General features: G+C 69.6%; 45 protein-coding genes and 4 pseudogenes (2 of these 49 cut by a window edge). 17 read left to right on the forward strand and 32 right to left on the reverse strand.

The annotated features are described in order from the left end of the window. Window positions 1–588, forward strand: the 3' portion of a protein-coding gene (locus ACH4U7_RS40685; RefSeq protein WP_398532809.1) for a helix-turn-helix transcriptional regulator. The gene continues 393 nt to the left of window position 1, outside the view; 588 of the gene's 981 nt are visible here — the last part of the coding sequence; its start codon lies beyond the left edge, outside the window; it ends in the stop codon at window positions 586–588. Between the two features lie 58 nt (window positions 589–646). Here ACH4U7_RS40685 and ACH4U7_RS40690 read toward each other — a convergent pair whose 3' ends face one another. The 10 genes and pseudogenes from ACH4U7_RS40690 to ACH4U7_RS40735 form a co-directional block, all read right to left on the reverse strand. Further along, window positions 647–937, reverse strand: coding sequence for a hypothetical protein (locus ACH4U7_RS40690; RefSeq protein WP_398532810.1), 291 nt, complete (start codon window positions 935–937; stop codon window positions 647–649). A gap of 305 nt (window positions 938–1,242) precedes the next feature. Next, on the reverse strand, window positions 1,243–1,650 hold the full coding sequence (locus tag ACH4U7_RS40695) for a hypothetical protein (protein ID WP_398532811.1): 408 nt from the start codon (window positions 1,648–1,650) through the stop codon (window positions 1,243–1,245). 183 nt (window positions 1,651–1,833) lie between these two features. Next, window positions 1,834–2,886: a threonine aldolase family protein gene (locus ACH4U7_RS40700; RefSeq protein ID WP_398532812.1), complete on the reverse strand. Its 1,053-nt coding sequence runs from the start codon at window positions 2,884–2,886 to the stop codon at window positions 1,834–1,836. A gap of 29 nt (window positions 2,887–2,915) precedes the next feature. Further along, window positions 2,916–3,497, reverse strand: coding sequence for a helix-turn-helix domain-containing protein (locus tag ACH4U7_RS40705; RefSeq protein WP_398532813.1), 582 nt, complete (start codon window positions 3,495–3,497; stop codon window positions 2,916–2,918). Next, window positions 3,497–4,631: pseudogene (locus ACH4U7_RS40710) on the reverse strand (IS630 family transposase). The gene ACH4U7_RS40705 and the pseudogene ACH4U7_RS40710 overlap by 1 nt, the downstream one beginning before the upstream one ends. 76 nt (window positions 4,632–4,707) lie before the next feature. Then, on the reverse strand, window positions 4,708–5,436 hold the full coding sequence (locus ACH4U7_RS40715; protein ID WP_398532814.1) for a dienelactone hydrolase family protein: 729 nt from the start codon (window positions 5,434–5,436) through the stop codon (window positions 4,708–4,710). A gap of 244 nt (window positions 5,437–5,680) precedes the next feature. Beyond that, window positions 5,681–6,229: a DUF1062 domain-containing protein gene (locus tag ACH4U7_RS40720; RefSeq protein WP_398532815.1), complete on the reverse strand. Its 549-nt coding sequence runs from the start codon at window positions 6,227–6,229 to the stop codon at window positions 5,681–5,683. Window positions 6,230–6,347: 118 nt separating this feature from the next. Beyond that, on the reverse strand, window positions 6,348–7,433 hold the full coding sequence (locus tag ACH4U7_RS40725) for a helix-turn-helix domain-containing protein (protein ID WP_398532816.1): 1,086 nt from the start codon (window positions 7,431–7,433) through the stop codon (window positions 6,348–6,350). A gap of 198 nt (window positions 7,434–7,631) precedes the next feature. Then, window positions 7,632–8,222, reverse strand: a complete 591-nt coding sequence (locus ACH4U7_RS40730) for a 1,4-alpha-glucan branching protein (protein ID WP_398532817.1) — start codon at window positions 8,220–8,222, stop codon at window positions 7,632–7,634. Between the two features lie 78 nt (window positions 8,223–8,300). Next, on the reverse strand, window positions 8,301–8,792 hold the full coding sequence (locus tag ACH4U7_RS40735; protein ID WP_398532818.1) for a YbaK/EbsC family protein: 492 nt from the start codon (window positions 8,790–8,792) through the stop codon (window positions 8,301–8,303). Window positions 8,793–8,913: 121 nt separating this feature from the next. On the opposite strand from ACH4U7_RS40735, the gene ACH4U7_RS40740 reads away from it, so the two are divergent. Next, window positions 8,914–9,432 (forward strand): helix-turn-helix domain-containing protein, encoded by a 519-nt coding sequence (locus ACH4U7_RS40740; RefSeq protein ID WP_398532819.1) that lies wholly within the window; start codon window positions 8,914–8,916, stop codon window positions 9,430–9,432. 125 nt (window positions 9,433–9,557) lie between these two features. Beyond that, complete coding sequence (locus tag ACH4U7_RS40745) at window positions 9,558–10,859, forward strand: cytochrome P450 (protein WP_398532820.1); 1,302 nt, start codon at window positions 9,558–9,560, stop codon at window positions 10,857–10,859. A 149-nt stretch (window positions 10,860–11,008) separates the two neighbouring features. Here ACH4U7_RS40745 and ACH4U7_RS40750 read toward each other — a convergent pair whose 3' ends face one another. From ACH4U7_RS40750 to ACH4U7_RS40775, 6 genes and pseudogenes are all read right to left on the reverse strand, one after another. Beyond that, window positions 11,009–11,704, reverse strand: coding sequence for a thiamine pyrophosphate-dependent enzyme (locus ACH4U7_RS40750; protein ID WP_398532821.1), 696 nt, complete (start codon window positions 11,702–11,704; stop codon window positions 11,009–11,011). 356 nt (window positions 11,705–12,060) lie between these two features. Further along, window positions 12,061–12,141: pseudogene (locus ACH4U7_RS40755) on the reverse strand (hypothetical protein); the annotation flags it as partial. Then, the gene (locus tag ACH4U7_RS40760; RefSeq protein WP_398532822.1) at window positions 12,138–12,359 is read right to left on the reverse strand and encodes a thiamine pyrophosphate-binding protein; all 222 of its coding nucleotides are present in this window, start codon (window positions 12,357–12,359) and stop codon (window positions 12,138–12,140) included. The pseudogene ACH4U7_RS40755 and the gene ACH4U7_RS40760, both read right to left, overlap by 4 nt. 143 nt (window positions 12,360–12,502) lie before the next feature. After that, on the reverse strand, window positions 12,503–13,042 hold the full coding sequence (locus tag ACH4U7_RS40765; protein ID WP_398532877.1) for a ThuA domain-containing protein: 540 nt from the start codon (window positions 13,040–13,042) through the stop codon (window positions 12,503–12,505). A gap of 213 nt (window positions 13,043–13,255) precedes the next feature. Continuing rightward, a complete protein-coding gene (locus tag ACH4U7_RS40770; RefSeq protein ID WP_398532823.1) occupies window positions 13,256–13,528 on the reverse strand; it encodes a hypothetical protein in 273 nt (90 codons plus the stop codon). A gap of 55 nt (window positions 13,529–13,583) precedes the next feature. After that, window positions 13,584–13,628, reverse strand: a pseudogene (locus tag ACH4U7_RS40775) (hypothetical protein); the annotation flags it as partial. Window positions 13,629–13,816: 188 nt separating this feature from the next. Between ACH4U7_RS40775 and ACH4U7_RS40780 the strand changes: the two are divergent. The 6 genes and pseudogenes from ACH4U7_RS40780 to ACH4U7_RS40805 all read left to right on the forward strand — a co-directional run. Beyond that, window positions 13,817–14,815, forward strand: coding sequence for a LacI family DNA-binding transcriptional regulator (locus ACH4U7_RS40780; protein WP_398532824.1), 999 nt, complete (start codon window positions 13,817–13,819; stop codon window positions 14,813–14,815). A 157-nt stretch (window positions 14,816–14,972) separates the two neighbouring features. Next, window positions 14,973–16,313 (forward strand): ABC transporter substrate-binding protein, encoded by a 1,341-nt coding sequence (locus ACH4U7_RS40785; RefSeq protein ID WP_398532825.1) that lies wholly within the window; start codon window positions 14,973–14,975, stop codon window positions 16,311–16,313. A gap of 5 nt (window positions 16,314–16,318) precedes the next feature. Further along, on the forward strand, window positions 16,319–17,275 hold the full coding sequence (locus ACH4U7_RS40790) for a carbohydrate ABC transporter permease (protein ID WP_398532826.1): 957 nt from the start codon (window positions 16,319–16,321) through the stop codon (window positions 17,273–17,275). Beyond that, window positions 17,272–18,147 (forward strand): carbohydrate ABC transporter permease, encoded by an 876-nt coding sequence (locus tag ACH4U7_RS40795; RefSeq protein ID WP_398532827.1) that lies wholly within the window; start codon window positions 17,272–17,274, stop codon window positions 18,145–18,147. The genes ACH4U7_RS40790 and ACH4U7_RS40795 overlap by 4 nt, the downstream gene beginning before the upstream one ends. Window positions 18,148–18,206: 59 nt before the next feature. After that, entirely contained in the window at window positions 18,207–19,805 is a 1,599-nt protein-coding gene (locus ACH4U7_RS40800; protein WP_398532828.1) for a glycoside hydrolase family 13 protein, read from the forward strand. Window positions 19,806–19,878: 73 nt separating this feature from the next. Beyond that, window positions 19,879–21,798: pseudogene (locus tag ACH4U7_RS40805) on the forward strand (glycosyl hydrolase family 28-related protein); the annotation flags it as partial. 6 nt (window positions 21,799–21,804) lie between these two features. Here the strand turns inward: ACH4U7_RS40805 and ACH4U7_RS40810 are convergent. The 5 genes from ACH4U7_RS40810 to ACH4U7_RS40830 all read right to left on the reverse strand — a co-directional run bounded on the left by ACH4U7_RS40810 (window position 21,805) and on the right by ACH4U7_RS40830 (window position 27,937). Beyond that, window positions 21,805–22,746, reverse strand: a complete 942-nt coding sequence (locus tag ACH4U7_RS40810; RefSeq protein WP_398532829.1) for an NAD-dependent epimerase/dehydratase family protein — start codon at window positions 22,744–22,746, stop codon at window positions 21,805–21,807. Between the two features lie 58 nt (window positions 22,747–22,804). Beyond that, window positions 22,805–24,559: an alpha/beta hydrolase gene (locus ACH4U7_RS40815; RefSeq protein ID WP_398532830.1), complete on the reverse strand. Its 1,755-nt coding sequence runs from the start codon at window positions 24,557–24,559 to the stop codon at window positions 22,805–22,807. A gap of 90 nt (window positions 24,560–24,649) precedes the next feature. Next, complete coding sequence (locus ACH4U7_RS40820; protein WP_398532831.1) at window positions 24,650–25,633, reverse strand: 2-hydroxyacid dehydrogenase; 984 nt, start codon at window positions 25,631–25,633, stop codon at window positions 24,650–24,652. 7 nt (window positions 25,634–25,640) lie between these two features. Beyond that, complete coding sequence (locus ACH4U7_RS40825; protein WP_398532832.1) at window positions 25,641–26,915, reverse strand: glucarate dehydratase family protein; 1,275 nt, start codon at window positions 26,913–26,915, stop codon at window positions 25,641–25,643. Between the two features lie 59 nt (window positions 26,916–26,974). Continuing rightward, the gene (locus ACH4U7_RS40830; protein ID WP_398532833.1) at window positions 26,975–27,937 is read right to left on the reverse strand and encodes a 2-hydroxyacid dehydrogenase; all 963 of its coding nucleotides are present in this window, start codon (window positions 27,935–27,937) and stop codon (window positions 26,975–26,977) included. A gap of 376 nt (window positions 27,938–28,313) precedes the next feature. Here ACH4U7_RS40830 and ACH4U7_RS40835 point away from each other — a divergent pair, with 376 nt between their 5' ends. From ACH4U7_RS40835 to ACH4U7_RS40860, 6 genes are read left to right on the forward strand one after another with little or no spacing between them, the layout of a single operon-like run. Further along, entirely contained in the window at window positions 28,314–29,828 is a 1,515-nt protein-coding gene (locus ACH4U7_RS40835; protein WP_398532834.1) for an ABC transporter substrate-binding protein, read from the forward strand. 1 nt (window position 29,829) lies between these two features. Then, complete coding sequence (locus ACH4U7_RS40840; protein ID WP_398532835.1) at window positions 29,830–30,759, forward strand: ABC transporter permease; 930 nt, start codon at window positions 29,830–29,832, stop codon at window positions 30,757–30,759. Window positions 30,760–30,773: 14 nt separating this feature from the next. Then, window positions 30,774–31,775 carry an ABC transporter permease gene (locus ACH4U7_RS40845; RefSeq protein WP_398532836.1) on the forward strand — a complete coding sequence of 334 codons (1,002 nt, stop codon included), beginning with the start codon at window positions 30,774–30,776 and terminating at the stop codon, window positions 31,773–31,775. Next, window positions 31,772–32,785 (forward strand): ABC transporter ATP-binding protein, encoded by a 1,014-nt coding sequence (locus ACH4U7_RS40850; RefSeq protein ID WP_398532837.1) that lies wholly within the window; start codon window positions 31,772–31,774, stop codon window positions 32,783–32,785. Before ACH4U7_RS40845 ends, ACH4U7_RS40850 begins: the two co-directional genes overlap by 4 nt. Continuing rightward, window positions 32,778–33,863 (forward strand): ABC transporter ATP-binding protein, encoded by a 1,086-nt coding sequence (locus tag ACH4U7_RS40855; protein WP_385624016.1) that lies wholly within the window; start codon window positions 32,778–32,780, stop codon window positions 33,861–33,863. The genes ACH4U7_RS40850 and ACH4U7_RS40855 overlap by 8 nt, the downstream gene beginning before the upstream one ends. Then, window positions 33,860–34,576, forward strand: a complete 717-nt coding sequence (locus tag ACH4U7_RS40860; RefSeq protein WP_398532838.1) for a TSUP family transporter — start codon at window positions 33,860–33,862, stop codon at window positions 34,574–34,576. The genes ACH4U7_RS40855 and ACH4U7_RS40860 overlap by 4 nt, the downstream gene beginning before the upstream one ends. Before the next feature lie 16 nt (window positions 34,577–34,592). Here the strand turns inward: ACH4U7_RS40860 and ACH4U7_RS40865 are convergent, their stop codons facing one another. The 8 genes from ACH4U7_RS40865 to ACH4U7_RS40900 form a co-directional block, all read right to left on the reverse strand. Then, complete coding sequence (locus ACH4U7_RS40865) at window positions 34,593–35,381, reverse strand: sugar phosphate isomerase/epimerase family protein (protein WP_398532839.1); 789 nt, start codon at window positions 35,379–35,381, stop codon at window positions 34,593–34,595. A gap of 3 nt (window positions 35,382–35,384) precedes the next feature. Beyond that, entirely contained in the window at window positions 35,385–36,245 is an 861-nt protein-coding gene (locus tag ACH4U7_RS40870; RefSeq protein ID WP_398532840.1) for a carbohydrate ABC transporter permease, read from the reverse strand. After that, window positions 36,235–37,170 carry a carbohydrate ABC transporter permease gene (locus tag ACH4U7_RS40875; protein WP_398532841.1) on the reverse strand — a complete coding sequence of 312 codons (936 nt, stop codon included), beginning with the start codon at window positions 37,168–37,170 and terminating at the stop codon, window positions 36,235–36,237. The genes ACH4U7_RS40870 and ACH4U7_RS40875 overlap by 11 nt, the downstream gene beginning before the upstream one ends. 2 nt (window positions 37,171–37,172) lie before the next feature. After that, window positions 37,173–38,501, reverse strand: coding sequence for an ABC transporter substrate-binding protein (locus ACH4U7_RS40880; protein ID WP_398532842.1), 1,329 nt, complete (start codon window positions 38,499–38,501; stop codon window positions 37,173–37,175). A 73-nt stretch (window positions 38,502–38,574) separates the two neighbouring features. Continuing rightward, the gene (locus ACH4U7_RS40885; protein WP_398532843.1) at window positions 38,575–39,705 is read right to left on the reverse strand and encodes a mandelate racemase/muconate lactonizing enzyme family protein; all 1,131 of its coding nucleotides are present in this window, start codon (window positions 39,703–39,705) and stop codon (window positions 38,575–38,577) included. A gap of 48 nt (window positions 39,706–39,753) precedes the next feature. Beyond that, complete coding sequence (locus ACH4U7_RS40890) at window positions 39,754–40,743, reverse strand: hydroxyacid dehydrogenase (protein WP_398532844.1); 990 nt, start codon at window positions 40,741–40,743, stop codon at window positions 39,754–39,756. 148 nt (window positions 40,744–40,891) lie between these two features. Beyond that, on the reverse strand, window positions 40,892–42,772 hold the full coding sequence (gene nhaA, locus ACH4U7_RS40895) for a Na+/H+ antiporter NhaA (protein ID WP_398532845.1): 1,881 nt from the start codon (window positions 42,770–42,772) through the stop codon (window positions 40,892–40,894). A 258-nt stretch (window positions 42,773–43,030) separates the two neighbouring features. After that, window positions 43,031–43,708, reverse strand: a complete 678-nt coding sequence (locus tag ACH4U7_RS40900; protein ID WP_398532846.1) for a type 1 glutamine amidotransferase domain-containing protein — start codon at window positions 43,706–43,708, stop codon at window positions 43,031–43,033. A 152-nt stretch (window positions 43,709–43,860) separates the two neighbouring features. Between ACH4U7_RS40900 and ACH4U7_RS40905 the strand changes: the two genes are divergently transcribed. After that, window positions 43,861–44,760: a LysR family transcriptional regulator gene (locus tag ACH4U7_RS40905; protein WP_398532847.1), complete on the forward strand. Its 900-nt coding sequence runs from the start codon at window positions 43,861–43,863 to the stop codon at window positions 44,758–44,760. Here ACH4U7_RS40905 and ACH4U7_RS40910 read toward each other — a convergent pair. After that, a complete protein-coding gene (locus ACH4U7_RS40910) occupies window positions 44,738–45,658 on the reverse strand; it encodes a LysR family transcriptional regulator (RefSeq protein WP_398532848.1) in 921 nt (306 codons plus the stop codon). The two genes, ACH4U7_RS40905 and ACH4U7_RS40910, sit on opposite strands and share 23 nt — an antisense overlap. 151 nt (window positions 45,659–45,809) lie before the next feature. Here ACH4U7_RS40910 and ACH4U7_RS40915 point away from each other — a divergent pair, with 151 nt between their 5' ends. Further along, window positions 45,810–47,012: a cytochrome P450 gene (locus tag ACH4U7_RS40915; RefSeq protein ID WP_398532849.1), complete on the forward strand. Its 1,203-nt coding sequence runs from the start codon at window positions 45,810–45,812 to the stop codon at window positions 47,010–47,012. A gap of 15 nt (window positions 47,013–47,027) precedes the next feature. Here the strand turns inward: ACH4U7_RS40915 and ACH4U7_RS40920 are convergent, their stop codons facing one another. Together ACH4U7_RS40920 and ACH4U7_RS40925 are read right to left on the reverse strand one after the other, a co-directional pair. Beyond that, window positions 47,028–52,919, reverse strand: coding sequence for a type I polyketide synthase (locus tag ACH4U7_RS40920; protein WP_398532850.1), 5,892 nt, complete (start codon window positions 52,917–52,919; stop codon window positions 47,028–47,030). Next, on the reverse strand, window positions 52,912–57,671 hold the 3' portion of the coding sequence (locus ACH4U7_RS40925) for an SDR family NAD(P)-dependent oxidoreductase (RefSeq protein WP_398532851.1). Its footprint extends 2,005 nt past the window's final position; the window shows 4,760 of its 6,765 coding nt (coding positions 2,006–6,765); its start codon lies beyond the right edge, outside the window — the gene reads right to left on this strand; its stop codon occupies window positions 52,912–52,914. The genes ACH4U7_RS40920 and ACH4U7_RS40925 overlap by 8 nt, the downstream gene beginning before the upstream one ends.

Genomic DNA, 57,671 nt, shown 5'->3' on the forward strand with positions numbered 1-57,671 from the left:
TACCGGGAGCCCGAACAGACGCCGCAGCTGCCCTTGTTCGTCGATGCGGTGCTCACCGGGCGTGCGGTGGATGTGTGCTATCGCCGTTGGCGTGCGCCGCATGAGGTCAACCGCCGCCTACGCCCCTACGGCCTGGTGCTCAAATCCGGAACCTGGTATCTCGTGGCCGCCGCCACGGACAGCCGGATCGCCACCTACCGGGTCGCCCAAGTCCTCGACGCGGTGCTGACCGACGAACGGTTCGACCGGCCGCAGGGATTCGACCTGGGCGCGTACTGGACCTCCTACCTCGACGATTTCCAGGCACGCCGCTACACCGGCACCGCCACCATCCGGCTGTCCCCACAGGGACGCCGACGCCTGCCCGACAACGTCCCCCCGGAGGTGGTACGGGCAGTCGACTCCACCGCGACCGCCGTCGGCGACGAAGGGTGGGTCGAGGCCGTCATCCCGACCGAGAGCACCTACCACGCATGCGGCGAACTGCTGCGCCTCGGCATCGACGTCGAGGTCGTCGCGCCGGCCGAACTGCGCCAGGCCATGGCCGCCACCGTGGGCGTACTCGCCCGGGCCTACGGACTCCGCTGACGTCAGGACGCGCGTCCGGCGGTCGTGGTCACCGGGTTCTTCAGACGGGGGCGAGGTTTCAGCGGCCGCGCGGCAGCGTATAGCCACGCCTTCGCCCCAACCGGGAGATGACCAGCAAGACAGCCAGTTCGCCGAGTACCAGCAGGAAGACCCCGGCCTCCGGCAGCACCGAGCCCATCAGATCGCCACGCGAGCGGTATCCCCAGTCATCGCCGGCGAACACCGTGGAGCCCTTCCTCATCGGCTCGGTGCCCGCGTCGACATCCCCCTCGCCCGTACGCTCGTCGGAGAAACGCCACTTGCGCGGCAGGTGTACAGCTGCGTTCCCTTGTAGTTGTGAGTGGAGCACTGCCGCACGTCCAGCACGTCGGCCCGCTCCCCCGTGACCAACCGCTCGACTTGCCGGTACTGCCACAAGGCCAACCAGACGAGGGCGACCGAACTCAAGGCAACCAGCAGCCGGAAAACATGCCTCCGATGTCGCTTCCCCGGCCGTTCGAGCATCCCTGTCGGGTCCGGTTCCACCCTCACCCACCCCCGGCGGTCACCATAATCGAGGCAAAGGTGGCTGAGGAGTCACGAGTCCTGGCAATTGTCCCGCGGTATTGGCCGGTTGCTGCTGCACCATCCGAGCGACCAGGCCACGAGCGAGAATCAGGTCAGGGTCTCGTTGGTCCCGTAGCGCAGGTCTCGCCCATCAAGCTTGATCCCGGCCTCCTCAGGAAGCAGCGGTTGCCTCAGCGTGGGGAGGAGTAGCCGGGCCCAGTGGACCGTCACCACGGCTTCTTCGCCGTGCTCGATCAGGGCCTCGGCTGCCATGTCCATCAGCAACTCGGGGTCGTCGATCCCCTCGGCATCACTGCCCGGCTCCGGCTCGCCTCCGATAGGTTCGTGGTCTTCGTTGAAACCCATCTCGGCGAAGCCAGGGATCCTCAGTCGAAGGTACGGAAACAGGTCACGTTCCATGACAGGTTCGCCTTGCTGGTAGACCCGCAGCACAAGGGTTTGCTGCGTTCCTGGTGTGAGGTCGAACGCGCCCTGCGAGCAGATGTAGTCGACCACACCTGACTCTGTCGACGGCAGGTTGTTGTGTATCGCTATGTGCTCCAACTTGGTGCTGCCAGACCAGCATGTGCCTTCTATGAGAGAGAAGCTGTACATAACTCCTCGCTCTGCCTGTACGAGAGTGCGTGTCCACCAGCATGCAGCGGGTGCCTGAAAAGGAGGCTCCGCTCCCCGAAATGGTCAGGCAGTAAGCCGGCGGACGGCGTTCACCAGGCCGTCGACGTCCTCCCGTGTGGTCGCGAAGGAGGTGACGAAGCGGACGACTCCCGGCTCCCAGCGGTCGTGGTAGAAGGCGAAGCCCTCGGACAGGAGTCCGTCGATGACGCGCTGGGGCAGGCGGCAGAAGACGACGTTGGCCTCGACCGCGCCGGGGAAGCCGATGTCCGGCAGGGCCTTGAGCCCTTCTTGGAGGCGGGCGGCCACGGCGTTGGCATGGGTCGCGTTGTGCAGCCACAGGTCGTCGGTCAGGTAGGCGGCGAGCTGGGCGGCGTGGAAGCGCATCTTGGAGGCAAGTTGGCCGGCGCGCTTGGCGCGGAAGGCGAGTTCGGGGGTGAGGGAGCGGTCGAAGACGACGATGGCGTCGGCGGTCATGGTGCCGTTCTTGGTGGCCCCGAAGGAAAGCAGGTCGACGCCGGCCTGCCAGGTCATCTCGGCGGGGGTGCAGCCGTGGGCGGCGACGGCGCCGGCGAAGCGTGCACCGTCCATGTGGAGGCGCAGGCCCGCTTCCTTGGCGATGGATCCGAGGGTGTGGAGTTCGTCGAGGGTGTAGTCGGCGCCGGTCTCGGTGGCCTGGGTGATGCTCACCACGGAAGGCTCCACACTGTGTACGTCCCCCCGCTTGTGCCGGGCGGCCGCCCGTAGCGCCTCGGGGTCGATCTTGGCATCGTCGCCGGGGAGCGGGACGAGCTTGGCGCCCGCGGTGTAGAACTCGGGCGCGCCGCATTCGTCGTTGTTGATGTGGCTGTCGCGGTGGCACAGCACGCTGCCCCAGGGCGGGGTGAGGGCTGCCAGGCTCAGGGCGTTGGCCGCGGAGCCGGTGGAGACGAGCAGTACATCGACGTCACGGTCGAATATATCGCACAGGCGGCGCCGTACGTCGGCGGTGAAGCTGTCCGCGCCGTACGGTGCGGCCGGCCCGGCGGCGGCCCGGGCCATGGCGTCGATGATCTGCGGTGCGGCCCCGGCGACGTTGTCGCTGGTGAAGGCGCGAGCGTAGGGGGTGGTCGTGCTCATGGTGTGGGCCCTGACTTTCGGGGTGGCTCTCAGCTGACGATGGGCGAGGCGATGACGACGGTGACGTCCGCCGGTTCGGTGCCGGTGCGGTAGACATGGGGGGCGTCGCCGGCGAAGGCGAGCAGATCGCCCGCCCCCAGCAGGCGCGGGCTGTCGGTGGGCCCGGCGGTCAGCCGACCCGTGGCGACCAGCAGGTGCTCCACGGTACCGGTCGCATGCGGCACGCCCGCCAACTCGGTGTGGGCAGGCATCCGCAGCCGCCAGATCTCCAGGCTGTGGCCGCTGCTGATCCGGCGGAGCAGTTCCCGGCCGACCTCGTCCTCGGCGAGGTCGGTGCCGGCGACGAACACCGGGCCGGGGTCGGTGTCGCGGGTCAGCAGGTCGGTCAGCGGGATCCTGAGCGGGATCCTGAGCGCGATCGCGAGCGCGTCGAGCGTCTCGATCGTCGGATTCCCCTTACCGGCCTCCAGTTGCGACAGCGTCGCCTTGCTCAGGCCCGCGCGCCTCGCCAGTTCGGAACCGCTCATCCCTCGCTGTTCACGACGCCAACGGATCTGCGCTCCCACCGCCGCGGCGGTGCTGCTCGTCGACTGCCCGGACGGCGGGGCCATCACCGCGCCCCGTGAGCGGCGGAATACGACACTAGGCGCTCGTCCTGGGCGTGCTTGTTCCGCCAGATGATGTAGCGGCGGATCATGCTGCCCTGCTCCTTGTGACTCTGGTGATCGGTGCCGTCGAGGGTGAAGTAGCGCAGGGCGGTGAACTGCGCCTCGATCCGGTTCAGCCAGGAGGAGTTCGTCGGGGTGTAGGCGATCTCCACGTTGTTCGCCTCGGCCCACGTCTCGACCCGTCGGCACCGCTTCGTGGTCAGGTGCGGGGAGTAGTTGTCACAGACGATGGCGATCCGCACCGTCGCGGGATAGAGGCTGCGCAGGTAGCGGCAGAACTCCAGGAACTTGGAGCGGTTCTTGGTCTTCTTGATGTGGCCGTAGAGCTTGTCCTTGCCCAGGTCGTAGGCGGCGAACAGGTGCCGGACCCCGTGCGGGCGGGTGTAGGTCGCCCGGCGGCGGGGTCTGGGTTCGCGGTCGGGGTCCTTGTGTCGGCCGCCGCGTTCGGCCCACTGCCGTCCGGGGTGCGGTTGGAGGTTGAGCGGGCCGAACTCGTCCAGGCAGAAGACGACTTCGGGCTCGCCCTCCTCGGGGATCACCTCGCCGTCGGCGATGGCGTAGAGGTGCCCGACCCGGGCCTTCTTGGTGGCGTAGTCGGGGTCGCGGGAGGTCTTCCAGGTCTTCACGCGTTGAAAGGAGACGCCCTCCTCGCGGAGCAGGACCCGCAGGCCCTCGTGGCTGATGTCGTCGACCACACCCTCGGCGACCAGGAAGTCGGCCAATTTGGCCAGGCTCCAGATCGAAAACGGCAGGCCGTGCGCAGCCGGCTTGGACTTGGCGATCTTCTTGATCTCCCGGCGTTCGGGCAGCGTGAACGTCCTCGGTCGGCCGCCCTTGTACTTCGGGTAGAGCGCGTCGAAGCCGTCGGTGTTGAAGTTGTGGATCACGTCTCGGACCCGGTCCGCGCTGGTGAACGTCACCTCGGCGATCTTCGCCACGCTCATGCCCCTGGGCTGACAGCAGCACCATCTGCGCCCGCCGCCAGGTCACCACCGACCCGGTGCCCCTGCGGACGATCCGCAGCAGCCGCCTGCCCTCGTCGTCATCGAACTCCCGCACCTGCACCCGCTCGGCCATGCCGAACAGTCTGGACCGAACGCGCTGGCCGGGAACGAGTTCCGGGCCGGCGCGCGCCGGGTACTGGGATCTCGTGTCAGCTCAGATGCCGGGCGAAGAACCGCAGCGAGCTGTCTACTTCGAACCACGGCACATCCCCGTGTTTTCCGGGGTTGGCGTGCAGCGTCTTCTCAGCCGAGGCCAGGGCGTCGAACAACACCAGGCTCTGGTCCCGCGGCACCATCTGATCGTCCCACTGGACCAGGAACTGCACCGGCGCGGTGATCCGCCCGGCGTCCTCGGCCAGCCCGTGCACGCCGAGCAGGCCCAGCACCGCCGCGCGAATCCGGGGTTCTGCGGCAATAAGCGGGATGCCGAGCCCGCAGCCCATCGACATGCCGCAGTAGCCCACGGGGCCGACGCCGACCTGGTCGAGGCGCTGGACCGCGGTCAGGACCGCTTGCCAGTCCGCGACGGCCTGAGGGGCCAGATAGCTGTGCATGCCGGCGACAAGCGCGCCCGGATTCTCACCGGCGGCCATGCCGGCCCGCATCTCGGCCGCGATCCGGCCGAACTCCTTGTCCTTGGGCCGGTCTCCGTGGTTGGGCGCGTCGATCGCAACGACCGCGAAACCCTCGGCGGCGTAGCGGCGCGCGCGGGACACGGTGCCGGGGGCCGTCTTGTGTTGCCCGCCGCCGTGGCCCAGCAGAATCAGGGGACGAGTACCGCAGGCGTCTTCCGGCGTCCACAGCACGCCAGGGATCTCGTCGAGGGTGAAGAACTGTTCGGTGACGCCGTCCGACGACGTCTGGGAGGTGAAGCGCATCAGCGTTTCAAGCCTTTCGGGATGCCTTGTGCGGGCGCTCCCTAGGCCATGCAAAGGAGGGAGCCCCGACTGGTCACAGCGTTGATCGGACTCACCTCCTCGAATGTGCAGTGGTGCACGGCGACGCCGAAGGTATCACAAAGATCATCACCCGCACCTCGCCAGGGCGAACGTTGCCTGATGCGGCACTGGCTAGGGGCCTGTCCGGCGGATCATGCCGGAGGCCCCTGGTCCCGAGGAGGGCTCAGCGCTTGAGCGTGAAGGTGAAGTCGTCGGAGTGTTTGCCGCTCAGCCGGACTGCCGAAACGAGCTTGCCCTCCGTGATCAGCCTCTCGACCTCGGCCCGCGAAAGACCGCAACCTTCAGCGATCAGTCGCACCGGCCGGACAGGAATCCGCGCCACAAAGCGGACCGAGACGTCGATCACCTCGCGGTCCAGGTGATCCGATCCGCCGGTGTCGAGACGCCAGGCGTTGTCCCAGTCGAGGGCGATGCGATTACGGCGCTGCACGACCGGATCCTGGAGCAGCTCAGCTGTCAGCCCAGGGTCGTTGTCATGCAGCCGGTCCAGCAGCTCGGGTCGTACGGAGCGCACGTTCATCCGCTCCAGGACCGTGAGCTTTGCGGTTTCCCCGCAAGCGGTACAGAGCACGAGGAGCCAGGCGTCGATGAGCTTGTGGTTTGCGTTGACGCGAAATTTACCGCTCGCCCGGAAGCGCTCGGACGCGCACGCGTGGCAACGGCGGCGAACGAGCGGCAGGCAGGTGGGCACGACCACCCAGTTGTTGAGCACAGAAGTACACCGGTTTCAGTGAGAAGTCCGCAGCAAAAAGCAGCGCGGCGCATATGCGCGACGCGCGACAAATCAGCGCTCGGGAGGTCTCACAGGGTGTACAACGGCACGTCCTTGACTAGACGACTTGATTCGGCAGCACGGTAGTGGCGCACAGCGGCACTGGTCCACTGGTTAACCCAGGGACAGACGCATACCGGCCCCCGCCCACCCCGCCCGTCTCAGGACCACGGCGAAAGGGCACGGCCAGGTGTCGGTACTCCCGCGGGGTCATCTCGTAGGTGGCCCGGAACAGGCGGCTGAAGTGTGCTGGGTCGGCGAAGCCCCAGCGGGCTGCGATGGTCTGTATCGGTCGGCTCTTCAGACTCGGGTTGGCCAGGTCGTCGCGGCAGCGTTCCAGACGGCGGCGGCGTATCCAGGCTGCTGGTGACGTGTCGCTCTCGGCGAACAGCTGCTGGAGGTGGCGCAGAGAGATGTGGTGGGCGTCCGCGATCGTCTGGGGAGTCATATCCGGGTCGGTGAGATGCTGTTCGACGAAGGTGTTGATCTGGGTCCGCAGGGCGTTTCTGCGGGTCTCCGGACTCAGCGCCTCCTCGGCATCCGTGCAGCGGGCGAGTGCGGACGCCAAGAGGTCCAGGGTGACCGAGGCGAGGGTGGGGACATCGGCTGGGGTGAACTCGCCGGCGCGCGTATTGAGGTCGGTCAGCCAGCGGGTGAACACCCCGCCCATGCCGCGGCGCCCGTTGATCGAGACGCCGAGGAGAGACTGCGCCGCCTTTTCCGGCAGCGGCAGCAGTTTCCGAGGGAACTGCACGGTCATATGCGACCAACCGCCGCGGACGGCGTGGACATCGCCGTGATAGGGCCGACTGGTATCCATCACCACCAGGTCACCGACCCGCAGCGCGGTGTCACGTCCGGCCAGGGAGAGAGCTCCCTCCTGACCGAGAAGATAGTTGATCTGGTACGCATCGGGATCGTACTGCCGGATCAGCTTCGCCGTTCGCACGATCTCCAGATGCGAAAAGGACATCGTGGAGACCTCTAACTCCCCCAAATGCAGAACTCGCATATTGGCACGGAAGTCATCCCGATCGTTGCTGCGCAATCGGTTGGGCACGTGCGATCGCGCGGTCACTTCGCTGAACAGCTCGAACCGCTCCGGCGGTGCCACAACCTCCGTGCTGAACTCGGTCACCAACATGTCCCACCCCCCATATCCCCCGGTCACACCTACGGTTCTTCGGTGGTGGAACGACCATGCACAGCCGGGCTTACCGAGGCCTGCCATAAACCTTGAATCCGCTGGTGGCAGCCCGAGTACACCGGCTTGCGGCCGGAAGATCCCGACGGGACCGAACTGCTGCTTGGCCTGGCGGTCAGCGGAGCCTCACACGACCTCCTACCGTGGCGCCACGGCCACGAATACGCCCCGTGCCGCCGTTCCGTTCGGCCAGGTCCACCCGGCGACGAGGTGTCCGGACGACCTCTGCGCGGCCTCGGCCTCGGCCTCCGCCGGCCGCAGGACGCGGTTGACGTGAACATCAAGCCCGTCGTCAGTGCCAGTGCCGTGCACGGTGACGGTCGCGTCAGGGGTGTCGCTCTTGCTCTGGTGCTGCGGCACCGCCTCGCCGTGCAGGAGCGCGCGCAACTGCGCCATCACCACCGGGTCGTGGACGCCATCGTAGATCCACCGGGTACCGAGCACCCCGTGCTCAGAGGTGCCGATCAGCGCCTCGCTCGGGGCGCCCTCCAGCGCCGCACCGCGGTATCCCATCGGCACCAGATACGCCACCGGCTCCTGCGCGGCGCGGTCCACCACGACCATGAACTCGATCCCGACCGCGCCCTCCGGGTCGTCCAAACGGAACCCACCGGCCTTCACCAGTTCCGGCGTTTCCGCGTTGCCCACGTACCAGCTCTGCTTCGGCAGCCACTCGCTGAGCAGTTCCAGCTTGGTGGGCGTCATGGTGGTGTGGTGGATGGAGGCCATGCGAGCTCCCTCATACGTAGATCTGGACACGTCCCCTTAACGGGACGTGTCGAACCTACAAGAAACGGCTGTCCCTTCTCATGGGCCAACCGGGAGCAGCAGTCCCCCCGTGAGCCGGACGAGTTCGCCTGCCGTGGTGGGGAAGATCGTGTGGGGAGTTCCACCGGCAGCCCAGACCCGGGAGTAGTCGGTCAGGACTTCGTCGACCACGGCGGGAAGGGCGCGGGGGTGGCCGACGGGCGCCACGCCCCCGATCGCCTGTCCGGTGGCCTGACGTACCTGCTCGGCGGTGGCGCGCCGGAGCCTGCCACGTCCCCATCGGGCGGCGAGCGCGGTGGTGTCCACCCGGTGTCGGCCGCTGGTCATCACCAGCACGGGCTCATCGTCGGAGATGAACACGAGGCTGTTGGCGATCGCGCCCACGTCGCACCCCAGGGCTGAAGCGGCCTCGGCCGCCGTGCGCGCCGACTCCGTCAGCTCGCGCACCTGGCCGGCGATGCCGGCCGCGGCGAGGACGCGGGCCACCTGCATGCTGCGAACGGGCAGGGACGTACTTTCCTGGGACGCCATGTGACTCCTCCGTACAGCGTCGTACCATCGCGCGTTCCATATACAGAACGTTCTGCATGTGGAACGATAGATCTCGCGAGGCACCAGATCAACCGAGCCTCGGTGGCGAGAAGGGGTAGCCATGGATCTGGCCGCTCGCGTCGGCTTGCGCCTGCGGGAGTTGCGCGAAGCTCAGGATTTGTCACTGTCCGAGCTGGCGCGCAGGTCCGCCATCGGCAAGGGAACACTTTCCGAACTGGAAGGTGGGCGGCGCAACCCCACACTGGAAACGCTCTACGCCCTCACGACAGCGCTCAAGGTGCCTCTCAGCACAGTGCTGCACGGACTCGCGCTTCCCGCCGAGATCTCCGGTCGCGCCGTGGACGCCGTCCTCACCGAGCGATTCGAAGACGCCTCCGCGGTCACGGAAACCTACCGAATACGCATCCGCGCCGGAACGACGCAGGAGTCCGCCGCCCACTCCCCCGGCACCACAGAGCGCATCGTCGTACTCGCGGGCACCGCACGCGTCGGTGACCCTTCCGCTCCTGTCTCGATCGGCCCTGGTATGCATGGGAGTTGGGCCGCGGACGTACCACACCTGTATCAGGCACCATTCGGAGACGTCGAGGCGCTGCTGGTCGTGCGCTACCCGCAGTGATGCACTATCGGCCCCGCACCGGACCGACGGCCCCAATGCCCACAGACACAGTCATCCAGCAGGAGAGCACATTGGCCACCACAGCCCCACAAGGCGTCCCCTCCCCGTCACCCAGGCCCGGTGCCATGCCCCTGCCTCCTGAACTCGCTCCGGAGGCCGTCAAGAGGTGGCACTCGACCTCGGGGGCAGTGGTCGACTTGCTGGCCCAGGCGCGCGAGCTCGGCGGGGTCAGCGCGGTGCGCCTCGGTCCGCGCCCCACGGTGCTGGTCACCGACCCGCAGGCGGTGCAGCACGTCCTCGCCCTGCACCCTGACCGCTACGTCAAGCGCTCCCATCGGGCCCGCGTGCTGGTGGGAGACGGGGTGCTCTCGGCCGTCGGGGAACCGTGGAAGCGTCAGCGCCGCCTTCTCCAGGCCCAGTTCACCGGAGCGGGGATCCGCCGCTATGAGCAGCGGATCGTCGGCGCCGCACGCCGCGCCGCCGACCACTGGGCGGAGTGCGCACGTACCGGCACGCCGACCGACGTCGGCGACGACATGCGCTTCTTCGCTCTGGACACCATCTGGCGCTCCCTCACCGGCCACCCCCTCGACGAGACCACGAACCGCGAACTCGCCGCGGTCGAGGCGGTGGGGGCCGCCCTGCCGGCCACCCCCTCCGCGTCGGCCGACGTAGCCGAACTGCGCGCCACCGTGGCAGCGGACCTCGCGAGGATCGACGCCGTCGCCGAACACGCGATCGCGGCCGCCCGCCAAGGAGAGGCGGGACCGGAAGGCCCCGGCCTGCTGAGCGTTCTGGTGGACGCCGGCCAGACCCACCCCGAGTACACCGACCAGCTGATCCGCGACGAGCTGGTCACCCTGCTTGCCGCCGGTCACGAGACCACTGCCACGACGCTGTCCTGGCTGTATCTGCTGCTCGACCGCCACCCCGAAGCCCGCCGCTGGGCACTGAACGCGGGCCCCGCGGGCTCACCCGAGCGCGAGAGGGCCATCCGGGCTCTCGCTTCGGAGACCCTGCGGCTCTATCCGTCGGCATGGCTGATCCCCCGTCACGCCACCGAGGACGACACCCTCGCCGGCTACCACATCGCGGCCGGCACCGACATCTTCGTATGCCCGTACCTCACCCACCGCGACCCGGCGCTGTGGCCCGAGCCCGAGCGATTCGCCCCCGAGCGGTTCACCACCGCGGACGAGGGCCGCCCCTCCTCCCGGCACGGCGCGTACTACCCCTTCGGCCTCGGCGCACGAGCGTGTCTGGGCGCGCAGTTCGCCATGCGCGAGATGACCGTGTTCCTGGAGCACCTGCTGCCCGCCTTCTCCCCCTCCTTCCACGCCATCCCGGCCTCGCCGGTCTTCGGGTTCACCGTCCGCCCCGACGGCCCGATGCCCGCCACCATCACACCCACTCCGGACGGCTCGTAGAGCGCCCGGTCACCCGCGCCGGTTGGGCCGTTGAGTCTCGGGGCCTCATGCCGACCGCCCGTGCAGCCGGATCCTCGGGGGTCTTCGGCTGCGCGGGCGGTCGATGGAACTACGGAACCGGGCGTAGGGCCCTCTCAGGCATGCCGTTCTCAGAGGTGCTGCTCGGTGGCCCTGGCCCGCTGGTACTCGTTCTGCCGCTCGTCCGTGATGTACGCCGGCACCGGGAAGTCCCACCAGCCGGGCACCCAGGGGCCGGCGGCGTCGCGGTCCGTCACCACCTCGACCAGGGCGGGCGCCCCCGACTGGACGGCCTTGCGCAGGGTCGGCTCCAGGGAGTCGGTGTCGGTGACCTTCCACGACTGGATTCCGAAGGACCGGCCCATGGCCGCGAAGTCGGGGCTGTACGGCGAGCCGTCGGGGTGCGAGAACTCGACGCCGATGTGGCGCGAGGTCTGCTTGCGCTGGCCACCGCGGATCGACATGTATCCCGCGTTGTTCTGGACGACGAAGACCACCGGCGCTCCGGCGGTGACGCTCAGAGCGATCTCCTGGGCCGTCATGAGGAAGTCGCCGTCGCCGAGTACGCACACCACTGTCCGGTCGGGCCGGGCCAGCTTGGCGCCGATCGCGGCCGGGACGGCCCAGCCCATGGAGGAGAAGCCGCCGGAGGTGAGGTGGGTGCGCGGTGAGTACACGGGGAACGTCTGCTTGACCGCGCCCTGGGTGTTGCCCGAACCGGCGACGATGATCGCGTCGCGCGGCAGGACCGACCGCAGGGCGCCCAGTGGGCGCTGCGAGGTGAACAGGAAGCGGTCGCTGTCGCGGCGGCCGGCCAGTTGCTCCACCCAGTCCCGATGACCGGTCGCGTCGCGGTGCGCAGTACGTCGACGGCGCGTTCCACGGCTTCGGGGTCGGGGTGCTGGCGGCCGACGGGGAGGCGCCGTTCGAGGTCGTGGAGCTCCACGTGCGCGGCCTCGACCTGCACATCCATCGGTACTTCGAGGTGCACCGGGCCTGGACGGCCGGTCAGCATGGAGTTGAAACAGCGGTGCAGGACGAAGGGAAGCTCCTCGACACGGGTGACGACCCAGTGCCGTTTGCTGACGGCTTCGGCCACCTTGGGGAAGTCGTTGGCCGTGTAACGGTCGAGCTCCTGGAGCAGTCCGTGACCGCGCGTATGGGTGGGCGGGCCGCCGGTGATGACCAGGACGCTGGTGGAGTCGGTGAAGGCGGTGCCCATGCCGATGACGGTGTTGCTGGCGCCGGCGCCGATGGAGGTCACCGCGGCCTGGGGGCGGCCGGTGACACGAGCAGAGCGCCGTCCGCGAGGTGGACGGCGCTCTGCTCGTGGAAGGTCTGGATGAAGGGGATCTTGGATTCGTCGTCGAGGAAGGCGTCGGTCAGCGACCAGATGCCGTGGCCGGGAATGCCGGCGACGTAGTCGACCCCGTAGTTGCGCAGGGTTCGCGCGACGATCTGGCCTCCGGTGAGGACAGGCATGTGGTTGCTCCCACTCAGCTCGGTTCGGTTCTTGTGGTCACGACGCAGTGGTCACGACGCAGTGGTCATGACGTAGCGATCACGACGTAGTGGTCATGCGCTCCGCCGGGCGGCCCGGGCGAAGCCCTGGGCACACAGCCGGGTCACGTCCGGGTTCTACAGGTCGTCGAGGTCGTGTCCGACCGCGCTGTAGAACACCCGGCCCTGTCCCCAGGTCCGTGTCCACGCCTGCGGGATGGTCTTCCGTCCAGCCACGGCAGGTGCTCGCCGGTGAAGGTGGTCTCGGCCAGTACGTGGTTGTTGGGGTCGACCGACATGTAGTACTGCTCCGAGGCGACGCGGAAGTCCCTGACCCCTGCGGTGATCGGATGGCCGGTGTCCGTGATGGTGACCTGGTAGGGGTGTTTCACGCCATCTCCGGCCGGGTGCTCGAGAAAGCTGCCGCCGATCAGCCAGTGGTACTTCAGGCTCATGCGGAACGCGGCAGCCGCGCCGTGCCAGGCGGCGATCCCGGTGCCGACCTCCACCGCCCCCAGAAGACTCGTCTCCTGGGCGGCGGTCAGTCCCTCGGACAGCGGGGCGTTGTTCCAGTTGAGGGCGATGAGGTCGTAGCCGGTGAGGTCGGCGTCGAGCGCGAAGATGTCGTTGGTCTCGTCGACGTCGAATCCCAGGTCCTTGAAGATCGGGAGGGCCCATTGTTCGGCGACCTGGTAATCGTCGAGGCAAGATTAGACACGAACATGCCAAGCAGCAGTCCGGAGAGCGCCAGGCTGACCGCCTTGGCCGACATCCGGCCGGGCGGTGCTGCCCCCGGCGGGCCGGCCGGGTGGGGACCCTCGGGCGGGACCGGGGCGCCGCCGGTGGCGGCGGCGCTGTCCGCGCCCGGCTCGGCCGGTTCATACGGATTCGGCCCCGGTGCGGGTCGCGACGGCACTGACCACCGCTTCCTCGGCCACCGCACCGCGAGCCAGCAGCCGCGGCAGCATGAACGGGTTCCCGCAGATCATCTTCATCCGGAGGAACCACAGGTCCTGTTCCGCCTGGAGGCGTTCGACGCTCGGGACGAACGCCTGGCGCAGCGCGCCGAGGAGGGGAAGGGCCCGGATCAGTGGCGAGAAGTTGGGCGCAGAAGTCGTCGCCGTCGACGAAGTGGTCGCCGATGAGCGCATCGTCCTTGGTGGCGAAGTAGTTGAAGTACGTCCGCGGCGACACTCCGGCCGCCTCGCTGATGTCCTCCACCGTGACGTGATCGAGCCCGCGCTCCGACACCAGGCGCAGAGCAGTCAAGATCAAAACCGTAGGACATAATTGCAACCACTGCAATGTTCACTGGTCGGGCCGACACCCGGCCCAACCCGCCTGGCCAACTGGCCTGTTGATGGCGCTCAGGAGACGGCGAGGCAGCCGATAGAGCATTTACGCAAGCGACTTGCATAACTTGCGATACTCTTGCGTGTATGACGCGACGACTTGCCGAAGTGGCGAAAAAGGTGGGGGTCAGCGAGGCCACGGTCAGCCGGGTGCTCAACGGCAAGCCCGGGGTGTCCGAAGCCACCCGGCAGTCGGTGCTGGCCGCCCTGGACGTCCTCGGCTACGAACGGCCCACGCAGCTGCGCGGCGACCGCGCCCGCCTGGTCGGACTGGTCCTGCCCGAGCTGCAGAACCCCATTTTCCCGGCGTTCGCCGAGCTCATCGGTGGGGCACTGGCCCAGATGGGGCTGACTCCGGTGCTGTGCACACAGACCAAGGGCGGGGTCTCCGAGGCCGACTATGTGACCCTGCTGCTGCAACAGCAGGTCTCCGGCGTGGTGTTCGCCGGCGGCCTGTACGCGCAGGCCGACGCGGAGCACGGCCACTACCGGCTGCTCGCCGACCGCAACATCCCGGTGGTGCTGGTCAACGCGGCCATCGAACAGCTCGGCTTCCCGGGCGTCTCCTGCGACGACGCCGTGGCGGTGGAGCAGGCCTGGCGCCATCTGACCTCCCTCGGCCATGAGCGGATCGGGCTCGTGCTCGGGCCGGGTGACCACATGCCGTCGGCCCGCAAGCTGGCCGCCGCCCGAGCCGTCGCCGGCGACCTGCCGGACGAGTTCGTCGCCCGGGCCATCTTCTCGATCGAGGGCGGCCAGGCCGCGGCCTCCCGGCTGATCGACCGGGGGGTCACGGGCATCGTCTGCGCCAGCGACCCGCTGGCCCTGGGGGCCATCAGGGCCGCGCGCCGCAAGGGACTCGGCGTGCCGTCGCAGGTATCGGTCATCGGCTACGACGACTCCGCGCTCATGAGCTGCACCGAGCCGCCGCTCACGACCGTGCGCCAGCCCATCGAGGCCATGGGCAGGGCGGCGGTGGAGCTGTTGAACGCGCAGATCAGCGGATTGGCCGTACAGGCCGAGGAGTTGCTGTTCGAGCCCGAACTGGTGGTGCGCGGCTCCACCGCGCAAGCCCCGCAGGGGTGAACTCGACCCGGACTCGGATCCTGTCGATTGTTTTCAGTTTCTGCGCGACATCTTGCAGCACGATGTCGACGGTGCTTGAGTGTGCGGCGCACCCACGGCTGTGTGCGCTCCGCCCACCGGCGTGGGGCTTCCCTGCTCCTGTCCAGAGGGGTCCACCATGAGAAGCACCGGGTTCCGTCGTCGCCTCATCATGCTGAGTGCCTGCGCCCTCGTCCTCACCGCATGCGGCTCGGACAACGACGCGGCGAGCGGAAAGACGCGTATCACCGTCAACTGCATGCCGCCCAAGAGCGCCAGGGTCGACCACGCGTTATTCGCGGAGGACGTCGCCTCCTTCGAAAAGCAGAACCCGGACATCGATGTTGTCGCGCACGACGCGTTCCCCTGCCAGGACCCGAAGACATTCGACGCCAAGCTCGCCGGCGGCCAGATGGAGAACGTCTTCTACACGTACTTCACCGACGCCAAGCACGTCGTCGACATCGGTCAGGCCGCCGATCTCACTCCATACATCAAGGAGCTGAAGAGCTACGACACCATCCGGAAGGAACTGCGCGACATCTACACGGTCGACGGCAAGGTCTACGGCATCCCGCGCACCGGCTATTCGATGGGCCTGATCTACAACCGCAAGCTCTTCGAGAAGGCCGGCCTCGACCCCGACAAGCCGCCGACGACCTGGGAGGAGGTCCGCGCCGACGCCAAGAAGATCGCGGAGCTGGGCGGCGGAACCATCGGCTACGCGGACTACAGCGCGCAGAACCAGGGCGGCTGGCACTTCACGGCGGAGCTGTACTCCCAAGGCGGCGACGTCGTCAGCCCCGACGGCAAGAAGGCGACCATCAACACCCCCGAGGGGCGCGCCGTCCTGCAGAACCTGCACGATATGCGCTGGGCGGACGACTCCATGGGCAGCAAGCAGCTCCTCATCCTCAACGACGTCCAGCAGCTGATGGGCTCCGGCAAGCTCGGCATGTACCTCGCCGCGCCCGACAACATCCCGATCCTGGTCAAGGAGAAGGGCGGCGACTACAAGGACCTCGCCATCGCCCCCATGCCCGGCGGCAAGGGGACGCTCATCGGCGGCGACGGCTACATGTTCCACAAGGGGGACTCCCCCGCCCAGATCCGAGCCGGTCTGAAGTGGCTCGACCACATGTTCCTCACGCCGGGCAAGGGCTTCCTCGGCGACTACGCCCGCGCCAAGAAGCGCGACGCCCCCGTCGGCCTGCCCGAGCCGCGGCTGTTCACCGGCGCCGCCGACGCCAAGGACCAGCGGATCAAGACGGCCAACGCCAATGTCCCCGTGGAGAACTACCGGGCCTTCCTCGACGGCAACCAGGACCTGCGAATGAAGATCGAGCCGCCGAAGGCCCAGCAGATCTACTCCGTCCTCGACGGAGCCGTCTCCGCGGTCCTGACCAAGAAGGACGCCGACATCGACGCGCTCCTCGATGACGCCTCCGGCAAGATCGACAGCATCCTGGCGCGGAGCTGACACCGATGACCAGGACCGCGACCCGGCGCCCCGCCGACGCGATCGCCGCACGGCCCGTCCAGGCACCGCCCCCGGTGGCGGGCCCGGGGCGGCGGCGCCTGCACGACCAGGCCCGCGCCTACGCCTTCCTCCTCGGCGGCCTGCTCTGCTTCGCCCTCTTCTCCTGGTATCCGGCGATCCGCGCGGTGGTCATCGCCTTCCAGACGTACACACCGGGCTCCGCGCCCGAGTGGGTCGGCACCGCCAACTTCACCCGGGTCCTGCACGACCCCGAGTTCGGTGCCGCCTGGCGCAACACGCTCACCTTCACCGTGCTCGCCCTGCTCATCGGCTTCGCGATCCCGTTCGTACTGGCACTGGTGCTGAACGAACTCCGGCACGCGAAGGCGTTCTTCCGGGTCGTGGTCTATCTGCCGGTGATGATTCCGCCGGTGGTCACCGCCCTGCTGTGGAAGTGGTTCTACGACCCCGGCGCCGGCCTGGCCAACGAGGCGCTCCGCTTTCTGCACCTGCCCACCTCGAACTGGACCAACGGCGCCGACACCGCCCTGATATCCCTGGTCGCCGTCGCGACCTGGGCCAATATGGGCGGCACGGTCCTGATCTATCTGGCGGCGCTGCAGTCCATCCCCGGTGAGCTGTACGAGGCCGCCGAGCTGGACGGCGCGAATCTGTGGCAGCGCATCCGGCATGTGACCATTCCGCAGACCCGGTTCGTCATCCTCATGCTGATGCTGTTGCAGATCATCGCGACGATGCAGGTGTTCACCGAGCCCTTCGTGATCACCGGCGGGGGCCCGGAGGATGCCACGGTCACCGTTCTGTACCTCATCTACAAGTACGCCTTCCTCTACAACGACTTCGGTGGCGCCTGTGCGCTGAGCGTCATGCTCCTGGTGCTGCTCGGGCTCTTCTCCGCCCTCTATCTGCGACTGACCCGATCCGGTGAGGAGGACGCATGAGCACCCGGACCCTCGTCTCCCCCGCGGCCCTGGCCCGCCCCCGCGGCAAGGCCGTCTACTGGACCGTCTTCGCCGGCGTCGTCGTGCTCTTCGCGCTCGCCTTCCTGTTCCCCGTGTACTGGATGGTGACCGGCGCCGCGAAGTCACCGGACGAGGTGGCCCGGACGCCGCCCACCCTCGTCCCGTCCCACTGGCGCCTCACCGGCTACACCGACGCCTGGGAGCTCATGCAGCTGCCGACCCATCTGTGGAACACAGTGGTCCAGGCGGCCGGTGCCTGGCTGTTCCAGCTGGTGTTCTGCACGGCCGCCGCCTACGCCCTGTCCAAGCTGAAGCCCGCCTTCGGCAAGGTGATCCTCGGCGGCATCCTCGCCACCTTGATGGTCCCGGCCCAGGCGCTGGTCGTACCGAAGTACCTGACGGTCGCCGACCTGCCGCTGATCCACACCAGCCTGCTCAACGACCCTCTGGCGATCTGGCTTCCGGCGGTCGCCAATGCCTTCAACCTGTATCTCCTCAAGCGCTTCTTCGACCAGATCCCGCGCGATGTGCTGGAGGCCGCCGAGATCGACGGCGCCGGAAAGCTGCGCACCCTGTGGTCGGTCGTGCTGCCCATGTCGCGTCCCGTGCTCGGCGTGGTGTCCATCTTCGCGCTGGTCGCGGTGTGGCAGGACTTCCTGTGGCCGCTGATGGTCTTCTCCGACCCGGACAAGCAGCCGATCAGCGTGGCACTGGTCCAGCTGTCCCAGAACATTCAGCTGACCGTGCTCATCGCCGCGATGGTCATCGCCAGCATCCCGATGGTCGCACTGTTCCTCGTCTTCCAACGGCACATCATCGCCGGGATCAGCGCGGGCAGCACGAAGGGCTGACCCCGCCCGCAGCGCAAAGGGCCGACTCCCGCCCCGCCCCTCGACAGAAAGGCACCGCCGTGGCACAGCCCACCCCTGCCCGGACGGACCGCGACTGGTGGCGTTCCGCGGTCATCTATCAGGTGTACGTGCGCAGCTTTGCCGACGGCGACGGCGACGGCACCGGCGACCTCGCGGGCGTCCGCGCCAGGCTGCCGTATCTCGCCGAACTCGGCGTCGACGCCCTGTGGTTCACGCCCTGGTATCTGTCGCCACTGAAGGACGGCGGCTACGACGTCGCCGACTACCGCGCCATCGACCCGGCCTTCGGCACCCTGGCCGAGGCGGAGAAGCTGATCGCCGAGGCGCGGGAGCTGGGCATCCGCACGATCGTCGACATCGTGCCCAATCACGTCTCCGACCAGCACCCCTGGTTCCGCGCCGCGCTCGCCGGCGGTCCCGAGCGCGAGCTGTTCCACTTCCGGCCGGGCCGCGGCGACCACGGTGAGCTGCCGCCCAACGACTGGCGATCACAGTTCGGCGGTCCGGCCTGGAGCCGGCTGCCCGACGGTGGCTGGTATCTGCACCTGTTCGCCCCCGAGCAGCCCGACCTCAACTGGAGCCATCCGGCCGTCCGCCAGGAACACGAGGACATCCTGCGCTTCTGGTTCGAGCGGGGCGTCGCGGGCGTCCGCGTCGACTCGGCCGCCCTGCTCGTGAAGGACCCCCGCCTGCCCGACTTCGTCGAGGGTCGTGACCGGCACCCTTACGTCGACCGCGACGAACTGCACGACATCTACCGTTCCTGGCGGACGGTGGCCGACGCATACGGCGGGATCTTCGTCGGCGAGGTGTGGCTGCCCGACACCGAGCGCTTCGCCCACTACCTGCGCCCCGACGAGCTGCACACCGCCTTCAACTTCTCCTTCCTGGCCTGTCCCTGGGACGCCCGGCGCCTGCGGGCGTCGATCGACGAGACGCTCGCCCAGCACGCTCCCGTGGGCGCGCCCGCCACCTGGGTGCTGTGCAATCACGATGTGACCCGTACGGTCACCCGCTACGGCCGCGAGGACACCGCCTTCGACTTCGCCACCAAGGCCTTCGGCACCCCCGCCGACCTCGCTCTCGGCACCCGGCGGGCGCGGGCCGCCGCCCTGCTGTCGCTGGCCCTGCCCGGCGCCGTCTACATCTATCAGGGCGAGGAGCTCGGCCTGCCCGAGGCGGACATCCCCCGCGACCGCGTCCAGGACCCGATGCACTTCCGCTCCGGCGGCACCGACCCGGGTCGGGACGGCTGCCGGGTGCCGCTGCCGTGGGCGGCCGAAGCGCCGTACGCCGGTTTCGGCTCCCGCGTCGATCCCTGGCTGCCCCAGCCCGCCGACTGGCCCGGCTACGCGGCCGACCGCCAGGCGCAGGACCCCGGCTCGATGCTCAGCCTCTACCGCGAGGCCCTCCGTATCCGCCGTGCCGCGTCCGGATTCGGCGACACCCCGCTCACCTGGCTCCCCGCCCCCGATGACGTCCTCGCCTTCGCCGGTGCGGACGGGCTCATATGCGTGGTGAACCTCGCGGACACGCCCGCCCGGCTGCCCGCCCACTCCCGGCTCCTGCTGGCCAGCGGACCGCTGGACGACCGTGGCCGCCTGCCGCGGGACACCGCGGCCTGGCTGCGCGGCTGAGCCGCCACCGCACGGCGCTTCCTTCTCTCTCCCCCCACACACACTCCCTCCCCCCACACGAAGGGATCAGCACATGCGCAGCAATACCTTCGGATCGGTCAGGCGTATGCCGGCGATCGGCGCAACCGTGGCCCTGGCGGCCGGCATGCTGCTCGTCCTGCCTCCCACCGCCGCGCACGCCGCCGCGGGCGCCGCCCTCCCCTTCACCTCGGTCGAGGCCGAGTCGGCCACCACCACCGGCACCAAGATCGGCCCCGACTACACCCAGTCCACCCTCGCCTCCGAGGCATCCGGCCGCCAGGCCGTCCGTCTCGCCTCCGGCCAGCGCGTCGAATTCACCGCGCCCCGCGCGGCCAACGCCGTGAACGTCGCCTACAGCGTGCCCGACGGCCAGTCCGGCACGCTCAACGTGTACGTCAACGGAACCAAGCTCGCGAAGACCCTGACGGTCACCTCCAAGTACTCGTACGTGGACACCGGCTGGATCGCCGGGGCAAAGACCCACCACTTCTACGACAACGCCCGGCTTTTACTCGGCCAGAACGTCCAGGCCGGCGACAAGATCGCGTTCGAGGCCGGCAACGTCCAGGCCACCGTCGACGTGGTCGACTTCGAGCAGGCGGAGCCGGCCGCCACTCAGCCCGCGGGATCGGTCTCCGTCACCTCGAAGGGCGCCGACCCGACCGGGCAGGGCGACTCCACGCAGGCGTTCCTCGACGCCATCGCCTCCGCCCAGGGCGGCGTGGTCTGGATCCCACCGGGCGACTACAAGCTGACCTCCTCTCTGAGCGGCGTCCAGAACGTCACCCTGCAGGGCGCCGGGCACTGGTACTCCACCGTGCACACCTCGCGCTTCATCGACCAGTCCAGCTCGTCCGGCAACGTCCACATCAAGGACTTCGCGGTCATCGGGGAGGTCACCGAGCGCGTCGACTCCAACCCCGACAACTTCGTCAACGGCTCACTCGGCCCGAACTCCAGCGTGTCGGGCATGTGGCTGCAGCACCTGAAGGTGGGCCTCTGGCTGATGGGCAACAACGACAACCTCGTCGTCGAGCACAACCGCATCCTCGACACCACCGCCGACGGGCTCAACCTCAACGGCAGTGCCAAGGGCGTGCGCGTCCGCGACAACTTCCTGCGCAACCAGGGCGACGACGCGCTCGCCATGTGGTCGCTGAATGCGCCGGACACCGACAGCAGCTTCGAGAACAACACCATCTCGCAACCGAACCTCGCCAACGGCATCGCGATCTACGGCGGCACCGACATCGCGGTCAAGAACAACCTGATCTCCGACACCAACGCCCTCGGCAGCGGGATCGCCATCTCCAACCAGAAGTTCCTCGACCCCTTCCATCCCCTCTCCGGCACGATCACGGTCGACGGAAACACGCTGGTCCGCACCGGCGCCATGAACCCCAACTGGAACCACCCGATGGGGGCTCTGCGCGTCGACTCCTACGACAGCGCCATCAACGCCACCGTCAACATCACCAACACGACCATCAAGGACAGCCCTTACAGCGCGTTCGAGTTCGTCTCCGGCGGCGGCCACGGCTACGCGGTCAAGAACGTCAACGTGACCGGCGCGACCGTGAAGAACACCGGAACCGTCGTCGTCCAGGCCGAGGCGCAGGGGGCGGCGAAGCTCGGTGGTGTCGCGGCCACCGGCGTCGGCGTGGCGGGCATCTACAACTGCCCCTACCCGGCCGGTTCCGGCTCCTTCGCGCTCACCGACGGCGGCGGCAACTCCGGCTGGAACAGCACCTGGTCGGACTGCTCCACCTGGCCGCAGCCCGGGCAGGGCAACCCCGACCCGGACCTCGCCCGCAACCTCCTCAAGGGCCGGCCGGCCACCGCGACCGGCTCGCAGGACGTCCACACCCCCGGCTCGTCGTACTCCACGGTGGTCGGCGCGCAGGACTAGCGCTTCGACCCGGCACGGGGCAACGCCGTCACCCTCAACCTGCCGCAGAGCACCGACCTGCGCTAGATGTCACCCGGTGGCCGCCAACCGCTCCCGCCACCAGGCCACCGTCGCTTCGACCTGCTCGTCGACGGGGGTGGCCCGTACGGCGAACTCGGCCTCGTAAGCGCTCGCGTCCACCACGAACGGCCGGTCGAACTGGTAACGGATCTCCTTCAGCTCGCGGAGCAGCGGGGAGAAGAGCGATGCGACGCCCAGTACGGCCGGCGACAGCCGGCGCACCGCGACCGGCCCCGTTCCCGCCTGGGCGGCGAGGTGGTCGACCATCTGCCGGGTGGACCGCGCGGGCTCCGTCGGTACGTGCCAGGCCCGTCCCCAGGCCCGTTCCTCGCCCGCGACATCAACGAGGGCCCTGGCCACATCGGGGAGATAGCTCCAGCTGTGCGGGGCGTCCGGATCGCCGAGCGTGGAGACGGGCTTGCCGCGCAGCAGCCGCGGCATGACCCGGGCGGCCAAGTGTCCGCCGTCGGTCACGCCGGGCCCGAAGAAGTCCGAGGGCCGTACCTCGACCGCCTTGATACGGCCCTGTTCATGCAGTGCCCGCGCCTGCTCCCACACGGCGGCGCGGACCCGCCCCTTGGGGCCGGTCGCGGCGAGTGGCAGCTCCTCGGTCATGGGGCCGTCCACCGGACCGTAGCCGTAGAGGTTGCCCAGCATGACCAGGACGGCCCCGGTCGCCTCGGCCGCCGCGCAGAGCGACGAGGCCAGCGTCGGCCATTCGCCCACCCAGCGGTGGTAGGGCGGTGCGGCACAGCTGTAGACCGCGGCCGCGCCCCGCGTGGCCGCGGTCAGTCGCTCGCTGTCCGTCGCGTCCAGGGCGATGTGTTCGATGCCGGGCTCCGGGCTCCGGCCCGACCTGGTGATGACCCGTACCGTATGACCCCGCTCGGCCAGCAGCCGAGCGGTGGCGGCCCCTGCGGGCCCGGACCCTATGACGACATGGCGGCTCACACCCGCACACTAGCGCGCGTATGCGGGGCGGCTCGACGGCGGGCCGCGCAGGAAGCGCCTACTTCAGCTGGACCTCGTCGTAGCGCCCCACCACGACGCGCGCCTGGTTCTCCAGGCTCTCAGAACCGGCCACCCAGTAGTTTCCGTGCCCCCTGGTGTCGGTGGACATCTGGTTGGCGCCGAAGATGCGGTCGTGGGGGGTGATGAACTGGGTCAGACCCTCGTGGTGGCCATGGGTGGGCGCCCCCAGCCTGGGGACCGGGTCGTCCTTCGCCTTCTGGTTCCACACATGCCCCGGGGGTACGTCCATGTCCTCGGCCCTCCCCACCTGGACGCCGGGGCTGCCGCTGAACATCACATCGTCCGCCTCCAGGGTGCCCTGGCGGGCGGCGGAACCCGCCACCACGCTCCCGTAGCTGTGGGCCTGCACCGACAGATGGTCATTGGCCGACGGGCTGTGGGAGGTGTGCAGCCCCGACAGGAAGTCGTTGAAATCTCCCGCCGCCCGGTCGGCGTACCTGTTCAACGCGCCTTCCGGGAAGAGGTTCTGCGGAGCGTCGTAGCCCTGCCAGGTGATGGTCGACACCTCGGGTTCGCCCGGCATCGCGCTGGCGGCCTGCCACAGATTGGTGCCCCTGACGATGGGTGTGCGGATGGCGCCGAGTTTGCTCTTGGTGCCGTCGACCATCACGGCGGTGTGATCGGCCGTGTCCGGGTTGCCGTTCGCGATGATCGCGCGCCCGTTGTTCTCGGGGTCGATATCCAGCAGATACGCGGGCGGCAGCCCGTCGCCGGTCGGTTTGTAACCGGAAGGTCTCTTGCTGGGATAGGGGTCGACCTTTCCCGTGACATCGAAACGCTCCTGAATGGCGTTCAGGCCGTCGAGAGAGGACTTCACATGCTTCCTGCGGTTGTCCCATTTGAGCCATTCCGGGTTGATCATGTAAGAGCGTCCGGCGAGGATATTCTTCGGCTTGGGCTCGGGCGGCAGATTCGCCAGCTCGGTCTGGTACTTCGCCCGCTGCTCATTGAGCACGACGCGGTTGGCCTCGTCGCGGTCCTCGACGGGGAGGCCGTCCAGCTTGCCGACGCTCGCCGGGAAGAGGGAGATGTATTCCGCCTGCTCCTCTTTGCTCAGGCGCTTCCACCAGGCCGCGTTGTCCTTGGGCGACTTGTCCTTGGGAACGTCGCGCAGATAGTCCCCGACCGTCTTCTCAACCGCCCCCCGGTCGTTGTCCGCATCGATCCAGTCGTCCTTGGTGACCGACAGATCGGCCGTCGTGATCAGCTTGCCCAGCGCCTTGGCGTACTTGCCATCCGCCTCGGTCGCGTCCTTGAGCGCGTCACCGATCCGGTCGGCGAACCCCTGGGCCCGCTGCTTCGGCGTCGTCGTGACATACGGCGTACGGCCGTTCCCGGGCGGCTCGTACTCCTGGCCCGGAAGCAGCACCAGCGGCGGCTTGTACTCCACCGAACCGTCTTCCTTGACGGTCATCCCGGCGTCCTGCGCGTCCTGGACGGCGTTGTCCAGTTTCTTCTTCGCCGCTCGCAACTCCGCGGCCAGCCCGTTCAACGCCGTCAGAATCAGCGCACACTCCACCTGCATATAGTGGAAGTTCCCACTCAGCCGCTCCAGCCGCCCCAGCGCCGCACCGACCCCCTGCCCCTTGAGCCCCCCGCGAAGCTTTGCGTTGATCTCATTGTTCAGCCGGTCCTTGGCCGCACTGGCACTGCTGCTCACCTTGTGCCAGCCGTCCGCCGCCTGCTCGAACTGGGCGGGGTCGACCGCCTTCAACTGCGCGAAAGTCACCATGCAGCGGGCCCCCATCCCCGAACCTAACCAAGCGCAATAACGGACGGGAAGTTTACGTGAGTTCCGCTGTGTGGGTGTGGGGACCGGGAATTACCTCGACATCTCAGCTCCACGCACCACATGGGTGAGGGGACTCCCGTTCGCCAGACGGGTGATGTTGGCGGCGATCTCGGTGGCCCGGTCGGCGAAGGTTTCCTCGGTATGGCCGGAGTTGTGCGGTGTCATCACCACATTGGGCAGGGTGTGGAACGGCAGCCGGCTCGGCGCATGTGGCGGGCCGGCCCACCATACGTCGAGGGCCGCGCCGGCGATGGTGCCGGCCGACAGCGCCTCGTACAGCGCCTCCTCCTGAACGACGGGGCCGCGGGCGACATTGACGAGAAGGGCGTGGCGGCCCATCGCGGCCAGCTCGGCCGGTCCGATCAACCCGCGGGTCGCGGCGCCCAGCGGAACGGTGACCACGATGATGTCGGAGTCGGCCAGCAGTTCCGGCAGCCGGTCCGTGCCGCCCACCCAGTCGGGCCGCAGATCGTCCGGCAGGGGGGCCGACGGATCGCGGCGTACGGCCCGTACGCCCAGGCCCACCGCCTGGCACAGCCGGCCGATCTCCGTCCCCGTCTCCCCGAAGCCGATGACGCCGACGCGCCGCCCCCGCAGGGTGTCCCCGAACGGCAGCGTGGCGTCGACGGCGACGTTCCGCCACCGCCCCGCACGCAGCTCCTGATCGGCCGCGAGCACACGCCGGGACAGCATCAGCACACACATCAGGACGTGTTCGGCGATCGATCTGCCGTGGTGGTGGGTGTTGGCCACGATCACATCCGGCCCCAGTGCCCCCAGGGGGATGCCGTCGTAGCCCGCGCCGACCACATGGACGAGTCGGAGCCGTCGAGCCCGCCGCGCGTCGTCCTCGGTGAGCTGTGAGCCGATGTACACGTCGATGTCGCCGATGGCGTCGGCTATCCGCTCCGCGTCCCAGTCGGAGGCCTCCAGCCACTCGTGGTGGCCCTCGGTACGCGTCCTCAGCCGCTCGCTGAACCTGCTCAGGATCCGGTGGTTGAGCATGATGCGCATGGCGCGGTCACCACCGGGGCGTGGTGGGGTCGAAGTCGGGGTCGAAGCGGCGCATATAGCCGGTGTCGTCGCGGTCGCGCAGCCCGCAGTCGAGATACTGCTGGTGCAGTCGGGCGAGCGCGTCCCGGTCCAGCTCCACGCCGAGTCCGGGAGCGGTGGGCACGTCGACCTGCCCTTCGGTGAACCGCAGCACTCCTGGGGCGATCACGTCCTCGTCCGGCCGCTTCCACGGCCAGTGCGTATCGCAGGCGTAGGTGAGCCGTGGCGTGGCGGCGGCCAGATGGGTCATCGCGGCGAGGCTGATGCCCAGATGGGAGTTGGAGTGCATGGACATGCCGAGGCCGAAGGTCTCGCAGATCGCGCCGAGTTGCGCACCGCGCCGCAGACCGCCCCAGAAGTGGTGGTCGGCCAGCACGATGCCCACCGAGCCCTGCGCGACCGCAGGGGCGAGGTCGTCGAAGGAGACGACGCACATATTGGTGGCGAGCGGTGTGTCGGTCTGCCGTGCCACGGCCGCCATACCGGCCAGGCCCGGGGTCGGATCCTCCAGGTACTGGAGGGTTCCATCGAGTTCCCGGGCGACATGGAGCGAGGTCTCCTCGCTCCACGCGGCGTTCGGGTCGAGCCGCAGCGGCAGTTCGGGGAAGGCCTCCCGCAGGGCGCGGATCGCGGCGATCTCCTCGTCGGGAGTGAAGACACCGCCCTTGAGCTTGATGGAGGAGAAACCGTACTGGTCGATCATGCGCCGGGCCTGTTCGACCAGCCCCTCCGGGTCGAGCGCGGCGCCCCAGTCGTCGTCCGCCTGATCCGGGTGTCCGGCCCACTTATAGAAGAGGTAGGCGCTGTAGGGGACGGAGGGACGCACGGTGCCGCCGAGGAGGTCGCTGACCGGCCGCCCGACCAGCTTGCCCTGGATGTCCAGCGCGGCGACGTCGAACGGGGACACCACGCGGTCCACCGTGCTGCTGCCCGTGACCATGCCGGACATGCCGTCGCCTCCGGCGGTGTCCGAACCGAGCGCGCGGCGGGTGCGCAGCAGCAGGTCGTTCAGGCTCCAGACGTCCATGCCGACGAGTTCCTCGGCGGTCCGGCGCACCCGCTCCAGGTGCACGCTGCCGCCGTAGGTCTCGCCGATGCCGGTGACGCCGCCTTCCGTGGTGACTTCGACGATGGTGCGCAGCGCGTACGGCTCATGCACTCCCACCGTGTTGAGCAAGGGGTAGTCCCGGAAAGCCACCGGGGTCACCGTGACTTCGGCGATGCGTTCAGCCGTCCCAGCCATGAACACCGTCCTCATATGTAGCCGACGTCTTCATTTGTAAACAGGAGGCGATCTGGCTGTCAATGTTCCGGCACCGGCGTGAGGAGGCTGCCCTCGGTCATGAACCGGTGCAGATTACGGAAGGTGAGCTCCCCCATGGCCTCACGTGTCTCATGGGTGGCGCTGGCGATATGCGGAAGCAGGACGACCGTGTCCAGGTCCAGCAGATCCTTGGGGACACGGGGCTCATCCGCGAAGACATCGAGCGCCGCGCCCGCTATCCCGCCGCTGACCAGGGCGTTCACCAGGGCCGGCTCATCGATGACACTGCCCCTCGAGACATTCACCAGATAGCCCTGGGGGCCGAGCGCGTCGAGCACACTCGCCGAGACCAGGCCCTGGGTGGCACCGCCCCCGGAGACCGCCACGACCAGCGCGTCGCACTCCGCGGCGAGCTCGGTGGGCGAGGACACGCGGCGATAGCTCACGTCCTCGGCGGGCGTACGTGAACAGTAAAGGAGCTCGACATCGAAGCCCTCGAGCCGCCGGGCGATGGCGCGGCCGATCCTGCCGAGCCCGAGGATGCCCACGCGCTTTCCGCTCACCTTCGACGCGAGAGGGAAGGCGTCCTGGAGCCAGGCGCCGCGGCGGACGAAGCGGTCGGCGGCCGACAGCCGGCGCATCACATCGATCAGGGCGCCGACGGCGAGATCGGCCACGCAGTCGGTGAGGACGTCCGGGGTGTTGCTGACATCGATACCGCGCGCCCGGGCCCGGGCGACGTCCGTGGTCTCGTAGCCGACCCCGAAGTGGACGATCGCGCGGAGCGCGGGCAGGGCGTCCATCAGCTCGTTCGACACGCCGATCCGGGCGCTGGTCACAGCCGCCACCACTTCGCCACCGTGGTCCCGCAGATAGGCGTCGGGATCGGGCAGTTCCGCGAGTCGCACGGTGTGATGGTGCTCGGCCAGCGCGGACTCCAGGGTCGGCAGCAGTGGACACACCTGCAACACGGTGCCGGCGGTGCCAGTTGAGGAAGGCATGGGGCCACTCCCGTTCTTGTGGAATGGGCGGGAGCGTATGGCCGATTTCGATGCGTGTCTAAGCTCAAAACTGTATCGCTCGATACCTTCTCCATATCAATGGGCGGCCGCGGGGCTCGTCCCGACCTGCTGCGGACCGCGCAGCCAACGCTTTGGCCACACCCCTTGACGCCCCTGCACCTCGGCCTTAGCTTCGGCGTTTACAAATGCAGACCGGGTACGCATGTATGGACAGCCATGTCAGCAATCGCGTCTCCGGCGGCACCACTTCAGCCCTTTCGGAGATACGCCGACGATGAAGTCCTCCGTACGCTCCTTGCCTCGCCCAAGCAGGTCCCGAGCACATCCGGTTCTTAGTGTTCTCGCCTCGGGCACGATGCTGCTGACCAGCGCGTGCACCGTGGCGAACAGCGACAGCGCCGGTGACGCCGGCAGCGCGGACGGCAGCACGCTGCGGGTGGTTCTCACCCAGGAACCCCCGACGCTGGAACCCTGCGAGTCATCCACAACCGCGACCGGTGTCGTGGTCCGCTCCAACATCACCGAACCGCTGATTGAACGGGACCCCACCTCGGGCAAGCTGGAACCGCTGCTGTCGACCGGCTGGCGGCAGACGAAGCCCACGACATGGACCTTCGACATCCGCACCGGTGTAACCTTCCAGAACGGACAGCCGTTCACGGCGAAAGACGCCGCCTTCTCCATCGACCGCGCCGTCAACTCCGATCTCGCCTGCAACGTGGACGGCTATGTCTTCGGCGACGAGAAGCTCGATGTGCGCGCGGTCAGCCCCACCCGGCTGACCGTCACCACCAAGAAGGCCGACCCCATCCTCCCGTTGCGGATCAGCTTCATCGAGGTCGTGCCGCGCACCACCGACACCAAGGCCAAGGTGCGCATACCGATCGGCACCGGCCCCTACGCCGTCAAGGAGTGGCAGACCGGTGTCTCGATCTCCCTGGCCCGCAACGCAAAGTACTGGGGGAAGGCTCCCGCCTACCCCCAGGCCATGTATGTCTGGCGCAGCGATGCCAGCGTCCGCGCCGCCATGATCAACAAGGGCGAGGCCGACATCGCGACATCGCTGGACCCCATGGACGCGACCAAGGACAACTCCGTCGCCTTCCCCAACAACGAGACGACCGCCCTACGGCTAGACGGCCGCGAGGCGCCGCTCAACGACATCCGGGTGCGCAAGGCGATCGGCATGGCCATCGACCGTAAGGGCATCATCAAGGCCCTGCTCGGCGGACTGGCCAAGCCCGCCGCGCAACTGGTCCCGCCCGGCGTGGTGGGCCACAACGACGACCTCGTCCCCCCTTCGCACAACGTGGCCGCGGCCCGTGCGCTGGTCAAGCAGGCGGCTGCCGACGGGGTCCCCACCAAGCGGCGGATCACCATCGTGGCACGCAACGGCCAGTTCGCCGGGATCGCGGAGACGGCCGAGGCCCTCCAGTACGAGATGGCGCAAATAGGGCTGAACGTAAGGATTCGCATGGCGGACACGGCCACCAGTCTTCAGTACCAGCTGCGCCCGCTGCCCCGCAATGTCGGGCCGATCGCAATGCTGGTCCAGCACGGCAACCAGGCCGGGGACGCGGCCTTCACCACCAGTCAGTACCTGTTGAGCGACGGCCCGCAGTCCACGTTCGGCACCAAGGAGCTCGACCGGCGCATCGACGCGGCGAACGAGCTGTCCGGCGAGGCCCGCCAGAAGGCGTTCGCCGATCTGCTCGACTATCAGAACAAGACGGTCGCGCAGTACGCCTACCTGGCTCATATGCGCGGACTGCTCGGTCTGTCGCCGTCGGTCCGGTACCAGCCGAACTCCGCCACCGGAGACGAGATGCGGCTGGCCGAGGCCACTCCGGCGAAGGCGGGGAGGCACTGACATGTGGTCCTTCCTGCGCAAGCGCATCATCTCCAGTGCGATCCCTCTGGTGTTCGTGGTGCTGGGCGTGTTCTGCCTGGCACGCCTGACCGGTAACCCGGTCGACCTCTATCTCCCGCTGAGCGCCACCCCCCAGCAGCGCGCGGAGTTCTCCGCCGCCCACGGCTTCGACGACTCCATCCCGGCGCAGCTGTGGGACTACCTCACCCAGGCAGCGCACTTCGACTTCGGTACGTCGCTACGGACCGGGCAGTCGGCCGCCTCGATGGTGCTCGACGCGTTTCCCGTCACCCTTCAGCTCGCCGGTATGACCATGCTCCTGTCGATCCTCGGCGCGCTGCTGGTCGGCAGCCTCGCCGCCTACCGGCCCAACTCGCTCATCGACCGGATCGCCGGTCTGCTGTCCATGACCGCGGCCAGCATCCCCGACTTCTGGTTCGCGATCATGGGTGTGCTGGTCTTCGGAGTGACCCTGGACTGGCTGCCGACCTCCGGCACCCTGGGCGGCCCCGAGATATGGGTGCTGCCGATCGCCACCTTGCTGATCCGCCCGTTCGGCGTGCTCGTCCAGGTGGTCCGCGGCAGCATGGTCGGCGCGCTGTCCGCGCCCTATGTCAAGGTGGCCCGCAGCAAGGGCGCCGACGCCAAGCGAGTTGTGTTCGGACACGCCCTGCGCAACGCCGTCACGCCCGTCCTGACCGTCGCCGGAGACCTCACCGTCGGTCTCGTCAACGGCGCGGTGATCGTGGAGACGATCTTCGGCTGGCCCGGAATCGGCAAGCTCATGATCGACTCGATTCTGCAGCGCGACTTCGCCGTGCTCCAGGCCGCGGTTCTGATCACCGCCGTGACGATCTTCGCGCTGAACATCCTCGTCGACGTCTGCCACGCCTTGATCGACCCCCGAGTGCGCCAGGCGGTGCCGGCGTGAGCGAAGGAGCCACCATGACCGATCCCGCTGACCGTCCCGCCGGGGACACCGCCTCGGCAACCGCCCCTGACACCACTGCCACTTCTGAAGCCGCGTCACCGCGCACCCGCCCGCCCCGCTGGTGGCTGCTGCTCGGCCGGGACCGGGGCGCGGCCGTCGCGGCCGTCATCCTCGCCCTGGTGTTCCTGGTCGCGCTGCTCGGCCGGCTGTTCATCGGCGACCGGGCGATACGGCAGGACCTGCGCGCCTCGCTGCGCCCGCCATCCTTCGACCACGGCTTCTACGGGCTGCTCGGCACGGACGTACTGGGCCGCAGCGTGCTGGCCCGGCTGATCGAGGCCGCCGGGACCACGCTGTATGTCGCGGTGCCCGCGGTGCTGTGTTCGCTGCTGATCGGTTCCGCACTGGGAATGTGGGCCGGCTACCACGGGGGCTGGCGCGAGAACATCGCGATGCGCACCGCCGATGTCATCCTCAGCTTCCCGTCCCTGCTGATCGCGGTGGTCGTGCTGTATGTCTTCTCGCCCAGCGCGCTGAACATCGTGCTGATCCTCGCCGTCGCGCGTATCCCCGTCTATCTGCGCACCGCCCGCGCGGAGTCGGCCGAGCTCAGAAGCCGGCTGTTCGTCGACGCGGCCCGGACCTTCGGCACCCCGAGCCGGCAGATCATCTACCGGCACATTCTGCCGATCGCGCTGCCGACACTGCTGACGGTGGCCACGCTCGACTTCTGCTTCGTCATGCTGACCGAGTCCAGCTTGAGTTTCCTCGGCATCGGGATCCAGCCCCCCGATGTGAGCTGGGGGCTGATGGTGGCCCAGGGCCGCCAGTATCTGCAGACCGCCTGGTGGATCGCCGTGCTGCCGGGCATCGCGATCGTACTCACCACGGTGTCGGCCACGGTGCTCGCCGCCTGGGTGCGCCTGGCCACGGATCCCGCACAGCGCTGGCGTCTGACGCTGCCCAAGAAGCGGCGCGGGGCCCGAGCCGCTGTTTCCCCGGAGGTGATCGCGTGAAGCCGTCAACCCTGCCCCCGCCCGCCGCAGCAGCAGGCGCCGCGCTCGAGGTCGAAGGGCTCCGCGTCGAACTGCGCACCGCCTCCGGCACGGTCCGCGCCGTGGACGACGTCAGCTTCAGTGTCCGCAAGGGCCGCACACTGGCGCTGCTGGGCGAGTCCGGCTGCGGAAAGTCCATGACCGCCCTGTCGATCGCCGGGCTGCTCGACCCGGTGGCCGAGGTGACGGAGGGATCCGTACGGGTGTCCGGCACCGATGTGCTGCGGCTCAGCCCGGCGGGCCGCAGAAAACTCGCCGGCCCCGGTCTGTCGATCGTCTTCCAGGACGCGCTGACCGCGCTCAACCCCGTACAGCCGGTCGGCAGGCAACTCGCCGAGCCGTTCCGCATCCATCGCGGGCTGTCGCGGCGCGAGGCCAAGGAGAAGGCGATCGAGCTGATGACCCGCGTCGGCATCCCCGAGCCGCGGCTGCGGGCCCGCTCGTATCCGCATCAGTTCTCCGGCGGCATGCGGCAGCGTCTGCTGATCGCGATGGCCGTCGCCCTCGACCCCGACGTACTGATCGCCGACGAGCCCACGACCGCGCTCGACGTCACCGTGCAGGCGCAGATCATGCGGCTGCTGCGGGATCTGCAGACCGAGCGGGACATGGCGATCGTCCTGATCACCCACGACCTGGCGGTGGTCGCCCAGCGCGCCGACGATGTGGTGGTCATGTACGCGGGCAATGTGGTGGAGACCGGCCCGGTACAAGAGGTGTTCACCCGCCCCCGCCACCCCTACACCAAGGGGTTGCTCGACTCCGTACCCGAGCATGCCGTCAGGGGCCGCCCGCTGCCCGCCGTGCCGGGCAGCCCGCCCGAGCTCAGCGCGGTCCCCTCCGGCTGTGTCTTCCAGGCCAGATGCCCGCTGGCCAGGGAGCGCTGCGCCCAGGAACGTCCTCATCTGGTGTCCGTCGACGCCTCGCGCTCGGCCGCCTGCCACTTTTCCGAGGAGCTCGACCGTGTCTGAGATCTCTGGGGCCCCGATCTCCGGTGCCCCCGTCACCGAAACCACCGCCACGGGCCCGCGCCGCGACAGCTCGGCCGGCTCCCCGCCCCTGCTCGAGGTCAGCGGCGTCACCAAGTCGTTCGGCCATGGGCGCCGGCGCCTGACCGCGCTGGACGGAGTCGATGTGCGGCTCGAGCGCGGGGAGACCCTTGGCCTGGTCGGCGAGTCCGGATGCGGTAAGTCGACCCTGGCCAGGGTGGTGCTCGGGCTCGAGCGGCCGGATACGGGGACGGTGCGCTTCGACGGCACCGACCCGTTCACCCTCAAGGGCAAGGAACTGCTGGCCTGGCGGCGTCGGGTGCAGATGGTGTTCCAGGACCCGTTCGCCTCGCTCAACGCCCGGATGTCCGCGGCCGACCTCATCGGGGAGCCGTGGCGCACCCACCGCGACATCGTGCCCACGGCCAAGGACCGGGAGCGGCGGGTACGTGAGCTGCTGTCCCTCGTCGGGCTGCGGGACAGCGACGCCCATCGCTACCCGAACGAGTTCTCCGGCGGGCAGCGGCAGCGCATCGGCATCGCCCGGGCGCTCGCGCTCGACCCCGACCTGATCGTGTGCGACGAGCCGGTCTCCGCGCTGGACCTGTCGGTGCAGGCCCAGGTGCTCAATGTGCTCTCCGAGTTGCGGGAAAGGCTCGGTGTCTCCTATGTCTTCATCTCCCATGACCTCTCGGTGGTCCGACATGTCTCCGACCGGGTGACGGTGATGTATCTGGGCAAGGTCATCGAACACGGCCTCACCGAGGACGTCTTCGACCGGCCCCTGCACCCCTACACCGCCGCCCTGATGTCGGCCGCGCCCACGCTCGACGTCTCAGGAGAGGCACGCGACGAGGAGATCCAGTTGCGCGGGGAGATCCCCTCCCCGTTCGACATTCCGTCGGGCTGCCGGTTCCGCACCCGCTGCTGGAAGAGCGAGGCCCGGTGCGCCGAGCACGCTCCCCTGGCGATCACCCGCGACGGCGCCGCGGACCCCGGGCGGGAGCCGCATGAGGCGCTGTGCCACTTCCCGCTGGGCACCGGGCCGAGGGGAGCGTGAGCGCGCCGGAGTTCGCCCTGCTCTTCGTCACCGTGGCGGTCGGGTCGCTGCTCCAGGTCTCCATAGGCTTCGGACTCGGCCTGATCGCCGCCCCGGTGATCGCCACGCTGGACCCCTCGCTCACCCCGGTGGTGGTGCTGCTGCTCGCCACCGGGGTCACGGGCGCGGTCATGGCGCTGGAGGGCGGGCACGCGGACATACGAGGAGCGGGGTGGGCGCTGGTCGGCCGGGTGCCGGGCGTCCTGGGCGGCGCGGCGCTGGTCGCCCTGCTGCCCGCCCGGCAACTCGCCTTCCTCGTCGCCGCGGTCGTCCTCGCGGGCGTCGCGGTGAGCCTGCGCGGCTTCGTACCCCGTACGGGACGGCGGTCCGTGCTGCTGGCCGGGATGGTCTCGGGGGTGATGGGCACGGCCACCTCCATCGGAGGGCCGCCGATGGCCATGGTCTGGCAGCGCTTGAGCGGCCCGAAGCTGCGCTCCACGATGAGCGGGTTCTTCCTGGTCGGCTCGGCGATGAGTCTGGTCACGCTGGCGGCGACCGGGGCCGTGCACTCGAACAGCCTGCGGTACACCGCCCTGCTGGCCCCGGCCGCGGCGATCGGAGTGCTGCTCGCCCGCCCGCTGTCGGGCAGGCTGGACATGCGGCGTACCAGGTCCGCCGCCATGGTGCTCGCGGTGGCGAGCGCGACCGTGCTGGTGATCCAGCAGTTCGTCTGAGCCTGGCGCCGGCGCGTCAGGCACTCGCCGCGCGCGCCGCCGCCAGGTCCGTCACCAGGCGCTCCTCGACCGGAACGCTCGGGTCGGAGTACTGGCCTGACAGGCAGACGGGCCCCGACCAGCCCATGGCCGCCAGCCGGTCGAAGACCGCCGACCAGTTCGCCAGCCCCTCGGCGCCGGGGACGAACCACGGCTTCCAGCGACCGCCGACCGACTCACCGGCGGGCTCGACCGGCACATGGATGACGTTCTTGAGGTTGACGATGCCGAGCCGGTCCGCGACCAGCGGCAGCGTCACCCCCGGGTCGTCGCCCGCGAGCGCGTCGTGGGCCGCGTCCCACACCACCCGGAAACCGTCCATCGGCAGCCCGTCGAGAAGGTCCATCACACCCAGCGCGGAGGATACGAAGCGCCCGTGGTGCGGCTGCACCCCCACCTGCACGCCGTACCGCTTCACCAGGGGCGCGGCGGCCTCCAGGCGCTGCCGGAAGCGGTGTACGGAGGCGGTGTAGCCGTCGGGGCCGAGCTCGGCCATGACGCGGATCATCGGTACGTCCGCCGCCCGGCACGCCGCGAAGACGGGCTCGTCCAGGCCGCTCGCGACGCTGATGACCTCGACGCCCTCGGCCCTCAGCCGTGCGGCGAAAGGCGGCAGCAGCCGCTCCGCCTCGGCCGGGGTGACATAGGCGCTGTCCCGTACCGGGACCTCGGCGCCGCTGAAGCCGAGCCCGGAGACCAGCTTGCCCAGCTCGTCGCCGGGCAGGGCGGACCAGGGCTTGGTGAAGACGGACCACAGATATGTCATGGGTCAGCGGCCTCCGAGTCCGCTCATGGTGATGCCTTTGACGAACCATCGCTGGGTGAGGAAGAAGAGCAGGATCAGCGGGACGGTGGTGATGGTGGCCGCCATCAGCAGCAGGTTCCACTGGGTTCCGTTGGTGGACTGGAACACCTGGAGGCCGACCGACGCGGTCCTGGTGGCGTCGCTGTTGGAGATCACCAGCGGCCAGAGCAGGTTGTTCCACTGGCTGATGAACTTGAACACGGCCAGGGTGGCGATGGCCGGTACGGCCAGCGGGACGATCACCCGGATGAAGGTCTGCCAGCGGCTCGCCCCGTCCAGCCGGGCCGCTTCCTCGTAGTCGCGGGGGACGCCGAGGAAGAACTGCCGCAGCAGGAACACCCCGAGCGCGGTGAAGGCGTGCGGCAGGATCATCCCCGCCCAGGTGTCGACCCCGTGCAACTTGGCCACCAGGATGAACTGCGGGACCAGGGTGACCTGCGTCGGGATCATCAAGGTGGCCAGATACACGCCGAACAGCACCTCGCGGCCCCGGAAGGCGAGCCGGGCGAAGGCGTACGCGGCCAGCGCCGCGGTGATCGTCTCCAGGATCGTGGTGCCACCGGCGAAGATGACGGTGTTCAGCAGATAGCGGCCGATGGGGACCAGGTCGAAGGCGCGGCCGATGTTCTCGGTGTGCCAACTGCTCGGCCAGAACGAGGGCTTGGTCTGCATCGACTCGGTGTCGGACTGGAAGGCGACCAGCACCATCATCACGATCGGGGTGAGGGTGACCGCCGTGGCCAGAAAGCAGGTGAACACCAGCAGTTTCCGTCTGGCGACGGGCGAGCGGCGCAGCGGCGCGAGTACGGGGATGTCAGTTGTCATAGTGCACCAGCCTCCGCTGGAGGAGGAACTGCATCGCGGTGACCACCGCGATGAAGGCGAACAGCACGATCGACTGCGCGGCCGCGTAGCCCTGCTCGTAGTTCTGGAACCCCGTTTGGTAGATGTACATGACGAGGGTGGTGGTACGTGACCCCGGCCCGCCGTCCGTCATCACCAGGGCCTGGTCGAACACCTGGAACGAATTGATGATCGAGGTGACGACGACGAAGAACATCGCCGGTGAGAGCAGTGGCAGCGTCACGCTGCGGAAGGTCCGCCACGGTGTGGCGCCGTCGACCCTGGCGGCCTCGTACAACTGCTGCGGGATGGCCTGCAGTCCGGCCAGGAAGATCACCATGCCGAAGCCGAAGCTCTTCCAGACGCTCATCACGATCAGCGCCGGCATCGCCCAGTCGTCCGAGATCAGCCACGCCGGACCGTCGATTCCGACCATGCCGAGCACGGCGTTGACCAGTCCGTCGGTCGGGATGTAGAGCCAGACCCAGACGAAGGCCACCGCGACGGTGATGGTGGCGTACGGCAGCAGGAGCAGCGACCGGAAGACCGCGATGCGCCGGAGCCCCTGGTTGAGCAGCAGGGCGAGGACCAGGCTGACCAGCAGGGTCAACGGCACGCTGGCAAAGGTGAAGTACAGGGTGTTGCCGAATGCCGACCAGAAGGTCGCGTCCGGTCCCAGCCGGGTGAAGTTGTCAAGACCCGCGAAGCTGGGCGGGCTGAACAGGTTCCAGTCGAGCAGCGAGATCACACCCGCGGCGATGACCGGCCCGGCGGTGAAGACGAGGAATCCGATCAGACTGGGCAGCAGAAACAGCCAGGCGGCGAACGCCTCCGAGCGGCGCCATCGGGGGCGTGGGGGCCGCGGAGTCGGGGTCCGGGATGCGGCGGTGCGGGTCTCGACAGCCATGGTCATCCTCGCTCACCGCGCCGGTCGGCCTGTCGGACGGCGTCCCGGTGCTGACGCATCAGGACGTTCAGCCGGGGGTTGATGTTCTCGATGGTCTCGGCGACCGTCAGATCGCCGAGAAAGGCCCGCGGCAGCTCCTGGCCCATCAGCAGCCGCACCCGGTTCCAGTTGGTGGTCACGTCGAAGGGGTGGCCGCCGCCGACCTCGCCCTTGAGGATCTTCTGGACGACGCCGAGGTTGGCGGGCGGTGGTTTGAAGGCGCTGCCCGACGAGCGCCTGGCCGGGTTGTTGCGCCCGGCCGTCGCATAGATGTCCAGCGCGCCGGTGCTGGTCAGGGTCTTCAGCAGCCGCCAGGCCAGGTCCAGGTCGGAGCCCTTGACGCCGGAGGGGATGCCGAAGCTGGAGCCCGATACGCGCGGCTTACTGCCCGCGGGCCCCGCGGGGAAGGGGACGATGTCCCATTCGAAGGGCGCCTTGCGGACGTTGAGCACCTGCCAGGGCCCGTTCTGCATAAAGGCGACATTGCCCTGGAGAAAGTTGGACAGGGCGGCGCCGCTGGCCTTCGCGCTGACCAGGTTGGTGATCGGCGGGGTCGCGCGGTCCTTGACGAACAGATCGATGACGAATTCGATGGCGTGCCGGGCCTCGGGGGCGTCCAGGGCGCTGGCGTCGCCTTTGTCGTTGATGACGTTGCCGCCGGCGGAGTAGATCCACGACACCAGGTCGTCGATGGCCGGACCGCAGGTGAATCCGTAACTGTCCTTGGGCCCGCTCAGCTCGATCGCCAGATCCCGCAGGGTCTCCCAGGTCATGGGCTCGGTGGGGGACGGCGGGTCGATGCCGTGCTTGTCCAGCAGCGTCTTGTTGTAGTAGAGCACGGTGGGCGCCACGTCGAAGCCGATGCCGTACGTCTTGCCGGCGAAGGACGAGATCGACCGGATCGCGGGGTAGAAGTCGTCGAGGTCGAAGTCCGGGTCGTCGGCGATCAGATCGTCCAGCGGCCGGTGCGCGCCGCGCGCCGCGTAGGTCGGCACCATCCAGCCGTTGATACCGGTGACCAGACTGGCCGTTCCGCTGACCAGTTGGAGGTCGAGTTTGGTGGCGTAGCTGTCCGACGGGGTGAGCGTCGAGACCGACTTGACGTGCATGCGTTTCTCGACGTAGTCGCCGAACGAGGCCCAGACCTTGCCCTCCTCCGGGCCGTTGGACCACATGGACCAGGTGGCGGTGCCCGGTGGCGGGCCGGTCGAGCAGCCGCTCAGGCCCGCGACGGCGAGCCCTCCGGCGGCGGTTCTTCTGAGCAGGGTGCGGCGGGACAGGCTGGAAGACATCGTCGTCTCCTCGCTGTTCAAGGACGTGCTGTGGTGGGGGCGTGCTGGGGGGCTCCGGTGAGGACGTGCGGTGTCAGGCGAACGCCAGGTCCGTCGACTCGGCGCGGATGCGCTCCTCGTCGACCTCGACACCGAGGCCGGGAGCGGTGGGGACGGTCGCGACGGCCGAGACGATGTCCAGGTTGTCGACGTACAGATCGGACAGCAGCTCGGGGCCGTTCAGCTCGGCCGGAAGGGCCAGTTCGAGCTGGCTGAACAGATGCAGCGCCGCCGCGAAGCCGATACCGCAGTCGGTCAGCCCGCTGGCCAGCACCTCCAGACCGCCGGCCAGGGCGACTTGGGCGGTCTTCAACGCGCCGCGGATGCCACCGGACTTGCAGAGCTTGACGACCACCAGGTCGGCGGCGTCGAGGCGGAGGGTACGGGCCAGGTCCTGGGCGGTGAAGCTGCCCTCGTCGATGGCGACCGGGAGGTCGATCATGCTGCGCAGCCGCTGCAGACCGAGGGTGTCGGTGCTCGGCACGGGCTGTTCCACGCAGTGGATCCCCGGCACGTCGTGCAGCGCGTGCAGCAGCCGCTTCAGCCCGCTCGGCCGATAGGACTGGTTGGCGTCCAGCCAGATGGGCTTGGCCGGCGCCACTTCGGCGACGGCCGTGACGGCCGCGGCGTCGGCGTCGATGTTCCCACCGATCTTCACCTTGTACGCCGGGTAGTCGGCGGACGCTCGGGCATGCTCACGGACCGCGGACGGCTCGCCCACGCCGATGGCCGAGCAGAGCGGGATGGTGTCCCGTACCTTGCCGCCCAGTAGGGCGTGGACCGGCAGGCCGGCCAGTTTGCCCGCCGCATCGTGCATGGCGATGTCGACCGCGGCCCGGGCGAACGGAAAGCCGTTGGACACCGCGGGGCTCAGCCGTCGGTTCGCTCGCGCGTGGAACAACTCCACGTCGAAGGGGGTGAGTTCGAGCAGCAGGGGCGCGAGGTGCCGCTTGATGACCACGGCGATCGTCTCGGCGGTCTCATAGCTCCAGCTCGGCAGGGCCCGCTGTTCGCCCCAGCCGACGACCCCGTCCTCCGTGGCCAGCCTGACGAAGATCACCAACCCTGCCTGGTCCGGGGTACCGACGGTGCCGCTGCCGAGTACGAACCGCCGGGCGAACGGCACGGCCACGGGGAAGACGTCGACCGCCGTGATACGCGACATGGGAGCGTGGGTCCTTTCGCGGGAGACCTGAGGGGGTGGGGCGGGTGGTCATGCGGCGGTCGGCCATGCGGCGGGATCGACGTGGCTCGGGCCGTGGACACCCTTGTCGAGCCAGTCCACGACATCGGCCAGCACATATCCGGCCAGGGCGAGATGCCCTTCCGTGGTGTCCCCGGCGATATGCGGGGTGAGCAGCAGATTCGGGCAGCTCAGCACGGGTTCGCCGAAGCTCGGGGGCTCGGGGTCGTACACATCCAGCGCGGCGAGGAGCCGGCCGGACAGGACGTGGTCGAGAAGCGCCGGCTGGTCGACGGCGGGGCCGCGCGAGGAGTTGACGACGATCGTGCCGTCGGGCATCGCCTCTATGAGCTGCCTGGTCACCATTCCCCGGGTCGCCGGCAGATCGGGTACGTGCAGCGAGACGAACGCACAGCGAAGCGTCTCCGCCAGCGTGGCGGTGCGGACGCCGAGCGCGGCGGCCCGTGTCTCGTCCAGGTACGGGTCGTACACCACCACCTCGCAGCCGAACGGCTTCAGCAGGGTGATCAGGGCGCGTGCGGTGGAGCTGGCTCCGACGATGCCCACGGAGCGGCCGGCGAGTTCGCCGCCCCTGAAGTCCTTCTGTTTCCAGCCGCCGCCGCGCAGCGCGGCGTCGAACCGCGGCAGGCGGCGGGCGAGGGTGAGCATCGCGGCCAGGCAGTACTCCCCCACCGACCAGGCGATCCGGCCCGCGGCGGAGAAGACGGTGACGCCCTGGTCGAGCACTTGACGGTCGATGAGCTTCTTCACGGTGCCGGCCGCGTGGGCGACCACCTTGGGGCCGCCGCCGTCGGCCCAGATCGACCCGTCCAGATGCGGGGTGCCCCAACTGGTCAGCAGTACATCGCAGCCGGCGGCCAACCGGGCCACTTTCCGGTCGTCCAACGCGCCTTCGGCCCAGGTCGCCTCGAAGTGTTCCTCGATCAGACGCCGGGCATCGGGGCCGCATACGTCGGCGGCGCGCTCGGGGGTCATGACGACGGCGAGTTTGGACACCATTGCTCCTCGTACCGGGTCTGTCTGCGCTGGTGTCACGACCGTAGGGACCCGCGGTTATGCCCGTCCAAGCCCCATTTCGCATTGCGCGATACCTTGACGGCATGGGCGTTTCTCTGCATAGCCCCGCGCCCGGTCCTCGGCTCGCACACTAGGCGCTGACGGCCGCCCGCTCACGGGCCGCGCGCACCGCCGCGGACAGGCCGGTGATGTCGTACGCCCCCTGGTGTCTGCGCCCGTTGACGAAGAACGTGGGGGTGCCCGCCACCCCGCCGACATCCGCCGACTCCACGTCCTCCGCGACACGGGCCGAACCGGCGCGGGAGCGCATGTCCCGCTCGAAGCGCGCCACGTCCAGACCGATGTCCGCGGCGTATCCGCGCAGGTCGTCGAAGCGCAGGGCGCCCTGGTGGCTGAGCAGCAGATCGTGCATGTCCCAGTAGCCGCCCTGGAGGGCCGCCGCCTCGGCGGCCTCGGCGGCCAGCTGGGCGTGGACGTGCACATCCGTCAGGGGGAGATGGCGCCATACGTAGCGCACATCCCCGAAGTCCCCGAGGAGCTCGCGGATGACCGGCTCGGCCTGACCGCAGTAGGGGCATTCGTAGTCGCCGTACTCGACGACGGTCACCGGGGCGTCGAGGGGGCCGCGCACATGGTCGCGGTCGGGGTCCACGGGTACGGGGAGGTCGATGATCGTTTCGGCCTTGCCCAGCAGGGCTCGCAGCTGGGCTTCTCGGGGAAGCGCCCCGATGGCGCGGGTGATCAGCCAGCTGATGACGAAGGAGCAGAGGACGGCGCTCAGGATGCCGATCTTGGCGTCCTGGAGGCCGGTGCCGTGGAAGGCGAGGGTGGCGATCAGCAGGGAGACCGTGAAGCCCACCCCGGACACCGAGCCCCCGACGGCGACGGCTCCCCACCCGACCGGCAGCCGGATACGGCCGCGGCTGAGCCAGGTGGTCAGTGCCGACGCGCCGATGACGCCGATCGGCTTGCCGAGGGTGTACCCGAGCAGGATGCCGAGGGTGACCGGTGAGGAGAACGCGCGCGACAGCTGCTCGCCGCTGATCGGGATGCCGGCGTTGGTCAGGGCGAAGAGGGGCACGACGACATAGCCGACCCAGGGGTGGAAGATCTGCTGCAGGCGGTCGTTGGGTGAGATCGCGGAGGCCAGTCCGGCGCGGACCGAGCGCTCGAGTTCGGGCGTGGGCTGTTCGCGGAACAGCCGGAACAGCCCGGTGGCACGCTCCAGGTCGCTGCGCGCCGCGGGGTAGGCGTAGGTCAGCAGCCCCATGGCCAGCCCGATGACCACGGGATCCACACCCGATTCGAGCATGGCGACCCAGCCCACCACCGCCAGCAGCGCGTAGACGGCGCCACGGCGCACTCCCAGCCGCCGCACCAGCAGGACGACGGCGAAGGTGCCCATGGCCACCAGCAGCGCCGGGACGGAGAGGTCGCTGCTGTACGCGATGGCGATGACGGCCAGCGCCAGGAAGTCGTCGACCACGGTGATGGTGAGAATGAAAACCCGCAGACTGGAGGGCATATGCCGGCCGACCACGGCGAGGATCCCCAGGGCGAAGGCGGTGTCGGTGGACATGGCCGCGCCCCAGCCCTGCGCCGATGCGTGGCCCGCGTTGATCGCGAGGTAGATGGCGACCGGTACGAGCATGCCGCACAGGCCCGCCGTGACCGGCAGGGCCAGTCGGCTGCGTTCGCGCAGTTCCCCCATGTCGAACTCGCGCCGCGCCTCCAGGCCGACGACGAAGAAGAACACCGTCATCAGCCCGCTGTTGACCCATTCGCGCAGGTTGAGCGCGATGCCATGGGAGCCGAGCCGCAGGGACAGCTGCGTATGCCAGAACGCCTCATAGGCCGAGGGCGTCAGATTGGCCCAGATGAGCGCGGCGAACGCCGCCGTCACCAGGACGGCGGCGCTGCCGGTTTCGGTCCGCAGGAAGTCACGGAGCGGGGAGTGCGAGTCGGCTGCGCAGGCGGTCTGCTCCGTGTAGTTGTTGGCCTCGGAGGACATGATCAGCCGCGCACCGCGCCCTGCCCGGACGGCATGGCCATATCGTCGGCGCGGTGGCCGTCGAGGGCCTTCTTCCGGTTGTTCGGCAGCTCTGTCAGGACGGTGCTCACTTCTACCTCGCGTCGTAATCCAAGTGTCCGACCTGCCCGGCGGCCGTGCCCGCCGGGCTCTCGCCGACACTTCGCCGGGGCGGCGGCTCTCGGCGCAACAGCGACCACCAGCTGTTTCATTCCTGGGCGGCCGAACCGGTACCCCGGCCTATACGAGGACCTTGACGAGGGCTTCCCCGAGTGCGGTGGCCGAGGCCGGATTCTGCCCGGTGACCAGGCGGCCGTCGACGACCACATGCGGTTCGAAGTCGGGTGCGCCGGTGTGCTTGGCGCCCCGCTCCTCGAGCTTGCTCTGCAGCAGGAACGGCACCACGTCGGTGAGCCCCACCGCGGCCTCCTCGCTGTTGGTGAACGCCGCGACGTTCTTGCCGTCGACCAGGTACGCCCCGTTGGACAGCTTGAGGTTGACCAGGCCCGCCGGGCCGTGACACACCGCGGCGACCGCCCCTCCGGCCTCGTAGATGTCGCGCCCGATACCGGCGAGCCCGGCGCTGTCGGGGAAGTCCCATACGGTACCGTGACCGCCCACGTACACGATGGCGTCGTAGTCGCCGGGGGTGATGTCCTCCGGCCGGGCGGTCGCCGCCAGCTTCTCCGCGATGCGCGGATCCTCCAGGAAGGCCTTCTGGATCGGATCGGACAGGTCGCGGCCGTCCATCGGCGGACGGCCCCCGGAGACCGAGACCAAGTCGACCTCGTAACCGGCGTCGGACAGGACCTTCCAGGGGTGCGCGGCCTCGCCCACATAGAAGCCTGTGGTCCGGCCGGTCTCGCCGAGCTCCTGGTGGCTGGTCAGGGCGAGCAGGATCTTTCGGGTGCCGGGCATGGCGGTCTCCTCTGTGCTTCCGATCGAGGGGCAGTTCCCCGGCCCCTCGGCGTCTCCGCAGCGTAGAGCGGAGCACCCATGGGCGACCAATGGAAAGATCGCCCCACATCCATCGGAAAACCGATGGATGTGCCGGACCCTGAGGAGCCCTGGTGGATCTGTCCCTGCTGAAGACCTTCCTGGCCGTCCACCGGTCCGGTTCCCTCACGGCGGCGGCCCGCCAGGTCGGCCGGTCCCAGTCCACCGTCACCGCACAGATCCGCACGCTGGAGGAGCAGATGGGGCAGCAGCTGTTTCTGCGTATGCCGCGAGGGGTCGTGCCGACGTCCGTGGCCGATGAACTCGCCGCCGAGGCCGGTCCGCATGTGGACGCCCTCGCCACCATCGCCGAGCGCGGTGTCGCCGGCCGGACCACCCCGTTCACCAAGCCCATGCATCTGGCCGGCCCCGCCGAACTCATGAGCACACGGGTGCTGGCCGCGCTGGCGCCACTGATCCACGACGGACTGCGGCTGAGGGTGACCCTGGGGCTGACCGACGAGCTGCTGGCCGGCCTCCCCGACGGCCGGTTCGACCTGGTCATCTCGACCCACCGCCCGCGCGGCAAGGCGATCGCTTCGGTGCCGCTCACGGATGAGGAATTCGTCCTGGTCGCAGCCCCGCGCCTGGCCGCGCTCGTGGACGGTGGGCAGCTCATGCGCGAAGGGCCGGTGGCCCTGCGCGAGCTGCCTCTGATCAGCTATGCGGAGGACCGCCCCATCATCCGCCGCTACTGGCGCACCGTGTTCGGCACCCGCCCCACGAGCAGCCCCGCTGTCGTTGTCCCCGATCTGCGGGGCGTGCTGACCGCGACCGTCGCCGGTGCCGGGGTCACGGTGCTGCCGCGCTATCTGTGCGCGAACGAACTCGCTTCGGGTGCCCTGGTGCCGCTCCTGGAGCCCGAGATCCCGCCCATCAACACGCTCTACCTCGCCTATCGCGTCGGCACCGAGAACGCACCGTCGATCGCCGCCGTTCGCACACGGTTGCTCATGCAGGCGCCCTCGTGGTGACGTCGGGAGCCCGGCCGCCTGATATGTCGGCGGCGTGTTTCTCGGACAGGTCCCGGATGGCGGTGACGTTGGGGTGCCAGGGGCGGGTGGTGGGGCCGGTGAGGACGAGTCGGCGTTCCAGTCGGGGCAGAAGGGGGACCAGGGTGAGGGTGTCGGGCATCATGCTCGCGGCCAGGGACGGGATGATCGCGACGCCGAGGCCGGCCTCCACCATGGACAGCAGGGTGGTGAGTTCGCGGATGCGCTGGGTGGGCCGGTATGGATGCCCGGCCAGCGAGTGCAGGTGTTTGACCTGGGTCTCGCAGCCGGAGGTGGTGGCCAGCAGCGGGTCGTCCAGGAGATCGGCCAGTGCGATGGACTCCTCGCCCGCCAGCGGGTGGTCGCTGCGCAGTACGGCCTCATAGGCGTCGGTCGCGAGGTGGAGGGCGCCGCGGGGAAGCGGGTCCGGGTCGATGAGCACGGCCGCGTCGACCGTACCGCTCTCCAACCACTCCTCGATCTCCTCGTCGAGGCCCTCGAAGATCCGGATCTCGATGTGCGGAAGCTGCTCGCGCCACAGCCGCAGCAGACCGGGCAGCAGCCCGCGCGCGGCTGTCGGGGGGACGGCCAGCCCGATCGATCCGGCGGCGCCGGCGCTCCGGTGGGCGGACGCCGCGGCGTGGAAGGCGCGGGCGGCGGCGAGTGTGGCGCGGGCGTGTGGCAGGAGCGCATCGCCCAGCGGCGACGGCCGGACGGGGGTGGCACGGTGTACGAGTTCGCCCTGCACCGAGCGCTCCAGCGAGGCGAGCGAATGCGACACCGAGGACTGGCTCATGCCGAGCGCGGCGGCGGCCGCGCCGAACCCCTCGTGATCCATGATCGCCACGAATACATCGAGTTGCCGCAGTGTCACATCCATCGATTCCTCGAATCACAATGTACACCTCATCGATCCGCTTCATCCTAGCGCCGGAATAGCACTTTCCCTAGTCCGGGCTCCGTATCCTGGCTGTGCGTCTCTGGAAAGTGTTATGTCTCAGGGGGTAAATCAAGCGACATACAGAGGCGGCATGGAAATGACCATAATTTTCGATCCGCGAGATCCATCGGTCCGCACCGACCCCTATCCCATCTATCGACGCCTGCGCGAGACAGACCCCCTCCATCAATCACACTTCGGCTATTGGGTTCTTTCGCGCTACGCCGATGTGGATGCCGTGCTGCGCGCGCCGGGAGCGTCGAGCGAGTTCTATCGGGACCGGACATGGGCCAACCGGCGCGGTGGTCCGGACAGCCCTCTCGTGCAGAGCGTACGAAAATGGATGCTCATGCTCGACGGCCCCGCCCATCGACGGATCCGAGGCGCGATCAGCAAGGTTTTCACCCGGGCCTCAGTGGAACGGCTACGGCCGCGCATAGCCGCCGAGACCGCCCGGCTGCTCGACGCCGTGGGCGAAGGTAAGACGGATCTCATCCACCGTCTTGCTCTTCCCCTTCCGGTGACTGTGACCTGCGAACTTCTCGGTTTACCCGGGAGTGATCGAGACCAGTGCCGCCGTTGGACGGAACAAATAAGCCGCGTGATCGACCCCTCGATCACCGCCGAGGACGCGGTCGAGATGAACGCGGCGGAGGTGGAATTTCGCGAGTACGTCGCCGACCATCTCAAAGAGCGCAGGTCAGCGTCGCGAGACGATATCCTCTCCCTCCTTCTGCACGCCGAGGTCGATGGCGGGCGGCTGACCGAGGAGGAGATCATCGCCAATGTTCAGTTCTTGTTCGTCGCAGGCCATGAGACCACCGTCAATCTGATCGGAAACGGCCTCCTGGCGCTGCTCCGCCATCCCGACCAGCTGCGGATGCTGCGCGACAATCCGGAAATCATCACCGGCTCGATCGATGAGATCACTCGATACGACCCTCCCGTGCAGATCGTCTCCAGGCTCCTGAACGAAGACGTCCCCCTGGCAGAAGTCACCCTCCCCGCGGGCGCCAAGGTGATGCTGCTTTTCGGGGCGGCCGGCCGTGACCCTGAGCGCTATCCCGATCCCGACCGCCTCGACCTGACCCGCACCGGGGTGAAAACGCTGGCCTTCAGCGGTGGACCGCACTACTGCATCGGTGCCGCGCTGGGAAAGCTGGAGACCTCGATGGTGCTGACGGAGTTGCTGCGGCGCTATTCCACGATCGAGCTCACCGGCGACGACCTGGTCTGGCGACCGAACGTCAGCTTTCGCGGTCTGCGGGAGCTGCCGCTCCATCTGGTGCGCTGACGCGGCTCGCCGGTCTCAGCCGAAGGTGTCCCGCATCCAGTCGCGCATCAGGGCGGCCGTATGCGGGGCGTGTTCCTCCAGCATGGTGAAGTGGTTGCCGCGGGTGATGACGGCGGTGTGGTCGTACGGCCAGACGGGTTGCCAGTCCCAGTCCGCCGGCCAGCTCTCCAGCGGTTCCCCCGCGCGTACGAACAGCACCGGGGCCGGCAGCTCGGTGAACGGCCAGTCGAATGTCTCGTAGTGCAGCATGGCGGTGACCCAGCTGTCGTCGCTGGGCACCGCGGAGTCCGGGTCGTCGGCCCGGTCCTGGAGTTCCCCTCGCAGACCGGGGGCCAGCAGGGTGAGCCTTTCGTCCTCGCCGGGGGCGTAGCTGTCCAGCAGGATGACACCGGCCGGCGGGGCGCCCTGGTCGTAGAGGTACCGGGCGAGCATATGGGCGATCAGGCCGCCGGAGGACAGGCCGGCGAGCACGAAGGGCCGCTCCCCCAACTCCGTGCGCAGACTGGCGGCGTGCGTCTCGAGCAGCGCTTCCGGGGTCTTGGGGAGCGGGTCACCGCGGCGGAATCCCGGTTGCCGCAGCGCCCAGACGTCCCGTTCGCCCTGGAACGGCTTCGCCAGGCGCGCGTACTGCACCGGATCCGATGTGCCGACGGCCGAGGTGACACACACCAGCGCCGGCCCCTCCGAGCCGCCGGCCAGCCGGGTCGGTCGTGGGATCCGCGGCAGCTCGGCCGGCGAGGTGAAGTAGGTGCGCGTCTGCGCCCATGCGGTGGCCCTGGTCCGGGCGATCAGCTCGTCGACGGTCTCACCGTGCTCCTCGGGGGCCGGTTCGCCCTCCGGCCGGGCCAGCACCTCCGTCAGATGCCGGACCAGCGCCGGCGGGGTCGGATGGTCGAAGGTGACGGTCGCCCGCAGCCGTATGTCGAGGGCCTGGCTGAGGTGGTTGCGGATGTGCACGGCGGCCAGTGAGTCCACGCCCATCTCCAGGAACCCGGCGTGCGGTCGGAGTTCGTCCGTGCCGGCGTGTCCGAGGACGAGCGCGACCTTGTCCAGCACCAGGTCGAGCAGCGCCCGTTCGCGCTCCGGTTCGTCCAGGCGGTCGAGCAGCTGACGCGGATTGTCCTCCGAGATCTCCGGCCGGTTCACCAGCTCCCGGAGCAGTGGCCTGGCCTGACGGCCGCGCAGATCGAGCCGGGCGGGTACGAGCACCGGGTCGGCGAGTGCGGCCGCGGCGTCGAAGAGCGCCAATGCCTCCTTGGTGGACAGTGAGTCGGCGGTGGACGGTGGGGTGGCGGTCGAGTCGAGGTGGCGGGTCATATCGCTGCGTTCCTGCCACAGGCCCCAGGCGAGCGAGACCGCGGGCAGCCCTCGTGCGCGCCTGTGGTGTGCCAGCGCGTCGAGTACGGCGTTGGCGGCGGCGTAGTTGGACTGGCCGGCGCTGCCCGCGGTGGCGGCGGCCGACGAGAACAGCACGAACGACGTCAGTGGCAGGTCCTGGGTCAGCTCGTGCAGGGCGAGCGCGGCCTCGGCCTTCGGCCGAAGGACGGCGTCGACGCGGTCCTCGTTCATGGCCGTCACCACGCCGTCGTCGAGTACCCCGGCCGCGTGGACGACGACCGTCGGCCGGTGTGCGCCGAGCAGTTGGGCCAGTTGTGTCCGGTCCGCGACGTCGCAGGCGACCACCGTGGCGGTGGCGCCCAGTGCGCCGAGCTCGTCCCGCAGTCCGGGTGCCTGGCCCCGGCGGCCGGCCAGGACCAGCCGCCGCACCCCGTGCGCGGTGACCAGGTGGCGGGCCAGCAGTCGGCCGAGGGTGCCGGTGCCGCCGGTGATCAGGACGGTGTCCTCGGGTCCGGCGAACGTTCCGGGGGCCCGGGGGACGACCCGCACCAGGCGGCGCGCCAGCACCTGTCCACCCCGCAGGGCGACCTCGGGTTCATCTGCGGCCAGGGCGGCGGTGATCGTCTGCGGGGTGATCTCGTCGGCGTCCAGCAGGACGAACCGGCCGGGTTCCTCGGTCTGCGCCGACCGCACCAGGCCGATGACGGCCGCGCCCGCCAGGTCGGGGACGTCGTCGCCGGTCCTGGCCGCCACCGCGCCCGAAGTGAGGAACACCAACCGGGACGCCGCGAACTCGGGTCGCGCGCACCACCATTGGACCAGCCTCAGTGCGCGGTGTGCGGATTCCCGGACCGAACCGTGGGAGCCGCCGACGAGCACCGCGCCCGGCACGGGCAGACCCGCGCGGACCGCCTCCTCCAGCGCCGCGAGATCGGGGAAAGCCGGGAAGTGGCCGGTCTGGAAACCCACGGCCACCATGGTTTCCGCCGCGAGCCCGCCCGAAGGGCGCACCTCGACCCATCTGTTCCGGAACAGCGCGTCTCGCGGAGCGCCGCTGCGTACGGCCGCCGGGCGCAGCACCAGCGAGTCCACCGACAGCACCGGCGCGCCCTCGCTGTCCGTCACGGTCAGCCGCACCCCGTCGTCGACGGATCCGCACAGCCGCACCCGTAGCGCCGAGGGCCCAGCCGCATGCGCGGTGACGCCGGTCCAGGTGAACGGCAGCACCGGTCCGTTGGCCTCCCCGGCCTCGCCACCCGCCGGGGGGCTGAAGCCGAGAGCGTGCAGGGCGGAGTCGAGGAGCGCCGGATGGACCACGAAGCCGTGGGTGTCCACCGGGCAGGCCACCTCGCAGAAGACCTCGTCACCGCGGAGCCATACGGTGCGCAGCCCCTGGAACGTGGGGCCGTAGCCCAGCCCGTGGTCGATCAGCGCGGGGTAGAGCCCGGTGTGCGGGACCACTTCCGCGTCGGCGGGCGGCCACTTCTCCAGCGCCTCGGGCTCGGCGGGTGCCGGGCTCAGCACGCCTTCGCCGTGCCGCACCCAGCCCGCGCCGTCCACTTTCGCGTGGAGGTCCAGCCTGCGGCGCCCGGTGCCATCCGGTGCGCCGATGCGCAGCTGCACCGTGGCGGCACCCTCGTCCGGCAGCACCAGCGGCACCGCCAGGGTCAGTTCCTCGACCGTGGCGCAGTTCGCCGCGGCGCCCGCGTGCAGCGCGAATTCGAGCCAGGCGGTGCCGGGCAGGATCACCTCGTCGAGTACACGGTGGTCGGCCAGCCACGGAGTCGACTCCGTCGACAGACGTCCGGTCAGCACCAGCTCATCGCTCTGTGCCAGCTCGATCGCCGGATCCAGCACGGGATGGTCAGCGCTTCTGGACTCACCGGGCGTCAGCCAGAACCGCTTGCGTTCGAACGGATAGGTGGGCAGTTCGGTGAATCCGGGTGTGTCCGGCCCCGCCCATGCCGTCCAATCAGGACACAGACCGCGGACGTACAGTTCGGCGAGCGAGGAGAGCAGCGCCCTGCGGCCGTCCTCCCCGCGGCGTAGCGATCCGACGACCACGGCCTTGTCGCCGACGGCCTCCAGGACCCCCGGGCCCAGCACGGGGTGCGGGCCGACCTCCACGAAGAATGAGTGTTCCGGTGCCGCGAGCCCGGCGATGGCCTGGTCGAACCGCACCGGAAGGCGCAGGTTTCGGTACCAGTACCCGGCGTCGAGCTCCGTCCCGGCGAGTACGGCGCCGGTCACCGCCGAGTGGAAGGGGATGTCCGTGGCCTTCGGCGAGATCGGCGCCAGTTCGGTGAGGACGCGGTCGCGGACGATCTCCATCTCCGGCGAATGGGACGCGTAGTCCACCGGCAGCTTCCGTACCCGTATGCCGGATTCGGCCAGGTCCGCCAGCAGTACGTCGAGCGCGTCGGTGTCGCCGGCGACCACCGTCGCCCTCGGCCCGTTGACCGTCGCGATGCACAGCTTCTCGTCCAGCCGGGGCCACAGTTCGTCCGCCGGCAGCTCCACCGAAGCCATCCCGCCGCTGCCGGACAGCCGGGTCAGCGCCTTGGCGCGCCGGGCCACCACCAGCGCGGCGTCCTGGAGGGACAGCGCCCCGGCCACATGGGCGGCGGCGATCTCCCCCTGGCTGTGCCCCACCACGGCATCCGGCTCGATGCCGCAGGAGCGCCAGAGGGCGGCGAGCGCGACCATGACCGCGAACAGCGCCGGCTGCACCACGTCCACCCGCTCCAGCGAGGGCGCGTCCGGCTGCTGCCGCAGCACGGCCGGCAGGTCCCAGTCGACATGCGGCGCCAGCGCCTGGGCGCAGCGGTGGATGTGCTCCCGGAACACCGGCGATGTCTCCAGCAGGTCACCGGCCATTCCCGCCCACTGACCGCCCTGGCCGGGGAAGACGAACACCACTTTGCCGGTCAGATCGGCGGTGCCGGTGATCAGACCCGGCGCGGTCCCGCCGCGGCTCAACGCGGTCAGGCCGGCCCGGGGATCCGTGTCGAGCACCACGGCACGGCGCTCGAACGTGCTGCGGGAGGTGGCCAGCGCGTGGGCGACGTCTGCTGTGCCCCTGCCGTCCACCTTGCCGTCGCCATACGAGAGCAGCTGTGTTGCCTTGGCACGGAGCGCGGAGTCGGTACGTGCCGAGAGCACCCACGGCAGCGGCTCCGCTCCGGCGGCCGGTGTCGCTCCGACGGCCGGTGTCGCTTCGGCGGGTGGCGCCTCTTCGAGGATCACATGGGCGTTGGTGCCGCTGATGCCGAACGCGGACACTCCCGCGCGCCGGGGGCGGCCCGGGTCGGCCGGCCAGCGGCGGCTTTCGGTGAGCAGTTCCACCGCGCCCAAGTCCCAGTCCACCTGCGACGACGGGGTGTCCACATGCAGCGTCTTCGGCAGGGTCCGGTTTCGCAGCGCCAGTACGGTCTTCAGCACCCCGGCGATACCGGCGGCGGCTTGGGTGTGCCCGATGTTCGACTTCACCGACCCGATCGCCAGTGGGGTTTCCCGGTCGCCACCGTACGCCGCCTGCAACGCCGACGCCTCGATCGGATCGCCGAGCCGGGTCCCCGTGCCATGCGCCTCGACGGCGTCCACATCCCGGCCGCGCAGCCCGGCGTCGGCCAGCGCGTCGCGGATGACCCGCTGCTGTGCGAGCCCGTTCGGCGCGGTCAGCCCGTTGGAGGCGCCGTCGGAGTTGATCGCGGTGCCCCGCACCACGGCCAGCACCGGGTGTCCGTGGGCGAGGGCGTCGGTCAGCCGCTCGACGAGCACGACCCCGGCTCCCTCGCCCCAGCCCACGCCGTCCGCCGCCTCGGCGAACGCCTTGCAGCGGCCGTCCGCGGCGAGCGCGCCCTGGCGACGGAAGGCGGCGAACAGTCCGGGCGTGGACAGCACGACGACACCGCCGGCCAGCGCGAGATCGCACTCCCCCGAGCGCAGCGAGCGGACGGCCAGATGCAACGCCACCAGCGAGGACGAGCATGCGGTGTCGATCGTGGCCGACGGGCCCTCCAGCCCGAGGAAGTAGGCGACTCGCCCGGACAGCACGCTGGCCGCGGTGCCGGTCGCCAGGTGGTCGGCGTGTTCGTTGTGGTTGCTGACCTTGCCCAGCAGGCCGCGGTAGTCCTGGTCGTTGGTGCCGGTGAACACTCCGGTCCGGGAGCCGTGCAGGGACAGCGGGTCGATCCCGGCCCGTTCCACCGCTTCCCAGGCTATTTCCAGCATCAGCCGCTGTTGCGGATCCATCGACAGGGCCTCGCGGGGGCCGATGCCGAAGAAGCCCGCGTCGAACCAGGCCGGGTCGGTCAAGAACGCCCCCGCCCCGGTGAACTCGTCCGGCCAGCCGCGGTCGGTGGGAAAGGGCGTGACGGCGTCCCGGCCCTCGCCGACCAGCCGCCACAGCCCTTCCGGGTCGCTCACTCCACCGGGGAACCGGCAGCCGGCGCCCACGATGGCGATCGGTTCGCGGGCGCCGGCCTCGGCCACGCGCAGCCGTTCCCGGGTGTCCCGCAGCGCGGTGGTCAGGCGCTGCACGGTGTCGAGGAGCCTGTCGTCAGCCATCGTGGCGGTCCTCCCCGGCCCGGGAGAGTTCCTGTTCGGCGAGGCTCAGGATGGCCTCGAGATCGGTCGTCCCGGGCTCCGCCTCCGGCGGTGTGCGGTCGGGTGGAACGGTGTCCGGGGCGAGCTCCGTGGCAAGGTGGCCGGCCAGCGCGGAGGGGGTGGGATGGTCGAACAGCACGCTGGCGGGCATCCGCAGTCCGGTCTGCGCGCTGAGCTGGTTGCGCAGTTCGACGATGCCCAGTGAGCTGAGCCCCTGCTCATGGAAGGGTTTCGTGGGCTGGATCTGCGCTGCCGAGTCGTGCCCGAGCAGCTGCGCGGTGTTCTGGCACACCAGATCGCGCAGCGTACGGACGCACTCGGCCCGCGACATCCCGGCGAGCCGCCGTACCAGCGCGGAGATCTCCGCGGGCGGCGGGGCGGCCTTGCTCTGCTGGGCCTCGGGCAGGTCCGTGAACAGCGGGCTGTTGCGGGTGGTGGCGAGCGTCGAGAGGAATCGCGTCCAGTCGATGTCCGCGATGACGAGCCCGGATTCGTCGTGTGCGTAGGCCCGGGACAGTAGGTCGATCGCCAGGTCCGGGTCGAGCACCGTCATGCCGTTGCGGCGCAGCCGCGTGCCCACGATCTGTGCGTCGGTCCCGTCCACCGCCATGCCACCGGCCCCCCATGGCCCCCAGGCCATCGACGTGGCCGCGAGTCCGTCGGCGCGGCGTTGTTCGGCGAGCGCGTCGAGGTAGGTGTTGGCTGCCGCGTAGTTGGCCTGACCTGCGTTGCCGACCGCGCCGGTGGCGGAGGAGAACAGCACGAACGCCTTCAGCTCCCCCGCAAGTTCGTGGAGGTTCTTGGCGCCTGTGGCCTTGGCATGCAGGACGCGTGCGAGCCGCTGGGGGTCCAGCGCGTCGATCACGCCGTCGTCGAGCACCCCGGCCGCATGCGCCACCGCGGTCAGCGGGCGGTCCTCGGGGATGCGCGCGAGCAGGGCCGCCACCGCTTCCCGGTCGCCCACGTCGCAGGCGGCGGTGTCGACCTCGGCGCCGAGCGCGGTCAGCTCGGCGACCAGTTCGGGGTCGTCGGCGTGCCGGCCCGTCAGGAGCAGCCGTTCGGCGCCCTCGGCGGCCAGCCACTTCGCGACGCGTCGGCCCAGCGCGCCGAACGCTCCGGTGATGAGGGTGGTGCCGCGGACGGGCCACGCGCACCGGGGATCGGTGGGAAGCGGCGCGCGCAGCAGACGCCGGACGAACACTCCTGTGGCGCGGATGGCGGCCTGGTCTTCGGCCGAGGAGAGTATCCCGGCCAGCCGTTCGGCCGCTGGTGCGTCGAGGGTGGCGGGGAGGTCGACCAGTCCGCCCCATCGCCCGGGGTGTTCAAGGGCCGCTACCCGGCCCAGTCCCCACACCATGGCCTGCACCGGGCTGCCGAGCCGGTCGCCGTGGCCCGTGGACACCGCGCCCTGCGTCGCACACCACAGGGGCACTTCGAGCCCGGCGTCCCCCATGGCCTGGATGAGCACCGTGGTCAGCGCGAGTCCCCCGGGTACGCCGGGTGTGCCCGGACGAGTCCGCTCCTCCAGCGCCAGCAGGGACAGCACCCCGTCGAACGGTTCGCCGTTCGCCGCGGTCACCAGGCGCTCGGCGATCTCGGTGCGGTCCGCGTCGATGGCGAGGGGCAGTGTCCGGGAGCCGAGCGTGACGCCGAGGGTTTGCGGCACGGGGAAGGTGTCGCAGTGGACGATCAGCCAGTTGCGCGGGGAGGTGGTCCGGTCCGCCGTGGGCTGCCAGCCGATCCGGTACCGCAGCCGGTCCATCGCGGCTTCCCGGTCCGTCTGCTGGGGGCGGGTCACGGCCGCGTCGGGCAGCAGCCAGAACCGCTTGCGCTGGAAGGCGTACGTGGGCAGATCCACGCGTTGGGCCCCGCTTCCGGCGTACCACCGCGACCAGTCTGGTCCGTGGCCACGTACCTGCAACGCCGCGATGGCGCCGAGCACATCGTCCTGGCGCAGGGCGGGAATCACCGCAATGTCGGCGGTTTCCGTCAGGCAGTCGGCGGCCATCTCGGTGAGCGTGGTGTCCGGTCCCAGCTCCAGGAAGGTGGTGACGCCGTCGTCATGCAGGGTCTGCATTCCGTCGTGGAAGCGGACCGTACCGCGCACATGACGGACCCAGTACTCGGGGGAACACAGCTCGTCGACGGTGGCGAGTTGCCCGGTCAGATCGGAGGCGACGGGAATCTCGGGCGGGTGGTAGGTCAGGCTCCGGGCGACCGTGTGGAACGCGTCGAGCATGGGCTCCATCAAGGAGGAGTGGAACGCGTGGCTGACCCGCAGTCGCGCGGTCCGGCGGCCCTGGGCGCGGAACCGCTCCGCCAGCGCGACGACCGCCTCCTCGACGCCGGAGATCACCACCGACCGGTGGCCGTTCACCGCCGCCAACGACACGCCCGGCGGCAGTTCCTTCAGTTCGTCCCGCGCGGCCGCCACCGCGTACATCGCCCCTTCTTCGGGCAGCGCCTGCATGAGCGAGCCGCGCGCCGCGACCAGTGCGCACGCGTCCGGCAAGGACAGGACTCCGGCCAGATGGGCGGCGGTCAGTCCGCCGAGGGAGTGTCCCAGCAGCAGGTCCGGCCGGATGCCCCAGCTTTCGAGCAGCCGGAACAGCGCCACCTGGAAGGCGAAAAGACCGGTCTGCGCGTACTCGGTCCGGTCCAGCAGCTCCTGATCCGTGCCGAACACCGCCTCCTTCACCGGCAGGCCCAGCCCGGCGCACACCTCGTCGAAGGCCTCGGCGAAGACCGGGTACGCCGTGTACAGCCCGTGTCCCATGCCCACCCGCTGGCTGCCCTGACCGGTCAGCAGAAAGGCCAGGCCGCCCTCGGCCACCGCGCCGACCGTGAGGTCGGGGTCGGGCCGGCCCGCCGCCAGCGCGGTCAGCGAGCGCCGCAGCCGGTCGTGGTCGCCGCCGGTGAGGACGGCTCGGTGGGTCAGGGCCGAGCGGGTCGTGGCCAGCGAGAAGCCGATGTCGTGCGCGTCGAGGTCGGGATGGGCGTCCCAGTGCGCGGCGAGCTGTCCGGCCTGGGCGCGCAGAGCGACCTGTGAGCCGCCGGAGACGGTCCACAGCGAAGGGACGCTCCGTACGGGCTCCGCCGGAGCCGGTGGCTCGGCGGGCGGCTGCTGAAGGATGACATGGGCGTTGGTCCCTCCGATCCCGAACGACGACACGCCCGCCCGCCGGAGCGGGCCCTGGTCGGGCCACGGCGTGTCCTCGGTCACCAGCCGCAGCCCGGCGGCCCAGTCCACATGCGGGCTGGGCCGGTCGACGTTCAGGGTCGCCGGGACCAGCCCGTGCCGCATGGCCAGCACCATCTTCATCACCCCTGCCGCGCCGGCCGCGGCCTGGGTGTGGCCCAGGTTGGACTTCAGCGAGCCCACCAGCAGCGGGCGGTCCGGGGGCCGGTGCGCCCCGTATGCCTCCAGGAGGGCACCGGCTTCGATCGGGTCGCCGAGCATCGTCCCGGTGCCGTGCGCCTCCACGACGTCCACATCGGACGGTCGCAGCCGGGCGTCGGCGAGCGCGGAGAGCAGCAGCCGGTGCTGGGCGGCCCCGTTGGGGGCGGTGAACCCGTTACTGGCGCCGTCGGAGTTGACCGCCGAGCCCGCGATCAGGGCGAGCACCGGATGGCCGTTGCGGCGCGCGTCGGAGTACCGTTCCAGGACGAACATGCCACCCCCCTCGGCCCAGGCGGTGCCGTCGGCGCCCTCGGCGAAGGGTTTCGCCCGCGCGTCCGGTGAGAGCCCGCCCTGGCGGCTGAACTCGACGAACACCAGGGGCGACGACAGCACGGTCACCGCGCCGGCCAGCGCCAGCGAACACTCGCCACGGCGCAGCGCGGCTGCGGCGAGATGCAGCGCGACCAGCGATGACGAACACGCGGTGTCGATGGCGAGATTGGGCCCGTTCAGCCCGAAGGTGTACGAGATCCGGCCGGAGGCCGTGCTGGCCCCGGTGCCGATCGCCAGATGCGGTCGCAGACAGATGTCCGCGTACCCGGAGCCGGTGCCGTAGTGGCCGTATGACAGCCCGGCGTACACCCCGGTGTCGCTGCCGCGGAGGGTGGCCGGGTCGATACCGGCCCGTTCACACGCCTCCCAGGTCAGTTCGAGCAGCAGCCGCTGCTGCGGGTCCATCTCCAGTGCCTCGTGTCCGCCGATGCCGAAGAACGCGGGATCGAACTCGGCGGCGTCGTGGAGAAATCCGCCGTGGCGTACATAGCTGGTGCCCGGGCGTTCGCGCTCCGGGTCGTACAGCCCTGCCAGGTCCCAGCCGCGGTCCTCCGGCATCGGCGATAGGACCTCACGGCCTTCGGCGAGCAGCCGCCACAGGTCCTCCGGCGATCGCACCCCGGCTGGAAACCGGCAGCTCATCGCGGTGATGGCGATCGGCTCGTCCGGGCCGGTCCGGCGGGGGCGGGCGGCCACCGGCCGGGGTGTGCGGTTCTCCAGGTGGGCCGCCAGTTGGTTCGGGGTCGGGTGGTCGAAGAGCGCGGCTGTGGCGATCTTCAGCCCGGTCCGCTTCCGCAGTCGGTTCACCAGTTGCACGGCGGCGAGGGAGTCGAGCCCGAGTTCCAGGAACGACCGGTCCGGCCCGTAACCGCCCTCGATCATCGCCTCGGTCTCGGCCCTGATCACCCGCCGCAGATCCGTCGACCGGGATACGGCGGACGCCGTACGGGAGGGCCGTGCCACGCCGGTCGGCAGATGGA

The sequence above is a fragment of the Streptomyces sp. NPDC020845 genome (genome assembly GCF_044334165.1).
In the GTDB taxonomy this organism is placed as follows: Bacteria; Actinomycetota; Actinomycetes; order Streptomycetales; family Streptomycetaceae; genus Streptomyces.

Excerpts from the sequence above, each read along its gene's own strand:
- ACH4U7_RS40740 (WP_398532819.1), top strand. The coding sequence starts at position 8,914 with ATGGATCTGGCCGCTCGCGTCGGCTTGCGCCTGCGGGAGTTGCGCGAA.
- ACH4U7_RS40790 (WP_398532826.1), top strand. The coding sequence starts at position 16,319 with ATGACCAGGACCGCGACCCGGCGCCCCGCCGACGCGATCGCCGCACGG.
- ACH4U7_RS40875 (WP_398532841.1), bottom strand. The coding sequence starts at position 37,170 with ATGGCTGTCGAGACCCGCACCGCCGCATCCCGGACCCCGACTCCGCGG.
- ACH4U7_RS40910 (WP_398532848.1), bottom strand. The coding sequence starts at position 45,658 with ATGGATGTGACACTGCGGCAACTCGATGTATTCGTGGCGATCATGGAT.
- ACH4U7_RS40730 (WP_398532817.1), bottom strand. The coding sequence starts at position 8,222 with ATGGCCTCCATCCACCACACCACCATGACGCCCACCAAGCTGGAACTG.
- ACH4U7_RS40900 (WP_398532846.1), bottom strand. The coding sequence starts at position 43,708 with ATGCCCGGCACCCGAAAGATCCTGCTCGCCCTGACCAGCCACCAGGAG.
- ACH4U7_RS40725 (WP_398532816.1), bottom strand. The coding sequence starts at position 7,433 with ATGTTGGTGACCGAGTTCAGCACGGAGGTTGTGGCACCGCCGGAGCGG.
- ACH4U7_RS40795 (WP_398532827.1), top strand. The coding sequence starts at position 17,272 with ATGAGCACCCGGACCCTCGTCTCCCCCGCGGCCCTGGCCCGCCCCCGC.
- ACH4U7_RS40865 (WP_398532839.1), bottom strand. The coding sequence starts at position 35,381 with ATGACATATCTGTGGTCCGTCTTCACCAAGCCCTGGTCCGCCCTGCCC.
- ACH4U7_RS40825 (WP_398532832.1), bottom strand. The coding sequence starts at position 26,915 with ATGGCTGGGACGGCTGAACGCATCGCCGAAGTCACGGTGACCCCGGTG.
- ACH4U7_RS40915 (WP_398532849.1), top strand. The coding sequence starts at position 45,810 with ATGGAAATGACCATAATTTTCGATCCGCGAGATCCATCGGTCCGCACC.
- ACH4U7_RS40815 (WP_398532830.1), bottom strand. The coding sequence starts at position 24,559 with ATGGTGACTTTCGCGCAGTTGAAGGCGGTCGACCCCGCCCAGTTCGAG.
- ACH4U7_RS40870 (WP_398532840.1), bottom strand. The coding sequence starts at position 36,245 with ATGACAACTGACATCCCCGTACTCGCGCCGCTGCGCCGCTCGCCCGTC.
- ACH4U7_RS40780 (WP_398532824.1), top strand. The coding sequence starts at position 13,817 with ATGACGCGACGACTTGCCGAAGTGGCGAAAAAGGTGGGGGTCAGCGAG.
- ACH4U7_RS40760 (WP_398532822.1), bottom strand. The coding sequence starts at position 12,359 with ATGCCTGTCCTCACCGGAGGCCAGATCGTCGCGCGAACCCTGCGCAAC.
- ACH4U7_RS40845 (WP_398532836.1), top strand. The coding sequence starts at position 30,774 with ATGACCGATCCCGCTGACCGTCCCGCCGGGGACACCGCCTCGGCAACC.
- ACH4U7_RS40705 (WP_398532813.1), bottom strand. The coding sequence starts at position 3,497 with ATGGCCCCGCCGTCCGGGCAGTCGACGAGCAGCACCGCCGCGGCGGTG.
- nhaA (WP_398532845.1), bottom strand. The coding sequence starts at position 42,772 with ATGTCCTCCGAGGCCAACAACTACACGGAGCAGACCGCCTGCGCAGCC.
- ACH4U7_RS40745 (WP_398532820.1), top strand. The coding sequence starts at position 9,558 with ATGCCCCTGCCTCCTGAACTCGCTCCGGAGGCCGTCAAGAGGTGGCAC.
- ACH4U7_RS40880 (WP_398532842.1), bottom strand. The coding sequence starts at position 38,501 with ATGTCTTCCAGCCTGTCCCGCCGCACCCTGCTCAGAAGAACCGCCGCC.
- ACH4U7_RS40890 (WP_398532844.1), bottom strand. The coding sequence starts at position 40,743 with ATGGTGTCCAAACTCGCCGTCGTCATGACCCCCGAGCGCGCCGCCGAC.
- ACH4U7_RS40770 (WP_398532823.1), bottom strand. The coding sequence starts at position 13,528 with ATGCGCTCATCGGCGACCACTTCGTCGACGGCGACGACTTCTGCGCCC.
- ACH4U7_RS40835 (WP_398532834.1), top strand. The coding sequence starts at position 28,314 with ATGCTGCTGACCAGCGCGTGCACCGTGGCGAACAGCGACAGCGCCGGT.
- ACH4U7_RS40785 (WP_398532825.1), top strand. The coding sequence starts at position 14,973 with ATGAGAAGCACCGGGTTCCGTCGTCGCCTCATCATGCTGAGTGCCTGC.
- ACH4U7_RS40715 (WP_398532814.1), bottom strand. The coding sequence starts at position 5,436 with ATGCGCTTCACCTCCCAGACGTCGTCGGACGGCGTCACCGAACAGTTC.
- ACH4U7_RS40700 (WP_398532812.1), bottom strand. The coding sequence starts at position 2,886 with ATGAGCACGACCACCCCCTACGCTCGCGCCTTCACCAGCGACAACGTC.
- ACH4U7_RS40820 (WP_398532831.1), bottom strand. The coding sequence starts at position 25,633 with ATGCGCATCATGCTCAACCACCGGATCCTGAGCAGGTTCAGCGAGCGG.
- ACH4U7_RS40830 (WP_398532833.1), bottom strand. The coding sequence starts at position 27,937 with ATGCCTTCCTCAACTGGCACCGCCGGCACCGTGTTGCAGGTGTGTCCA.
- ACH4U7_RS40885 (WP_398532843.1), bottom strand. The coding sequence starts at position 39,705 with ATGTCGCGTATCACGGCGGTCGACGTCTTCCCCGTGGCCGTGCCGTTC.
- ACH4U7_RS40840 (WP_398532835.1), top strand. The coding sequence starts at position 29,830 with ATGTGGTCCTTCCTGCGCAAGCGCATCATCTCCAGTGCGATCCCTCTG.
- ACH4U7_RS40920 (WP_398532850.1), bottom strand. The coding sequence starts at position 52,919 with ATGGCTGACGACAGGCTCCTCGACACCGTGCAGCGCCTGACCACCGCG.
- ACH4U7_RS40735 (WP_398532818.1), bottom strand. The coding sequence starts at position 8,792 with ATGGCGTCCCAGGAAAGTACGTCCCTGCCCGTTCGCAGCATGCAGGTG.